The organism is Mammaliicoccus lentus (genome assembly GCF_002902755.1).
Classification (GTDB): domain Bacteria; phylum Bacillota; class Bacilli; order Staphylococcales; family Staphylococcaceae; genus Mammaliicoccus; species Mammaliicoccus lentus.
The window spans coordinates 1-57,671 of record NZ_PPRS01000066.1; the positions used below are offsets into that span (position 1 = coordinate 1).

A 57,671-nucleotide genomic window follows, 5' to 3' on the forward strand; every position below is an offset into this window, starting at 1 on the left:
GATCGAAGACTTAATCAAATTTTTAAAATCGGTTTTGCGCCGTAAAATCTGCTTACTATCTAGTTTTGAATGTGCAATACATTCTTAATAAGTTTTTATTACTATTTGTCTGGTGACGATAGCAAAGAGGTCACACCTGTTCCCATGCCGAACACAGAAGTTAAGCTCTTTAGCGCCGATGGTAGTTGGGCTTACGTTCCGCGAGAGTAGGACGTTGCCGGGCAAATATAAAAATTACATATATTAAATGGAGAATTAGCTCAGCTGGGAGAGCATCTGCCTTACAAGCAGAGGGTCGGCGGTTCGAACCCGTCATTCTCCACCATTTAGCCGGCCTAGCTCAATTGGTAGAGCAACTGACTTGTAATCAGTAGGTTGGGGGTTCAAGTCCTCTGGCCGGCACCATGTTTTAGAGCCATTAGCTCAGTTGGTAGAGCATCTGACTTTTAATCAGAGGGTCAGAGGTTCGAATCCTCTATGGCTCACCATTAGCGGGTGTGGCGGAATTGGCAGACGCACTAGACTTAGGATCTAGCGCCTTACGGCGTGGGGGTTCGACTCCCTTCACCCGCATTATTTAAAGAAATTAAGCATTTAATCTTGCAGAAGTAGTTCAGCGGTAGAATACAACCTTGCCAAGGTTGGGGTCGCGGGTTCGAATCCCGTCTTCTGCTCCATTATTTGCCGGGGTGGCGGAACTGGCAGACGCACAGGACTTAAAATCCTGCGATAAGTGATTATCGTACCGGTTCGATTCCGGTCCTCGGCACCATTTTAATATGCGCCCGTAGCTCAATTGGATAGAGCGTTTGACTACGGATCAAGAGGCTAGGGGTTCGACTCCTCTCGGGCGCGTAATGACCAGTTAAGGTTACGGGAAGTAGCTCAGCTTGGTAGAGCACTTGGTTTGGGACCAAGGGGTCGCAGGTTCGAATCCTGTCTTCCCGACTCTTTAAAAGTTATATATTAAATGGGGGCTTAGCTCAGATGGGAGAGCGCCTGCTTTGCACGCAGGAGGTCAGCGGTTCGATCCCGCTAGTCTCCACCATTTAAAATTAATACATTACCATTATGGCGGCGTAGCTCAGCTGGCTAGAGCGTACGGTTCATACCCGTGAGGTCGGGGGTTCGATCCCCTCTGCCGCCATTAAAATTAAATATGTCATACATATTTTGATTTTGGACCTTTAGCTCAGTTGGTCAGAGCAAACGGCTCATAACCGTTGGGTCGCAGGTTCGAGTCCTGCAAGGTCCATACTTATATAGTGGAGGAATACCCAAGTTCGGCTGAAGGGATCGGTCTTGAAAACCGACAGGGGCTTAACGGCTCGCGGGGGTTCGAATCCCTCTTCCTCCGCCATTATATTTGTACACTAATTATTTATTATTAAAGCGGGATGGAGCAGTTCGGTAGCTCGTCGGGCTCATAACCCGAAGGTCGGTGGTTCAAATCCGCCTCCCGCAATTATTATTTTTAGGTCCCGTGGTGTAGCGGTTAACATGCCTGCCTGTCACGCAGGAGATCGCGGGTTCGATTCCCGTCGGGACCGCCATTTTTAAAAATTTAATGTATGGCTCAGTAGCTCAGTCGGTAGAGCAAAGGACTGAAAATCCTTGTGTCGGCGGTTCGATTCCGTCCTGAGCCATCTTTTAAAGTTTAAGCCGGCCTAGCTCAACTGGTAGAGCAACTGACTTGTAATCAGTAGGTTGGGGGTTCAAGTCCTCTGGCCGGCACCATCTATCGGAGGGATAGCGAAGTGGCTAAACGCGGCGGACTGTAAATCCGCTCCTTCGGGTTCGGCAGTTCGAATCTGCCTCCCTCCACCATTATTATTTATAGGGGTATAGTTCAACGGTAGAATAGAGGTCTCCAAAACCTTTGGTGTGGGTTCGATTCCTACTACCCCTGCCATGGCGGTTGTGGCGAAGTGGTTAACGCATCGGATTGTGGTTCCGACATTCGTGGGTTCGATTCCCATCAGCCGCCCTTATTTTTATTAATGGGCTATAGCCAAGCGGTAAGGCAACGGACTTTGACTCCGTCACTCGCTGGTTCGAATCCAGCTAGCCCAGTTGTTTGGCGGCATAGCCAAGTGGTAAGGCCGAGGTCTGCAAAACCTCTATTCACCGGTTCAAATCCGGTTGCCGCCTCCATTAATAAATATTGCGGGAGTATTTCAACTCTTAGAATACATTCCTTCCTGGAATGAGATATAGGTGCAAATCCTATCTTCCGCTCCAATTCCATTTTTCCTAAATGATTAATTATTAAAATGCGGGAGTATTTCAACTTTTAGAATACATTCCTTCCCGGAATGAGATATAGGTGCAAATCCTATCTTCCGCTCCATTATTTCTTCCATAGGGAAGATTTTTTTATAGGATAAAGTTATGCCGGCGTGGTGGAATTGGCAGACACGCGGGACTCAAAATCCCGTGTCCATTGCGGACGTGTCGGTTCGAGCCCGACCGCCGGTACTATATTGAAAGCCATAAACTTAGGTTTATGGCTTTTTTATTTTATATAATATTAAGAAGTTTAGGATAAATGTGAAAATACGATTGTTTAAAAAGATAAAGTCCTATATCATTAATACATATTTACATCTGGAGGAATACTATGGATAAACATTTCACTGCAAAAGAATTTTTTTCTAATATTTTAAATGGTATTGGTGTTGGTATCGTTATTGCTTTAATACCAAATGCTATTCTTGGCGTACTTTTTACATACTTAGCACAGTTTCATCCTATATTAGAAATGTTTAACCAAGCTTTACTGTTAATGCAGTTTGGTATGAGCTTTATAATAGGAGTGATTGTAGCAAATCAATTTAAATTCCAAGCTACTGATGCTGTTATGATTGGAGCTGCAGGATTGATTGGATCAGGTGCTGTTAAAATAGAGAATGGTACATATACATTTGCAAGTATTGGGGATGTAGTAAATTTAATCGTTGTATTGGTAATAAGTTGTTTCTTAATGATTAAATTAAAAGGAAAATTTGGTTCATTAGATATGCTTATATTACCAATTTTAGTTTCTGTTGTGAGTGGATTTATTGGCATGTTAACTTTGCCTTATGTAAGTACTGTAACTAAAGGTATTGGCAATTTAATTGGTCATTTTTCTACTTTAAATCCATTATTAATGTGTATCTTAATAGCAATTACATACTCTTTATTAATGGTAACACCTATTTCCTTAGTTGCTATTGCTACTGCTGTAGGATTAGAAGGTTTGAGCTCTGGCGCAGGTAATATGGGTATTGTAGCAGCTTGTATGACGTTCTTAATAGGATCATGGAAAGTTAATAATAGAGGCACAAATATTGTATTGATTGTTGGTGCAGCAAAACTAATGATACCAGTTTATTTTAAACATCCTATAATTGCAGTACCGTTACTGTTTAATGGATTAATTTGTGGACTATTAACTTACTTTGTTGGAATTAAAGGAACACCAATGTCTACAGGTTTTGGCTACACAGGTTTTGTCGGACCAGCTAATGCTATAAAATATATGGACGGACAGTTTATAGTTAACGTATTATTATTGTTATTAGCATACTTCATTATACCTTTAATAAGTGCATACATTATACACACACTATGTTTGAAAGTATTACCAAAATATCAAAAAAATATATTTGCTTTTAATAATAAAGCATAGAGAGAGGGCCAGAAACCTCATTTTGTTAAATAAGATTTCGTAGTCCATTTTTGAGCTAAGGATTTATGTCCTTGGCTTTTATTTATGTAAAAAAGAATAAGCCCTAAAACTACATATTATATTCTGAATAGTAAGAATATATTGAAAAATAGATTGTTTGTTTCTTTGTTTTCTTGTACAATTAATGATTATTCACAATATTGCATATTGAAAGGAAGTAAATGATGAAAATAAAATTATTTGATATAAGAGAAGACGAGAAAAATTTTGCTTATAACTGGGGGAAAGTGAATAATCATGAAATAGTATGTGTTGAAGAACATTTAACTTTAGATAATGTATCTTCATTAAAAGCATTTGATGCTATTAGTACTCAACAACTACATAAATATGATGATGATATATATGAGGCACTTAATAAGGTAGGAATTAAGCAAATAGCTGGCCGAACTGCAGGTTTTGATATGTTCAATAAAGAAGAAGCAGCTAAACATGATATTAAAATTACTAATATACCAGCATATAGTCCTAATGCCATAGCAGAGTTTGCGGTATGTAGAGCATTAGAATTAGTTCGTAACATTAATAAAATACATAAACGTGTTACTAATCAAGATTTTACATGGGATGAAAATGTTATTGCTAATGAATTAAGAAGTATGACCATACTTGTTATTGGAGTAGGTCGAATAGGAAAAGTTTCAGCTCAATTATTCAATGGATTTGGTGCAAAGGTTATAGGTTATGACCCTTATGACCAAAGTTGTGATAATGTTGAATTTTTTGATGACTTAAAAGAAGCTATATCTAAAGCGGACCTTATAACTCTGCATGTTCCTGCTAATGATGAAACAATGCATATGATCGATGAAGAAACGATAAGTTATATGAAAAATGGTGCATATTTAGTGAATACTTCAAGAGGTATTACAGTTGATACTAAAGCCTTATTGAAAGGATTAAATGAAGGAAAAATACATAGCGCTGCTTTAGATGTATATGAACATGAATTTGATTATTTTGCATATGATTATTCAAATAAATCTATTGAAGATGAAATATTAAAAGATTTATTGTCGCGTGATGATGTGTTAATTTCACCCCATATAGCATTTTATACAAAAACAGCTGTTCAGAATATGGTTGAGATATCACTTGATAGCGCACTTGAAGTAATAAACACAGGGAAAAGCTTAAACGAAATATAATGATAATCAAGTATGAGTGTTTGAACATTCATACTATTTTTTAAAAAACACTGTTGCATAAAATTACAATAATGCGTATAATAATGAATATTATTAATTCAGGAGGTTGGAACTGTGAAAAGAAATGTATTATTAAAAATTGTCTTCACCATCATTTGTTTATCACTTATGATTCCAAACATTAGTATAAGCCAAGCTAATGCAGCACAAACGGATCAATGGGAGAAAGCAAAAGAACGTGGAGAATTAAGAGTAGGATTATCAGCTGATTATGCACCATATGAATTCGAACATACTAAGGACGGTAATCGAGAATATGCCGGGATTGATATCGAGCTCGCTAAAAAAATAGCAAAAGATAACGATATAGAATTAAAAATTGTGAATATGCAATTTGATAGTTTACTCGGCGCATTAAAAACTGGAAAAATCGATATGATTATTTCTGGTATGGCACCAACTCCTGAAAGAAAAAAAGAAGTAGATTTTTCGGATTATTATATGGAAGTCAAACAAAGGATGATTGTCCAGAAAAAAGATAAAGACAAATTAAAAACGGTCGATGATTTTAAAGGTAAAATGATTGGTGTTCAAAAGCAAACGACTCAAGAAGAACTTGCAAAAACTGAAATGCCTGAATCACAACTTAGCTCTCTTACTAGGGTACCCGAAGTTATCATGTCACTTAATTCTGGAAAAATAGACGGAATGATTATAGAAGGTCCAGTTGCAGACGCTTATCTAGAGAAAAATCCTAATTTAACTTATTCTGATGTTGAATTTTCTGATGCCGATAAAACAACCGCGATTGCTTTACCGAAAAACTCGCCAGAATTAATGGATAGAGTAAACAAAAGCGTAAAAGATGTGAGAGATAATAACTTGATAAAGGATTATCAAGACAAAGCAACAGAAGCTATGTTTGATGATGGTTCATTCTTTAGTAAGTATGGTTCTTATTTCTTACATGGTATCGGTATTACAATTCTATTATCTTTCTTAGGTGTAGTAGCAGGTGCAATTATTGGTTGCGTATTAGCACTAATGAAATTAGGTAATAGCAAAATACTTAAGTCTATCGCTTCAGTGTACATAGAATTTATTAGAGGTACACCTTTACTTGTACAAGTATTTCTAGTGTACTTCGGTACAACCGCAGTACTCGGACTCGATTTATCAGCACTTATTTGCGGTATTATCGCATTAATCATTAATTGTAGTGCTTATATTGCAGAGATAATAAGAGCAGGTATTAATGCTGTAGATAATGGACAAATGGAAGCAGCTAGGTCATTAGGATTAAATAGAACTCAAGCGATGAAGCAAGTAATTATGCCACAAGCTATTAAAAATATTTTACCTGCTTTAGGTAATGAATTTGTAACTGTTATTAAAGAATCATCAATTGTATCTGTAATAGGTGTAAGCGAACTGATGTTTAATGCACAAGTAGTACAAGGTGCTTCGTTCGATCCATTTACACCGTTACTAGTCGCAGCGGTATTATACTTCATATTAACCTTTACATTATCAAGAGTAATGTATTTCGCTGAAAGGAGGTTCAGTGTAAGTGATTAAAGTTAACGATTTACACAAAACATTTGGAAAAAACGAAGTATTAAAAGGCATTAATTTAAATATTAAACAAGGTGAAGTTGTTGCTATTATTGGACCTTCAGGAAGCGGTAAAAGTACGCTTTTAAGATGTTTGAACTTATTAGAAGAACCAACCTCAGGACAGATATTATTTAAAAATAATGATTTAACGAATGCTAAAGGGACAAAGTTAGACCAATTAAGACAAAAAATGGGGATGGTTTTCCAAGGATTTAATTTATTCCCACATAAAAAAGTAATAGAAAACGTCACTTTAACACCATTAACATTAAAAAAAGGAAGCAAAAAAGAATTAGATGACCAAGCCATCCAATTATTAAATAAAGTTGGACTAGAAGATAAATATAATGTTTACCCGTCTAAACTATCAGGCGGACAAAAACAACGTGTTGCAATAGCACGTGCGCTTGCAATGAATCCTCAAGTTATATTATTTGATGAACCAACTTCGGCATTAGACCCCGAAGTTGTAGGTGAAGTATTGAGTGTTATGAAAGATTTGGCTAAAGAAGGTATGACTATGGTAGTGGTGACGCACGAAATGGGATTTGCTAAAAATGTAAGTGATCACGTTATATTTATGGACGAAGGAATAGTACAAGAAGAAGGCACTCCCGAACAAATATTTGATAATCCTCAAAATGATAGAACAAAGCAATTTTTGTCAAAAGTTTTATAATACAAATATAAAAAAGAGGTGTCGTAATGATTGAAATTGGAATTGTCGGCGGAAGTGGATACGGAGCAGTGGAATTAATTAGATTATTAAATCAACATAAAGAAGTTGAAATTAAATATATATTTTCACATTCTAAATCAGGAGAAGCGATAAAAAACACGTATCCTCATTTACAAAACAGTATTCAGGCAGAATTCTCAAGCTTAGATGTAAAAGATGTAGAATGTGATTTAATATTTTTTGCAACTCCCTCAAATGTTAGTAAACATTTTATCCCTGACTTAATCGAAAGAGACATTAAAGTAATTGATTTATCAGGTGATTTTAGATTAAAAGATCCAAATGTATATAAATCATTTTATGGAGAACAACCAGCCAAACAATCTATATTGAATCAAGCATTTTACAGTTTACCCGAATGGTCAGAGGTAAATGAAAATAACCAAATTATCGCAAACCCCGGCTGTTTTCCTACATCTATTTTATTAGCATTACATCCGCTAATAACTGATGAGTTAATTAAACTTGATTCTATTATTATTGATGCAAAGACTGGTGTATCAGGAGCTGGTCGAAGTTTAAGTCAAAATGTTCATTATGGTGAAATGAATGAAAATTTATCAGCATATAAATTAGGTGGACATAAACATATACCAGAGATAGAACAATATCTCACGAATCTTTCTAATACCGAAGTTAATGTAACTTTCACACCACACCTTGTGCCAATGACAAGAGGTATATTATCAACCATTTATATTGATTTAACAAAAGATTACACAGAAGAAAGTCTACATGCTTTATACAAAGATATGTATAAAGATAAGCCTTTTGTAAGGATTAGAGATTTAGGAGATTTTCCCAAAACTAAAGAAGTTCTTGGGAGTAACTATTGTGATATAGGAATTTATGTAGATGAAAAACGAAATAAAGCTATTATTGTTTCAGTAATTGATAACCTTGTAAAAGGTGCTAGTGGACAAGCAATTCAAAATTTAAATAAACTATATAACTTTGATGAGATGGAAGGTTTAGATTTATTACCAATATACCCATAGAGTGGAGGAATTTGATGATTGAAGAAACTAAGCAAGTTATAGACTCTGAAATAACGATTTTGCAAGACGGGGATGTCGCATCTCCTAATGGTTACACAGCAGGTGGAATACATGTTGGATTACGTCGAGCAAAGAAAGATTTTGGTTGGTTATATTCATCAAATCCTGCTCAATGCGCAGCAGTATATACTCAAAATGCGTTTAAAGCTGCACCTTTACAAGTTACACAAGCAAGTTTAAATGTTTCAAAACAATTATCAGCAGTGGTTATTAACTCAGCAATAGCTAATGCTTGTACAGGTGAACGTGGTTTAAGGGATGCAATACAAACAAAAAAATGGATTTCTGAAAAACTTCAACTTCCAGAACATGAAATAGCTGTCGCATCTACAGGTTTAATCGGAGAATTTTTACCTATGGATAAAATTAAATACGGCGTTGAACATATAGATATTGAAGGTGCAACTTGTTCTAAAGATTTTAATGAATCTATTTTAACAACTGATAAAGAAACGAAGCATATCGCTGTTCAAGTAACCATAGATGGTGAAGTTATAACTGTAGGTGGATCTAGTAAAGGTTCAGGGATGATAAATCCTAATATGGCGACAATGTTAGGGTTTATGACGACAGATGCTAACGTACAAGCTGAGGATTTAGAGGACATATTAAAGCCTACAGTAGATGATACCTTTAACATGATTACTGTAGATGGTGACACGAGTACAAACGATATGGTGTTACTTCTAGCTAATGGAATGGTAGGTAAACAACAGTTAACTAAAGAACATCCTGAATGGCATAAATTTGTTGAAGCGGTTCGCTATGTTTGTGAGCATCTTGCAAAAAGCATTGCCCAAGATGGTGAAGGTGCTACAAAACTAATAAAAGTTGAAGTTGAAGGTGCAATTTCAAAAGAAAAAAATAATGCTATAGCCAAAACAATCGTTGGCTCTAGTTTAGTTAAAACAGCTATTCATGGTGGCGACCCTAATTTCGGAAGATTTATAACAGCAATTGGATATGCAGACAATACAATTTCACCAAATAATGTGGACGTGTGGCTTTGTGATCATTTGATTGTGAAACAAGGTATGCCAGTTCCATTTGATGCATTAGACCTTAAAGCAAATATGGAACAGGACACTATTGTTATTAAAGCTAAAGTTGGTAACGGCTTATTTAAATCTACAGCATTTGGTTGTGATTTATCATACGAATATGTGCGTATTAATGCTTTATATAGCACCTAATAAGGAGTTTTTAAAATGAAGTATGCAGTAATTAAAATAGGCGGTAGCATATTAAGTGACCTTTGCGATACGATTATAGAAGATATACATGCTTTAAGAAAAGATAATTACACACCTATTATTGTTCATGGTGGAGGACCATTTATTAAAAAACAGCTCAATAGATTAGGGGTTGAAAGTAAGTTTTTAGATGGTTTACGTGTTACTGATGAACAAACTTTGCTTCAAACTGTAAATACATTGATAGGTGAAGTCAATCCAAAAATTGTACATCAAGTGAACCGTAAAGAAACATTAGCTATAGGATTAAACGGAATAGATCTTAACTTATTTGAGATTGAACCTATAAATGAAAAGTATGGATACGTTGCAGAATGTCTCTCAGTAAACAAACCAGTTTTAGCAGATATATGTAAGTTAGCTATACCTGTAATAGCACCGATTGGTATTAATCATGAAAATGGTCAAAAATATAATATTAATGCAGATAGTTTAGCATATAAAATAGCGAGCGAAATGAATGCAGATTTATTTTTAGTAAGTGATATTCCTGGTGTATTAATAGAGGATGAAGTTAAATCTGAATTAAGCATACAAGAAATTAATACTTATATTGAAACTACTGAAATATATGGAGGCATGATACCAAAGGTGAGTGGTGCTGTATCGGCTATTAAAGATGGATGTAGTAGTGTTAAAATTATTCCAGGCACAGTTAAACACGCTTTAATAAATAGTTCTAATTCAAATTCAATTGGTACTACAATTATTTCTTAAGTTATTTACTACAAAAAAATTAAAAATAAATGCTAAAATAAGTCCAAGACATAAATATTTGTCTCGGACTTATTTTTAATTTTGTTTCATAAAAGATATGCAATTTTTAAGAATTAAATATGTTAAAATATATAGGCATGTTTGATAGTGAGGTGAGTAAATTTGAATTTAGATCAATTAAAACAAGAAGTGATAGATTATGCGCATTCAATGGGAATAGATAGCATTGGGTTTACAACTGCAGATCCTTTTGATGAGTTAAAAAAGAAACTAGCAGATTACCATAACAAAGGTTATGCTTCTGGGTTTGAAGAAAGTGATATAGCTTTAAGAACAGAACCAAAATTATCACTGCCTTCAGCACGTTCGATTATCGCTATCGCAGTAGGTTATCCTAACAAATTAAAAGGCGCTCCAAAAAGTGTGCGTGGTGATAGAAGAGGTATGTTTGCGAGAGCTTCTTGGGGACAAGACTATCATACAATTATGAGAAATCGATTAGATAAACTTGGAGAATTTTTAAAAGAAAAAGTACCAGATGTTGAAATCCAATCAATGGTAGATACAGGTGTATTATCTGACAGAGCTGTTGCTGAAAGAGCGGGACTTGGTTTTGCAGGTAAAAATGGTTTCATAATTAATGAGGATTTAGGGACTTGGACTTATTTAGGAGAAATGCTTGTGAGCATTCCGTTTAAGCCCGATGATCCAGTGATAGATAGTTGCGGAGATTGTAATATATGTGTAGACAGATGTCCTACAGGTGCACTAGTAGGTAATGGTCAATTAAACAGTCAAAAATGTATAAGCTTCTTAACACAGACTAAAGGATACTTAAAGGACGAGTATCGATATAAGATAGGAAATCGTCTTTATGGCTGTGATACATGCCAACAAGTGTGCCCAAGAAATAGAGGTATAAACACTCAACATGATGATATCGTGCTAGAACCTGAAATTTTGAAGCCGAGATTAGTACCGTTATTAAAGATGTCTAATAAAGAATTTAAAAATACTTATGGACATATAGCTGGTGCATGGAGAGGTAAGAAGCCTATTCAAAGAAATGCGATTGTTGCATTGGTACATTTTAACGAAGAAAGTGCTATACCTGAATTGAAAGATGTTGCTTTAACAGACCCTAGACCAATGATTAGAGCTACTGCTTATTGGGCGATTGGCCAAATTCAAGGGGAAGAGGCAAGAACCTTTATTATGTCGCATTATGAACATGAAATTGAAGAAGTACAAGAAGAAATGATTAAAGGATTAGAAATGAGGAGACAATAAATTATGACGAACCACGTAGTTTTATATCAACCAGAAATACCAGCTAATACAGGAAACATTGCACGTAGTTGTGCTGCTACAGACACACATTTACATTTAATTAAACCATTAGGATTTAGCACTGACGATAAGATGTTGAGAAGAGCAGGATTAGATTATTGGAAATTCGTTAACATCACTTATTACGATAGCATTGAAGAGTTTTTTGAAAAAACAGAAGGTGGTCACTATTATTTATTAACTAAATTCGGTACACAGCCGCATACTGATTTTGATTACAGCAATACTGATGAAGATCATTACTTTGTGTTTGGTAGAGAAACAAGTGGTTTACCTGATTGGGTTAAAGAAAAATATAAAGAAACAGCTTTAAGAATACCTATGAATGATAATGTAAGAGCTTTAAATCTATCTAATACAGCAGCTATATTAATTTATGAAGCATTAAGACAACAAGATTATCCAAATTTAAAATAAAAAAACTGAGGCCGTAGGGGTCTCAGTTATTGATTATTTTGTTTTAAAGATTCAAGCTCTTTGTTTAAATCTTCTTCTTTAAGTCCATAGTCTTTAGAATCACGACCAGCTGTTAACATTGAAGTAAGAAACGCTACACCAACCATGCAGATTAGTAATGTATTCATTTAATTAGCCCCCCAGTAATGTTATGTTATCTTTATTATATACGAATTAGGTGAATATTTAAATATAATTTTTAAGGAGACTTTAAAATGGGACATTATATTTTAGATAATGCAGTAATTTATACTGAACAAGGAAAAATAGAAAATGGTTATATTGAAATACAGGATGGATATATACAAGATATACAAGAAGGTTCATATAGCGGCAATTTAGAAGTTGTTGATGTAAATGGTCAACATATTATTCCAGGCTTTATTGACATACATATACACGGGGGATATGGTCAGGATGCAATGGATGCAACACCGGAAACATTGAATATACTATCTGAAAATCTTTTATCAGAAGGAACAACAAGTTTCTTAGCGACTACAATGACACAATCATCAGAAGCAATTAATAAAGCGTTAAAAAATGTAGCAGAGTATAAGCCTTTAGATGATAAACGCGCAGAAATATTAGGAGTACATTTAGAAGGTCCATTTATTTCTGAGCATAAAGTTGGTGCGCAAAATCCTAAATATGTAGCAAGACCTTCAGTTGCAAAGTTTGAAGCATTTCAATCAGTAGCTAAAGATAAAATAAAAATTATAACAATAGCTCCGGAAGTAGAAGGTGCTAAAGAAACAATACAGGCACTTAATGATAAAGTGATTTTTTCTGCTGGTCATACGATTACGGATTATGATGGTATAGAAGAAGCAGTTGATAATGGCTTACAGCATATTACTCATTTATATAATGCTCAAACTACATTTACTCACAGAGAGCCGGGCGTTTTTGGAGCTGCATTGACAGATGAAAGGTTAACGACAGAAGTTATTGTAGACGGTGTACATTCACATCCAGCGTCCGTTAAATTAGCTTATTTATCGAAAGGCAACAAAAATTTCTGCGTGATTACTGATGCAATGAGAGCAAAAGGTATGAAAGATGGAGAATATGATTTAGGTGGACAAAATGTTCACGTGAAAGATCATGAGGCGCGATTAGAAAATGGTTCATTAGCTGGAAGTATTTTACTCATGAATAAAGGATTGAAAAATTTGATGAACTACGCAAATATCCCGTTAGAAGAAGCTTGGAGAACAACTAGTTTAAATCAAGCTATACGATTAAACGTAGAAGATAGGCTAGGTTCAATCAAAAAAGGTAAACAAGCAGACCTTGTTATAGTTGATTCAGAAATAAATGTTTTAACAACGATTAAAAAAGGGTATATTATAGATAATGAACAATGATTATTGACATGATAATAGATAAGTTGAAATGAGGAGTGGAGAAAATGGCTTTAAATTTTAAAGTATTCGAAACAAAAAGTATAGCTGCACGTTATGCCGCTGATATTGTACGTAAACAATTTAATGGTGACAGTACATCAGTAGTAGGCGTACATCTAAATGACGAAAACACAACATTTTTTGATGAGTTATTCGATAATGTAAAAAAGAGTCCAGTTAATTTTAGTCAAATTCATGTTTTAGATTTTGACGATAAAGAAGACTATTACACTGAATTAGGTGTTCCTAGTAAGCAAGTCATAAAAACTGATGTTGGTGGCGATGTTGAATCAGTGATTAAAGATAAAGTAAATACTGATAAGAAGAAAAATAAATTAATGTTAAATGTTTTAACATTAACTGACGATAGTAGAATCGGTTTAGATTATGATTCTTCGATACATCCTGCTCGCGAAGTCGTATTACTTGTTACGGGTAAAGAAAAAGCTAAAGCAGTAAAACAATTATATGAAGAACCTGCTAATGGTTCTGTTGATTCAGCAAAATTAAAACAACATAGAATGGTTACTGTTGTACTAGATAATGAAGCGGCGCAAGGTCTACCTGAAGATGTAAGATCTTACTTCTCAATTCAATTTTCGTAAGAAGGTGAACAATTTGGATAAACACATTGATCATAATGAAAATGAAGAAGAAAATGAAATGGTTCAAGATTTAGAAGACGTCAAAGAACTAGGTAAAGAGATGGAACAAATCTCTGAACAAAATGACGAAGAAAAAGAAGAAGAAAAATAATTTAGTGTTGATATATCTTCAAACATTTCAAAAAAGGATTTATGCATGAGAACTTAGTGCGTAAATTCTTTTTTTATTTTAAAAATATCAAATATCAAAATCTTTATTTGTAAAAAATTGAATTATGCACTTTTACGATTGTATATTGTTTACAAATTTGAATTATCAGACTACTAACAGTTTTATTCATTATATTTATAGGCTATAATAAAGGTGAAGTTAAATTGATTTAAACATGTAATAAAGGGGAGTAATGTAAATGGATTACAGAATTGAACATGATACTTTTGGTGAAATAAAAGTACCGAGTGACAAGTTTTGGAAAGCACAAACACAAAGAAGTAAACAAAATTTCCCAGTTGGTAAGGAACAAATGCCAATTGAAGTAATATACGGATTCGCTCATTTGAAAAGAGCGGCAGCTATTGCTAATCATGAACTAGGTAAGCTATCAGATGATAAGAAAGATGCTATCGTATATGCTACTGATGAAATTTTAAAAGGTAACTTAGATGAACATTTTCCATTAGTTGTATGGCAAACAGGTAGTGGTACACAAAGTAATATGAACGTTAACGAAGTTGTTAGTTACGTTGCAAACAACTATTTAGAAGAAAAAGGTTCAGAGGAAAATGTACATCCAAATGACCACGTCAACATGTCTCAAAGTTCGAATGATACATATCCAACTGCGATGCATGTGGCATTATATCATGAAATAGAATCAAAATTATTACCTGCATTAAGTAAGTTAAGAGATACATTTAAAGAGAAAGAAACTTCTTTCGAAGACATTATTAAAATAGGTAGAACGCATCTTCAAGATGCAACACCATTAACTTTAGGACAAGAAGTAAGCGGTTGGAGATACATGTTGGATAAATGTGAATCTTTATTAAATGAATCTAAAGGTCAGCTACTTAACTTAGCAATAGGCGGTACAGCAGTAGGTACTGGTATAAATGCTCATCCTGAATTTGGAGATAAAGTTGCGAAACAAATTGCTGAACAATTAGGTTATCCATTTGTTTCTTCTGAAAATAAATTCCATGCTTTAACAGCTCATGATGAAGTTGTTTATGTACATGGTGCACTTAAAGCATTAGCTAGTGATTTAATGAAGATAGCGAATGATGTAAGATGGTTATCTTCAGGTCCTAGAGCAGGTCTAGCGGAAATTTCAATCCCTGAAAACGAACCTGGATCTTCAATTATGCCGGGTAAAGTAAACCCAACGCAATGTGAAATGCTAACAATGGTATCAGTTCAGGTAATGGGTAACGATACTACGGTTGGAATAGCAGCATCACAAGGTAATTTTGAATTAAACGTATTCAAACCTGTAATATTATACAATACATTACAATCAATTTATTTATTAGCAGATGGTATGGAAACATTCAATGATAACTGTGCAATAGGTATTGAGCCTATTGATGAAAATATTGATAAATATTTAAATCAATCATTAATGTTAGTTACTGCTTTAAATCCACATATTGGATATGAAAATGCAGCTTCAATAGCTAAAAATGCTCATAAAAATGGTTTAACATTGAAAGAATCTGCAGTACAGTCTGGTCTATTAACAGAAGAACAATTTGACGAATGGATCAAACCAGAAGACATGATAAGCTCTAAAGAATAATAGCAGCTATTAGAAATATAAAGAAGTCAAAAAGGTGCTATAGGCACCTTTTTGCATATCAAAAGATACACTCGGAGGTATATATGAAGAGAATAGGTTTAATTGACATCGGTTCAAATACTATTAGACTCGTTATTTTTGAATGTTCAGATGAAACAGGATTAAATGAATTACAAAACATTAAAACCCCAGCTAGATTAAGTCAATATTTAACAGAAGATAAAGTTATGACTGAAGAAGGTATCGAAATATTAAGTGAAACATTATATAGTTTCAAAAAAGTTGCTATGAAGTTCAATGTAGATGAATTAGTTCCTGCAGCCACTGCAGCTGTTAGACAATCGAATAATTTAAATGAGATTAAAGAAAAAGTAAAAACTAAAACAGGTTTAGATATAGAAGTCATTCCTGATGAAGATGAAGCATTTTATGGTTTCTTTGCAGCTACTCATACGCTTAATATTCAAAATGGAATCACCGTAGATATCGGTGGTGGTTCAACAGAAATTACACATTTTGAAAATAAAAAACTAATGAATGCAGTAAGTTTCCCATTTGGAGTTGTAACGCTACAAAAAATGTTCTTTGAAGGAAAAAATCATAACGATAAGAACGCTATAAAAAAATGTGAAAAATATGTTAAAGATCAATTTGAATCAGAAAAATGGATTAAAAATAAAGAATTACCAATTATAGGTATCGGTGGTTCTGCACGAAATAATGCGAGAATTCATCAATCTTTACATAATTATCCGATAGCAGGTGTTCATGGTTATGACATGAATAAAAAAGGTTTAGAAGAAGTGTTTGATGTATTGAAAAAATCAGACAAAAACGATTTGAAAGATTTAGATGGATTAAGTAGAGATAGAGTAGATATTATTATGCCAAGTTCAATTGTATTTAATACATTATTCGAGGTTGTAGATGCAACAGAATTTAGTTTCTCTAGAAAAGGTTTAAGAGAAGGACTTGTTATGACCATATTAAAAGAAGATTTTTCCAAAGCTTTTAATAAAGATAATGTGGCCACTGATGCACTTAAATATTTAGCAAATGAGTACAATATTAATCCTTCTAATGGACGACAACGGGTAAAACTTGCAGAAACTCTACTAAATAAAGTAATGGAAATAAATGATATTACTATTTCTGAAAGTGATAAATCATTATTTAAAGATGCTGCTTATTTATACTATTTAGGTTCATTTATTGATGCAGATTCCAGTTCTCAACACACATATTATATAATCGCAAATAGTAGTATCAATGGATTGTCACATAAAGAGAGAGTGAAATTAGCTTTATTAGCAAGTTTTAAAAATAAAACTTTATTAAAATTTTATGCAAAAGAAACTAATTGGTTCAAAACTAATGAGATAGATCAAATACAGAAGCTAGGCGGTTTAATTAAATTTGCTCATGCACTTAATGTATCAAATACAGACTGTGTTGATTCATTAACATTGACAGAATCTAAAGATGAATATGTACTAGAAGTACAATATGTAACAGATCCAATAGCGGAGCAATATCAATCTGAAAGACAGAAGAAACATATAGAAAAATTATTACCAAAAAAACTTAATATAAAATTTACTCAAGATTAATGTTTATACGTTTTAATAGAACAGTACTAACTTTTTAAACGATGCAAATTTGTAAAGGGTGTGGTAATTATGGGAGAACAAGCTAAACAATATAATCTAGATAATTCAAAATACTATAATAACAGAGAACTTAGTTGGTTAGACTTTAATTACCGTGTTCTTGAAGAAGCATTTGATTCTAATAATCCATTACTTGAACAATTAAAATTTATAGCAATTCACAGTTCTAATTTAGATGAGTTCTTTATGGTGAGAGTGGCCGGGTTAAAAGACCAAATTAAAATGAACTTTAATGAACCTGAGAACAAAGCGCAATTAACACCTAAAGAACAACTTATTTGTATTGAAGAAAAAAATAGAATCAATGTCGATTTGCAATATAAAAGATTTAATGAATTAAAAGAAAAATTAAAAACTTATAATATTTATATTACTCAACCAGAAAGGTTACCAGACATTCTAATTAAACAATTACACGCTCAATTCAACTCAGAAATACTGCCAACTTTATCACCATTAGGCATTGATGCATATAGACCATTACCCAAATTAAATAATAAAATGCTTAATTTATTTGTGGATATAAAACTAGATGATGGAGAAATCAGATCAGCAATTGTACCCGTTCCAGTTCTATTGGACAGAATTATTAAACTTGAACACGAAGGTAAAAAATATATTGTATTTCTTGAAGATGTGATTTCTTTATTCATCGAACAATTATTCAATGGTTATGAAGTCATTAATACTTATACTTTTAGAGTTACAAGAAATGCAGATTTAACGATACATGAAGATGGTGCGGAAGATTTACTTATTGAAATTGAAAGATTTTTAAAAGAAAGAAAAAGTGGTGTGGCTGTCCGATTAGAAATTGACAGTAGACATATTGATTCTGAAGTAAAAAGTATATTTCTCATGAATGAGTTTGAAATAGATAATCATGATATATACAGGGTAAATGGGCCTGTAGATTTAACTGTTTTATTTTCGTTAGTTAGTCAATTGGAGGATTTGTTACCGAATGAATTATTCAAACCACATACGCCTCAAATTCCTGCGTCTTTAAATAAAAATAATATATATGAGTTAGCATTAGAAAAAGATATATTCTTCCATCACCCATACGAATCATTTAAACCAATTGTAGAGTTTATTAAAGAAGCTTCTGAAGACCCTGATACACTTGCCATTAAACAAACACTTTACCGTGTAAGTAGTGATTCACCTATTATTCAAGCGTTGAAAAATGCTGCAGAAAATGGTAAACAGGTTACTGTATTAGTAGAATTAAAAGCAAGGTTTGACGAAGAAAATAATGTGCAGTGGGCTAAAATGCTAGAAGATGCAGGTTGTAATGTTATTTATGGAATGACATTTTTAAAGACACATAGTAAAATTACTCTCGTGATAAAGCGTGTTAACGGTAAAGTTATGCCGTTTGTACATTTAGGAACAGGTAACTATAATGATAAAACTGCAAAATTATATACAGACATGGGCATCATTACTACTAATCCAGATATAGGAGAAGATGCGATTAATTTCTTTAATTATTTAAGTGGTTATTCATTAAAGCCAAATTATAATGAGCTGATTGTAGCGCCATTTGAAATAAGAGATGTATTTGTTGATCACATAGATCAAGAAATTGAAGCTCATAAAGAACATGGTAATGGACTTATTATTGCTAAGATGAATTCTTTAACAGATAAAAAGGTCATAAAGAAATTATTTGAAGCTTCTCAAAATGGAGTGAAAATTAAACTGATAATTCGTGGTATCTGTTGTTTAAAGCCAGGTATACAAGGTGTAAGTGAAAATATAGAAGTAATTAGCATTGTGGGGAGATATCTAGAACATTCTAGAATATATTATTTTTATCATAACGGTGAAGAAAAAATGTACTTATCATCAGCAGATATGATGACAAGAAATATGATAAAACGAGTTGAAATTTTATTTCCAATTTTAGATGAAAGCATCGTTAAAAGATTAAAAGACTATTTGAATTTACAACTTGATGATGGACTGAAGGGAAGGATCCAAGATTCAAATGGAAAGTATCATTACAATGATGCTGGAAACAAACAAGCTAGTTCTCAACAAATATTGATGGAAGAAGCAATTCTTAAGGCTAAACAATTACAGCAAAGTGAAATTAAAATAGGAAAACCAATAAGAAGTAAAAAATCTAATTTATTTAATAAATTCAAACGAAGGTTTAAAAGATAAATAATTATAAGTAATGTATCCTTGAAAACATATAATTAGAGTCTGGGACATAAAATAATTGTCCCAGACTCTCTTTTTGTATTGGCAGTAGCTGACTGGTATGAAAATGCGCTTATATCAAGCTTTTTTCATATCTAGTCATCCTTGTCGGGGTGGGACTACGAAATCTTTTTAATAAAATGAGATTTCTGTCCCACCCCCTAATTCATTTTATATTTTAATCTTCAAGCGTAACTGAAACGAATTCATCTTTAAATGGATGTTCAAATTCAATTTTGTAACTGTGCAGTTTCAATTGTCTCAGTTTACTATTGTTATAAAGTGGATCTCCAACTACTGGATGACCAATCTCTGCTAAGTGTACACGGATTTGGTGTGTTCTACCTGTGTCTAATTTTAGTTCGACTTCTGCTGTGTGCTCATCAAGCATATGACTTTCAAGAATATGTGTTACAGCGCGCTGACCAGTAGGTGATACGCGACGTTTATTAGGGTGAAACTTATCTTTACCGATAGGCATATCGATTGTTTGTGGTTTCAAAGGCAATAAACTATCTACTTGTGCTTTATAAGTACGCGTAATTTGTCTATCTTCTAGCATACGATCCAATATTTTTTTAGCAATAGGATGTTTTGCTACTAGTAATAACCCAACTGTTTCCTGATCTAATCTGTGCACGGGCTCTACATAATCAGAATCTATAGTATAAATAGCATGGTTCATTAAAGTATTTGCTTCTTGTAAATCGTTAGGATGAGTTTTAACGCCTTTAGGTTTTACAACGATTGCAAAATATTCATCTTCATATTTAACTTCAGCAAGACGATAGCTTGATACATACTGACTTGTTTCATTTAAGACAGGAATATGAAGTTTATCTCCTTTTGACACATGACTACGTAACGTGCTTGGTTCGTTATTAAGTGTTATTTCTTTAGACATTCTCAATAAATGTAATTCTTTCTTAGGTAATTGCAAAGATTTAAACATTTCTTCTATTGTTTGTCCTTCGTATTTCGATGGTATTATTATTTTCATGATATCCTCCAAGAATATTTAGCTTAAAATCGGAAAAATGATGTTATAACTAAATTTAAGTTATAATTAGTATAACAAGAAAATTACATAAGAAGTATCTTTACCGCTTAATTTAAACATTTAAATGATAAAGAGATGGTATGTATAATAGGTGTATAACCAATGATGATAAAGGTGATGTAAATGGAGAAACCGACACGTACAAGTTTATTGAAAGAAATTGCAGAGTTTTTAAATGAAGAAACAGAAATGTATAGTATGATGCATGGTGCTCTTAAAAAATTAGTGAATGGAAGTAATTTTCATACAGGGTGGATTTTTTTCATTGATGAAGAAGGACGTCATGAATTAGTTGCAGAAGAAGCATTACCGCCTGCTTTAACACATAATGATTGTCAATATATGACTGAAGGTACGTGTTGGTGTGTCACAGCTTATCATAATAAAAAATTAACAAAAGCCTCTAATATTATTAATTGTTCTAGAATTGTTAAGGCAACTAGAGAACATCATGATAAAACAGATGGTATTACTCATCACGCTACAGTGCCTTTAAGATCAGGAAATGAACAATTTGGCTTATTAAACATTGCTACGCCAGAAACAAAAAGATATTCTGAAGAAGACTTAGAATTATTAGAATCAGTAGCTTTTCAAATAGGTTCAGCAATCAAAAGGATTATATTAACAGATCAAGAAAAAGAAGCTGCAAGAATAAATGAAAGAAACAGATTAGCGAGAGACTTACATGACTCAGTAAATCAAATGTTATTTTCTTTAAAGATTACAGCTCATGCTGCTAAAGGTATCACAGATCACGAAGAGGCTAGAAAAGCATTCCAAACAATTGAAGAAACAAGTCAAAGTGCGGTAAATGAAATGAGGGCTTTAATTTGGCAATTAAAACCTGTTGGTCTAGAAAACGGTCTTATTTCTGCAATTAAACAATACAGTCAATTTATTCACGTTGAATCTGAATTTGAAGTTGAAGGTTTAATTGACTTACCGAATACAATAGAAGAGAATGTTTATCGCATTATTCAAGAATCATTAAATAATATTAAGAAACACTCTGGAACACATCATGCCAACATTTATATGGAACAAAACAAATTACAATTTAAAGTGGTTATTATAGATGAAGGCATAGGATTTGAAAGTAGTAAAACAGAAAAAACAGTTTCTAATGGTTTAAGAAATATGAAACAGCGTGCACAAGTTATGAAAGGACATATAGAAGTCAGTTCTAGTACAAATAAAGGTACCAAAATAGAATTAACAATACCACTTTAAATGTGATTAGGGGTTGTAAAAATGAATTATCAAGTAATATTAGTGGATGACCACCATATAGTAAGACAAGGGTTAAGATTTTTGATTGATACAGTAAAAGATTTTAATATCGTAGCAGATTTTCCAACTGGAAAATTATTGTTAGATTATTTAGAAGAAAATGAACAACCAGATATCATATTGCTAGATTTAGTAATGCCTGAGATGAACGGTATTGAAATAACTGGTATTCTAAAGAAAAAATATCCAAACGTAAAAGTATTAGTTTTAACGAGCTTTCTTGATGAAGAACATGTCATATCCGCGCTTGATAAAGGAGCGGATGGATATGAAATAAAAGATGTAGAACCAGAAGCACTGATACAAACAATAAGAGACGTATTAAAAGGTGAACGAAAAATTCACCCTAAAGTTCAATCTGTTATCTCTGAAAGTGAACAAAAACCACACAGAGCTAATAAATTATCAAAGAGGGAAATAGAAGTACTAAAAGAGATGGTAAAAGGGAAAACTAATAAAGAAATAGCAGAAACACTTTTTGTATCTGAAAAAACGATAAAAACCCATGTTAGCCATATATTAAATAAGCTTAAAGTTTCAGATAGAACTCAAGCTGCTGTTTACGCTATGGAACACCAATTAATCAATTAAATACTTGATTATTTCAATGAGTTAATATCAAAATTTTGATATTAACTCATTTTTTTGTATAAAATTTTAAATAAGTCTTACAAAAAGAAAGCGCTTACTATATAATGATAACATGGAGAAATTATTTTACGCTAACAATTGGGGGTAGTATAAATATGAAAGTAAAAAAGAATTTAACTTTAAAGATTGTTATAGCGTTAATATTAGGTATAGCAGTGGGATCTATATTTAATATTTTCGAAGGTAATAGTTTTGTTCAAAATACTAATCAGTATGTATTTAATGTACTAGGGCAAATATTTCTGAATCTAATATTCATGTTAGTAGTACCAGTAGTGTTTGTTTCTATCGTATTAGGTGTTGTAGGTGTCGGTGATCCTAAGCTGCTTGGTGGTATTGGTTTAAAGACCGTTATCTTTTTCTTAACAACAACAGCTATTGCAATAATTATCGCAATGGCTTTAGCACTTGTATTTAAACCAGGTGCTGGCCAAGGAGACTTATTAAATAGTGACGAAGTTAAGAAATATGGAGCTGAACAGAAAGCTAAATCTGGGGATGCTGAAGCACCAGAAAATCAAACATTCGATCAAACGCTCATTAATTTATTCCCTAAAAATCCAATGCAGTCTATGGTTGAACAAGATATGTTACCAATTATCACATTTGCGATTTTCATTGGTATAGGAATGATAGCATTAGGTAATAAAATTGAAGTCGTCAGGACTTTTCTCGAACAGACCAATGATATACTCATGTATATCGTTACAATGATTATGAATGTATTTGCTCCAATAGGTACATTTGGCCTAGTTGCAACGGCATTCACGAATGCCGGTTTTGGAGCTATCAAGCAACTAGGTATGTACTTCGTCATTGTATTGTTGGCTTTATTCATCCATTTCTTTGTTGTTTATGGTGGAGCAGTCAAATTCTTAGCAGGAAAAAATCCTTTATGGTTCTTTAAAAAGTTCTTACCAGCAATTGCTGTAGGATTTAGTTCATCTAGTTCAAATGCAACGTTGCCTATCTCTCTAGAATGTACAAAAGATATGGGAGTTAGAAAGGAAGTTAGTTCATTTGTTCAACCACTTGGTGCAACAATCAACATGGATGGGACAGCCATAATGCAAGGTGTAGCTACAATATTCATTGCTCAAGTATCTGGAATAGACTTGACAGTAATGCAAATGGTTACTGTAGTTATAATAGCTGTTATAGCATCTATTGGTACAGCTGGTGTACCTGGGGTGGGATTAGTGATGTTAGCTATGATTTTAACATCAATCGGTATAAACCCAGCCGCAATCGGTATGATTATCGGTATAGATAGATTATTAGACATGACACGTACATCAGTAAATATTACAGGCGATGCAGCATGTGCATTAATTCTTTCTGAGAGAGAAAAGTCAAAATTGGCGAAAAATTAACATTTCAACGTATTAAAGAGATAAATTGATAAAAAATCAATTTATCTCTTTTATTTTTATGCAAAATGTATTATGATGATACTTGTGCTCGAAAAAATCGTGTATTTTTGCAACATAATATAATAAATTAATAATAGAATTTAAATAGAAAGGTAGTTATTGATGGATAAACAAACTTTTACAACGATAATTCAAACAAAATTTAAAATGGTTCGTATTGAGGCAGGTTATACTCAAGATACAATGGCGAATACAGTAGGATTATCTAAAAAAACTTTAGTACAAATAGAAAAAGAACGTGTATTACCAAACTGGACAACTTGTGTATCTATCTGTGCATTATTCAGAGATTCAGACGTTTTAAACACAACATTTGGTTGTGACCCTCTAGAGGTAATTCAAATTATTTCTCGTCATCATTGTGCATATCCAAACCATGATAATACGAGTGATATTTATTGGACTACTATTGATGCAAAATCAGGCTACATTTTACAATCTAATAAAAAAAACAGATTTGTATAGAGTTTTAAATGACGAACGTCAACCAATATTTGGTACTGCGAAGAAACGTGAAGCAGAAACATATTTCTTACGTAAAACTCAATCATTATTTGTTTAATATTTGTGAAAAGCTACTTCTTAGATTATTCTAAAGAAGTAGCTTTTTTTAAAGGAGAACAGATATGACAATTATATTAACAATAATAGGAATGATGATAATAGGTTCAATTATTGGTGGCTTTACTAACTTTGTCGCTATTAAAATGTTATTTCATCCATACCATGAAAAGAAAATTTTTGGTTATAAACTACCATTTACTCCAGGACTTATTCCAAAAAGAAGAAATGAATTATCGGAAAAAGTAGGTCAGATGGTAACAAACCATTTATTGACTCCGGAAGTATTTAAAGAAAAACTTGTTAACCCTAATACTAAAAGTGTTCTTGAAGATACAATTAAAGTTCAATTTAAAACATTAAAAGAAAAAAACTACACACCACAAGATTTTATAAATAGAATTGATTATCCATTGGAAGAAAAATTAAATGAAACTTTAAAACATACAATAGAACAAAAAGTGGATAAATATTATGAAATTCATCAAAAAGATGCAATTCATAGTTTAATCCCTGAAGAAATATATGAGGATTTAAGTCGACAAGTGAATCGTGTTACACCTGAGATATTATCGGAAATGGATATTTATTTAGCATCTGATAAAGGCAAAAATGATATATATACAATGGTAGAAGAATTTTTCGAACAAAAAGGAAAAATGGTGGGCATGATTCAAATGTTTATGACTACTGAAGACATTGTATATAAGGTTCGAAAAGAACTGAGAAATGTAATTAAGCAAGAAAAAATTCATAATATGATTGATTTACAAGTACAAACACAATATGAAAAGTGGATGTCAAAATCATTAGATGAAGTTGTTACACTTGGAAGGAAAGATAAGGCAAAAGTTCTTATCGCTGAAGAAATAACTGAATCTGTTAATGTGCATAAATATTTAAACACACCATTATATGAACTTGTACCAAGTTTATTTGAATATATGGAAGGTAAAGGTACAGAAAGATTTATTGACTATATGATTCAAAAAGTTGGAGATAATATTAGTTTAATTCTAGAAAGAATGAAATTAGCAGAATTGATTAAAGAACAAATTGATCGCTTCGAATTGTCATATCTTGAAAAGTTAGTAATAGAAATTTCAAACAAAGAGTTGAAATTAATCACATTACTAGGATTTGTATTAGGTGGCATAATAGGCTTGTTCCAAGGTATAATCGCTATTTTTGTATAAGCTTTCGAAGTGTGATACAGTATTATTGGAATTGATATTCTAATACACTTTTTAATTATAGGAGCGAATTTATTATGGCAGAAGTAAATATTTATGACAAAGCGAATGAACTAGAACAAACTTTACGTGAAAGCAACGAATATAACAAAATTAAAGAGCAATACGAAAAAGTAAATGCTGACCCAGAAACTAAAAAATTATTCGATGAATTCCGTGAAGTTCAACTAGATTTACAAAACAAACAAATGCAAGGCGAAGAAATCTCAGAAGTAGATATCGCTAGAGCTCAAAAGTCAGCACAAGAAATTGAGCAAAACGAAACAATTTCTGAATTAATGCAAGCTGAACAAGCTATGAGTCAACTTATTCAAGATTTAAACCGTGTTATCATGAAACCATTAGAAGATATTTATGGTAGTCTTGAAGATAATCAAGAAGGTCAACAATAATTCTTAATTTCAAAAGTCTTGTTAGGTACGTAGTCGTATCTAACAAGACTTTTTTTAGGTTTAAACCGTTGTTTATTAGCTTTGTCATGTATCGTATATGCCTTGAATATGGTAAAATTAATACATTAAAAGACTACTTATTAATCTGATTATTCTATTGAATTGTGCTTGAATAAAATAATTAAGAAAATGAACTAATAGTGAAAGAGGTTAGTTAAATGATTAAATTTATACATTGTGCAGATTTACATCTTGATAGTCCATTTAAATCTAGACATTATTTAAGCCCTTCTATTTTAAACGATGTTAAACAGAGTGGTTATAATAGTTTTACTAATATTATTGATGATGCAATAAAAGAACAAGTTGACTTTGTTATTATTTCAGGTGATTTATTTGATCAAGATAACAGAACTTTACGTGCGGAAGTTTACTTGAGAGAACAATTTAAAAAGCTAGAACAAGAACAAATATTTGTATATATTATCCATGGTAATCACGACCCATTATCAGATTCAGTTCATACTGTTTGGCCAGAAAACGTTACGGTATTTAGTGATAAAGTTTCAACATATCAACTTATCACAAAAAATGGTCAAGTCGTTTATTTACATGGATTTAGTTATCAAAAAGATGCAAGTTATGAAAATAAAGTTGATGAATACCCTGAATCAACTGGCAATAAAGGTATACATATTGGATTACTACATGGAACTTATTCTCAAGCTTCGAATGTCAAAAGCAGATATACTGAATTTAATGTGGAAGACTTAAACAGTAAACTTTATCATTACTGGGCTTTAGGACATATACACGAGCGCCAAATGATTAGTGAACTATCTCAAATTCACTATCCAGGTAATATTCAAGCACGTCATTTTAAAGAAAAAGGCGAAAAAGGCTATTTATTAGTAGAAGGTGATGAGGCGAAGTTAGAAGCCAGATTTAAACCGACACAATATATACGTTTTGAAAAAGCTATAATTGAAACAAAAGCTAAAGGTAAACATGCATTGTACGAAGCGATTCAAAAGTTCAAAGATAGTGTGCGAACTGAAGGGAAAGCCTTCTACCAATTAGACGTATATGTAAAGCATGATGAAGTACTTAAGCAAGAAGAAATTAATCAAGTTATTCAATTGATTCAAGAGTATGAAGAAAATCAAACTAATTTTATTTTTATTGAAGAATTAAATGTATTTTATGAACAAGATTCTGAAGTGATGTTAGCTAACGAATTTAATGATGATATTTTAGAAGATGACCAAATATTAGAAGATGCATTGAGCGATTTATATATGAATCCTAAAGCAAATCGTTTCCTAGAACCGTTTAGTGATATTGATAAAGAAGCACTCATTGAACGTGGCGAAGAAATTTTAAAAAGAAGAATGAGAGGTTAAAGCGATGAAATTAAAATCATTAGAAATTTATGGCTATGGCCAACTCATGTCTCGTAAAATTAAATTTGACCAAAGTTTTATGCAGATTTATGGAGAGAATGAAGCCGGTAAATCCACTATACAAGCATTTATTCATTCTATTCTATTTGGGTTTCCAACAAAGAAAGAAAATGAACCGAGACTAGAGCCACGATTAGGCAATCAATACGGCGGTAAATTAGAACTAGATTTTGATGGTCAAAGTGTAGAAGTTGAACGCGTTAAAGGTCGTGTTACTGGAGACGTTAAAGTTTATCTCCCAAACGGTAAAGTTAAAGATGAAGAATGGCTTAAACAAAAACTAAATTTCATTAATAAAAAAACATATCAAGGTATTTTTCATTTAATGTTTTAGGATTACAAGACATTCATAAAAATTTAACTGAAGATCAATTGCAAATGTATTTATTACAGGCTGGTGCTTTAGGTTCTACAGAATTTACTGGTATGAGTAATTTAATGCAGTTAGAAAAAGATGCATTATATAAGAAAAATGGGAAAAACCCAATTTTAAACGTTCAACTTGAACAGTTAAATGATATAGAAATAAAAATTAAAAACGAAGAAAAGAAAATGGCGGAATATGAACGGTTACAAGATGAAAAAGATAAAGTATCTAGAAGGTTAAACCAACTAAAAGATAATTTAGGTAATCTTACAAATCGTTTATCTAGTAAAGAAAAAGAAATATCTTTACATAAAGATGTAGCTGAATGGAAAGATTTAGAAACAAAATTAAACATCGAACCATATACATTCCCTGAGCAGGGGATAGAGCGTTATGAATCCGCTATTAGAGCTAAAGAAAGTATTAAGCGAGATTTAACTTTACGAAATGAAAAACTTACACAAGTAAATCATACATTAAATCAAGTCAAAGTGATGTCAGAACGTGATGAAAAGGCATTAAATAGCATTCGTCAAAGAGAAACTGATATTAAAGAAAGACATCAAGAATTAAAGCAGTTAAATAAACAAATTGAAGATACAGAACGTGATAATACGTTACTACGTCAAGATATTGGCTGGGATGAAGAATATTTATCTGTAGACACATCTGAAGCAATGAAAACACATATTGCTGAATTAAATAGAATTAAAGATGAAAATATCGCTGAACGTGAACAAATTAAACGTGCGATGAACCAACAAGATATTGAACAAGAGCGTTATAATCATAGCATCGAAAGATTACACAATGACTTAGTTTCAGATGAAAATTATGAACAAAAGAAAGTATATAATCAAAAGGCTTTAGAGCTCGGGGAAAAACGTTCACTCTATCAAAAGATGGAAGACAGTTTTAAAAAGCAAAAAGAAGAAAATGAGAAAAGAACAAAACAATATCGTTTAGGCTCAGTAATTTGTGGAATTCTGTTTGTTGCGATAGCAATATATGCATTTGTTATATCTCAATTTGTATTTTGTGGTATATTTGCCGTTGTTGGTTTATTACTTCTTGTACTATCATTTTTCATTAAAACAAAAGAGTTAGATCATGATGAAGCATTTTCAAGAGAAATTGATGAACTTGAGGAGAAGGTGTCTCAGCTTAAACAGTTTTATAGTTTGGACTTTAATTTAGAAGAACAAACAAAAATAAGACAAGAATTAGATCGTTATTATCAATCACAAGAAATACTTGCTACAAAGCAAGCAGAACTAACTAAAGAATTAGAAAAAGTGGAAGATATCATAGCGAAAAAAGAACGAGCGATTGAGGAAACAAAATCAAGTCTACACGTTTCAAATCAATTATCTTCTCAGTTATTAAATGATGCTCTAAATACAATTAAGAAAATTAAACAAAACAGAATCGAAATAGATAGGCTATCTAAAATAAGAAATGAAAAAGAAGAAACAATAAATGCATTTTACAGAGAAGCTGATAGTATTGTCAGTCATGCTGGTATTCATTATCAAGAAATCTCTTTATTCCATGACGTCAAACAAACTCTAGACGAACAACAAAAAGAATCTAATATTAAAGCGAGAAATATCGAACAACAAGCTTTACTCACAAATGAAATTAACGCTTTAAACGAAAGATTAGAAGAAAATAATAATGTTATACAGACTCTGTTCGATTATATTAATGTACAAGATGAAGAATCTTATTATCGTCATCATAAAGAGTATGTAACGTACCATGAGAATTTAAATAGATTTTCTCAATTAACAAACTATTTAAGTAATCAAAACTATGATTACGACAAAAATACGCAACTTAGTTATATGACGAAAACAGATTTAGAAAATGAAAGAACTCAATTAGAACATCAAGTCGATGAATATAATGATAAATATTTATCAGTACAAGCTGAAATTAGTGATTTAACCGCAAAAATTAACCAGATGGAAACAGATGAAACATTATCTAATTTAAGACATGAATATCATTTATTAAAAGAAAAAGTGAACGAAACAGCAAAAGATTGGGCAGCTTTAAGTTATTTACAAAGCTTAGTTGAAGCTCATATTAAACAAATTAAAGATAAACGTTTACCATTTGTAGTGAAAGATGCCACGGATATCTTAAAAACATTAACAGAAGGTAGATATAATCAAGTTATATATGATGAACAAACGGTGAGTGTAAGGCATGAGAATGGTCAAATATTCCATCCAACTGAATTAAGCCAATCAACTAAAGAGTTATTGTATATTGCTTTAAGATTTAGCTTAATTAAGTCGTTACACAAATATTATCCGTTTCCAATTATTGTTGACGATGCATTTGTTCATTTTGATAAACAACGTAAAGAAATAATGATTAAATATTTAATGTCAATGTCTAAAGATATACAAGTGTTATACTTTACGTGTAATAAAGATAATTCTGTTCCACAAAAACAAACAATAACTCTGACAAAAATAGAAGGAGGCAAGAATTAATGAGAACGATAGAAACACTAAAGCCAGGAGATTCGGTTGATCATTACTTCTTAATACATCGTGCAACTCAAGGCGTAACAGCACAAGGTAAGCCATATATGACACTTTATTTAAAAGATAAAAGCGGAGATATCGAAGCAAAAGTGTGGACTGTCACTAATGAAGACATAAAACAACTTGTTCCAGAAACAGTTATTCGCGTTAAAGGTGATGTTATAGATTACCGTGGACGTAAACAAATGAAAGTAAATAAGTTTAGAGTAGCTACTGAAGAAGACAATGTAAAATTAGAAAACTTTTTAGAAGCAGCACCTCTAACAATTGAAGAAATGTCAGATGAAATCATGACATATGTATTAGATATTGAAAATGCTAAATTACAAAGAATCACACGTATTTTACTAAAAAAATACCAAAAAGATTACTTCACTTTCCCAGCAGCGAGCTCACACCATCATAACTTTGTATCTGGACTAAGTTATCATGTTGTAACGATGTTGAGACAGGCAAAAGCCTTATGTGATATATATCCTATTTTAAATCGTAGTTTATTATACAGTGGCATTATTTTGCATGATTTAGGAAAAGTTAAAGAACTTTCAGGGCCAGTAGCTACAACTTATACAGTGGAAGGTAATTTATTAGGACATATTTCAATTATTAGTGATGAAATATCTCAAGTTGCAAAGGAACATAATATAGAAGGCGAAGAAGTTATGTTACTTAGACATCTTGTCTTAAGTCATCATGGTAAATTAGAATATGGATCGCCTAAACTGCCAATGGTCAAAGAAGCAGAAGTTCTTCACTTCATTGATAATTTAGATGCGAGAATGATGATGTTTGAAAAACATCTTAAAAAAGTAGAAAAAGGACAATTTACAGAACGTATTTTTGCATTAGAAAATAGACAGTTCTATAAACCTGAAACTTTAGATTAATATAACGAGAAATAGGGAGTGGGACAGAAATCTCATTTTATTAAAAAGATTTCGTAGTCCCACCCCCGGCAAGGATGACTAGGTATGAAAAAAGATTGTTATAAGCGCATTTTCATACCAGCCAGCTACTGCCAATACAAAAAAAAGAGTCTGAGACAATTATTAATGTCTCAGACTCTTTTTTATGAGGTAAAGCACGTGGAATATTGCAAGAGAAGGTCCACGTGCAACATAAAGCGACACTTCATATAAAAAATGGGGGTGGGATAAAAATCTCATTATAATAAAAAAGGCTGAGACATGTATTTATGTCCCAGCCGGATTTAGTAGTTTTATTTATTGAGCCGTTTGTTGTTGTGCAGCTTGCATTTGTTGCTGTTGTAGAGCTTTAGCATTTAAGATATTATCTTCGATTGATTTTTTAATATCTTTATCTTTGTAGTCTACTTTGTACTCATCTAATAATTTCTTGTATGCATTAATGATAAGTTTTGGTTCTTTTTGAATTTTCATTTGACGGTATTGTTCTTTTAGGCTTTCTTTTTGTTTTTTACTAGCTTCGCCTTTGTCAGCTCTAATTATATGGTAACCATATTGAGATTTCACGACATCAGAAATTTCTCCGTCTTTAAGTTTAAATAATGATTTTTCAAATGCTTCATCCATTTGACCTTTAAGTACAAATCCTAATGAACCATTTTTATCTTTTGTACCTTCGTCTTGTGTTTCTTCCTTAGCTATTTTATCGAAGTCATCTGGGTTATCTTTGATTTTTTTAAGTAAATCGTCTGCTTTTTTCTTAGCTTCTTTATCACTTAAGCCATCTTTAGAATCTTCAGATTTAACTTTTATTAATATATGAGAGCCTTTTTTAGCATTTTCTTCAATTTCTTTATCAGAAACTTTTATAGAATCGTTAATAAATTCTTCTTGATATTTAGAAGTTTTTTGTGATTCCTTGAAGTCTTTTAAAGTTGCACCAGGTTTCTCTTGTTGCAATGCTTCTTCGAATTTCTTCTTGCCACCATATTGTTCAATTTGCTTATCAACTTGTTTATCTAATTTTTTAGTGTCAACTTTGTCCTCGTATTTATCTTTTAAGACTTTGTTAAGAACAATTTGAAAAGCATTTTGAGCGACTTCATCGCTACCCATTTTATCTAATACGTCTTGAGATGATACATCGCCAGCTTTTGTTTCGATTAAAGTTTCGCCTGAATTATCTGAACCATTACCACAGGCACCTAATGTTAAAACTGATGCTGAAAGTGTTACGGGTAACACTAATTTTTTAATTGATTTCATAAATTAGAACTCCTTTTGTAAGAATACAATGATAAATATAGCACATTTAGGAAATTGATTACAAAAAATATCCTATAAATGTTCTGTATTTAGTGAACGTTTTGTTAACAACTCGATGCCATTCTTTCTTTCTTCTATATAAGTCCCTTTTTTAGTAAACAATATAATTTTTAAATAAAGTAAATCTATAATAGATATACCTATATTAACTGACATAATAAATAAAATATAATGTCCATATTGAGGGATGATATTGATTAGAAAAATAGAAAGTGCAGTTATGGTTACAATAGGGCATATAAGTGCACAACAAAATACAATCTTATTTACTGGTTGATCTACACGTATATTATATAATGGTAGACCACGTTTTGCTTTAGTCGTTTTATTCATCTTAAATGACTTACGATAATAAATGAGTACAATCAGGTGCAAAAATTTATGAATTGGATAAATTAAGCAAAGGACGAATAAGAATAAAATAAACTTATCGTCCTTTAATGGTTGAATTTGTAAATACATGAATATTTCGTAAGTGACGATAAATGTTAAAAATGAAACTAAAGTACTAATTAATACAATTCTCTGTAGTCCATACCGAGATTGTATATTGATGGATTTAGAACATAGAAACATAAGTATGTCACCTTCTCAGATATAATTATCTTGATATTATGCATCATCTTCTGATTGTTCGTCAAGTAGATATTTTTTAAGTTGTTCGTGGTTATCTTCAATATGTTTAATAAAGTCACTACCATAAATTTGACCAACGATATATTTAACATCGGTAAATTCTGGCATATTGAACATAACTTTCTCATAATCAGTAGCTATATCATATAGTCTGTTTGTGTCATTTGAATAACTAAAATAAGTTTTACGTAATACTGACAATCCTTTATCAGTTAACTCTAAATAAGTAGTTCTTTTATCGTGTTGGCTTTTAGGCATTGTTAAATACCCACGTTTTTCTAAGTTTTTAGCAAAATTAAATACTGTAGAAACGTGCATAACACCGTATTTACTAACTTCTGAAATAGTTGCTTCATCTAAGCTTCTTATAATAATTAAAATATGATGTTCATTGATGTTTAAATCAAAAGGTTTTATCCATTGTTGCCAATCCTTTTCGATTGTTTTCCATAAAGCTTTCGATAATTGTGAAACTTTATGAGTGAATAACATTTTCTCTATCATATCCCGTTCATTCGTCATAACAATCTCCCCTTTATTTGTAAAATAAAAGCATGATACTTATGTATCATGCTAAGATGTAACACTTTAATAATATAATAATTTTAACATGTTTTCTATTTTTTTAGAAATGGTAGTTTCGTATTTTGAATTTCTTTTTGAATTTCATTACCACGATTACTTATATTTTCAATATTTTTTTGAATGCGATCAATATTCGGATCGATATCAGCCTTAAATTGACTAATCATCGTTTTTATTTCTTCACTTAATGATTGAATAGCTATTTGACTTTCATCTTTAGTTTTTAAAACATATTCTTTAATTTCTGCTACGTTATCTTTAATTTCATTTATTTGAACTTTTGATCCATCAGCAGTTGATTTTAAATCTGTGCGTAAAGCATCACCTGAACGATCAGTGTTAAGTATTGCTGTTGCAAAACCAGTTGCAAGTCCAACACCTACACCTAAAGCGAATCTTGTAAATTTCATAATTTTTCCTCCTTAGTACTCTTAGTTATTTACTTACCCATTTAAAGAAGAGATAAGCACAATTATTAAAATTGTGATTGGATAGCTTTTGCAATTTCTTCTTTTTTAGCATCGTCTAATTTATCTTCATTTGTTTCCCAAATGTAGCCAAATCCATCGATATCATCTTTATATCTTGGAATAAGGTGGAAGTGTATATGATATACAGATTGTGAAGCAAACTCACCGTTATTTTGAATAATGTTCAAGCCATCAGGATTAAATGCTTTTTTAATGGCATTAGCAACAATTGGTAACGCCTCAGAAATATGTTTCATCGTTTCTGCATCTGTTTCATAAATATTTGGTGAAGCTTTTTTCGGAATTAATAACGTATGACCTTTAGTAACTTGTGAAATATCTAAAAATGCATACACGTGTTCATTTTCATAAATTTTAAATGAAGGAATTTCTCCGTCGATTATTTTGCTGAATATTGTTTCTGACATGTTATCATCTCCTATGTAAATATTATGTTTATTATATCATGCTCAAAGTTTCTTCTCATTAGATTAAGATAATATTTGATGAACGAAACAATAAGAACATGCTACAATGTATTTTGGAGGTGCGTTCACATGGCAATTAAAGTGAATAATTTAACAGGCGGCTATGGCAAGAAAGCTGTCATCCATGATATCTCATTCGAATGTAAAGCTAATGAAGTAGTAGGGCTTATCGGTTTAAATGGAGCAGGGAAAAGTACTACTATTAAACACTTATTAGGATTATTGACACCACAACAAGGTGAGATGTCTGTTAATAATATTGATATAAAATCTGATATAGAATCATATAGAAGAAATCTTACATATATACCGGAAAGTCCAGTATTATATGATGAATTAACATTAGAAGAACATATTTATATGACTGCTATGGCATATGGAATTGATAAGAAAACAGCACTAGATAGAGTGATGCCGTTATTAAAAAGATTAAGACTAGAAAATGAATTGAAAGTATTCCCAATACATTTTTCTAAAGGTATGAAACAAAAGGTCATGATTGTATGTGCATTTTTAGTTGAACCAGCACAATATATTATCGACGAACCATTTTTAGGACTGGACCCTCTAGGTATTCAAACTATGTTAGATCTTATTGTTGAAAGACGAAATCAAGGTGCATCAGTGTTAATGTCTACTCACATATTAGCAACTGCTGAAAGATATTGTGATCGTTTTATTATATTGCATAAAGGTAAACTCATCGCGATGGGAAACTTAGATGAATTAAGGGAAAAGACAGGACTTACAAATGCTACTTTGGATGATATTTATATTCATTTAACACAAGGTGAGACATATGTATGATGCTAAAAGTTTATTTAATACAAGACAAAAAGAAGAGTTAATTGAGAAGTTAAATTATAATAAATTTATATTTAACGGTCACTTTCTTATATTTTTAACAATTATGCTTGGTGCGTTTGCTTTAGGTTATAGTAATTGGCTACAAGATATACCACAAAATATAAATTATAGGTTGATATTAAGCGTAATTTTAGCAGTTGTTTCTATATTTCCACTTAGAACACTTTTCAGAGAAGCGGATAAGTTATATTTATTACCATTTGAAAAACATTTAAGTATTTATATCAAAAAAGCAATAATATATAGTTATATCAATAGATTGTTTCTACCTATAATCGTATTAATTGTAGGGTTTCCATTATTTTATGAATTATTAGGGAGTAAATTTTATTTATACATTACGGTTATAGTATTAAGTTTTATTTATCCTTTAATGGGGCTCATTATTAAATGGTTTTGGTTAAAGTATGGTCTTGAAGTATGGGGGGCAAACATATTATTATTCATTGTTTATGCCAGTGGTTATTTTATAACGTTAAAAGTAGGGCTATTTTCAGGAATTACGACAATATTAGTACTAATTTCATTAGTCATTTTAATGGAGAGTATTAATAGAGGAACTTTCTATCAATGGGAAACATTAATAGCAATTGAGTATAATCATAAGATGAATTATTATAAGCTTGTAAATATGTTCACAGATGTGAAAGTATTAAATGAAAGAACAGTTCGAAGAAAGTATTTAGATTTATTCTTAAGAATACCATCTTCTAAGAAGTTCAATGAAAATTATATGTACAAATTTCTATTTATAAGAAGTTTTGCGAGAGGGAAAGATGCATTCTTTATTGTATTGAGATTTCTTATTATAGGACTAATACTTATATGGTGGATTGATCAGGCTATTATTTCGGCAATATTAGGCGCACTTATTATGTACTTACTCATTTTACAATTATCGCAGTTTTATAAACAACAAGCGTATGGACTATGGCCACAAGTATGGCCAGTAAATGAAGGTAAAGTCATTAAAGGTTATCATCAATTTTTAATATCTATGATGTGGGTACTAGGTGCTATATTATCAATTATTTATATAGTGAAATTTGTTACGACATCATATTTCTTTATAATATTCTTCATTGTAGGTTGGTTAACTATCGATTCCTCTATTAAAAAAATAAAAAAACATCAAGAACTATTAAGAGATTAAAAAAGGAACGGAACAGAATGACTAGGATTGAAAAAAGTTTTATATAATTGCATTTTCAATCTAGTCAGTTACCGCCAATATAACAAAAGAGTCTGTGACATTGATTATGTCACAGACTCTTATTATTTTTATTCGTCATCTTCAGGTCTATACCAATATTTCGTATAGTTAGCAGTTGAATATTGTTCTGTACCAGAGAATTTTCGTGTTGCTTCTCTTGAGAAATATTCAGCGAAAAATGCTGACTTCGTAAAGTCTTCATAAGATTCATTAGAATCGTAACCTAAAAGAATCATGTAAGTATCACCTTTTTTAGGACGTAATAATCTAAAGGATTCAAAACCTTCAAATCTGTCGAACTCACTATCGATATTAGTATAATGATTTTCAAATCGATGTCTCATTTCTTCTGAAACAGGAATGTAGCTTGCTGCTATGAACTCATGGTCATAAAACTCACCTCGAGATTCGATAACACTATATTCTCTTGGTTGTGCAAATACAGATTCACCATTTGTTTCGTGAATAAGAACTGTAGTATCTTGTCTAGTATAATGATGAATATTTTCGTTTGGATGCTTCTTCATTATGTTTTGAAGAAAATGATATGTTCCTGTTGTTATATAAAAGTTCATAATTTTTTACCCCCTATCTCTTTAATTAAATTATAAACATGTAAGCGGTAAAATAAAACATATATCTGAATGTTTTGTATAATTTATGACTTTTTTCACACAATGATGTGTTTATAACAGAATATGTTAGAATAGATTGTAATGATTATAATGAGGTGAAATAAATGAGTGTACCGTTTAACGATACAATTTTAAAGGCAACAAGAGGAGAAAAAACAACGCATACACCAGTATGGTTTATGAGACAAGCAGGGAGATCTCAACCTGAATATAGAAAGATTAAAGAAAAATATTCTTTATTTGAAATTACACATCAACCTGAGTTATGTGCTTATGTTACAAAATTGCCTGTTGATCAATACAATACGGACGCAGCAATTTTATATAAGGATATAATGACGCCATTAACTGGTATTGGTGTAGATGTAGAAATCAAGGCTGGAATAGGTCCAGTTATTCATAATCCTATTAAGGACATTTCAGACATAAACAAATTAGGAGAAATTAATCCTGAAGAAGATGTTAAATATGTCTTAGACACTATCAAGATATTAACTCAAGAACAATTAAATGTTCCTTTAATAGGATTTACAGGTGCGCCTTTCACTTTAGCGAGCTATATGATTGAAGGTGGACCTTCAAAAAATTATAATAAAACAAAAGCGTTTATGTATCAGCAACCTGAAGCATGGTTTAAATTGATGGATATGTTAGCAGATATGTCTATACGCTATACACATGCACAAATAGATGCAGGTTGTAAGATGATTCAAGTGTTTGATTCATGGGTAGGGGCTTTAAATGCTGAAGACTATCATTACTTTATTCGACCATCTATGAATAAAATTTTCAGCGCAATTAAAGAGAAAAATGTACCGGTTACAACATTTGGAGTAGGAGCTAGTCATTTAATTGAAGAGTGGAATCAATTACCTATAGATGTAATTGGTTTAGATTGGCGTTTACAAATTAAAGAAGCAAGAGCAAAAGGTATAACAAAAGCGCTACAAGGTAATTTAGACCCAGCTGTATTAATGGCTCCATGGGAAATAATAGAAGATAAATTAAAACAAATATTAGATCAAGGCTTAATGAATGATAACTATATCTTTAATTTAGGTCATGGTGTATTTCCAGAAGTTCAACCATCTACATTACAACGCGTAGCAAAATTTGTACATGATTATTCAGCAGAATATAAATCAAAACAGTAATCACATTAAATAGCTTTAATTTTATTAGAGGGAGTAAGGAAAATGAGTAAAAAAATAGGATTATTAGTTATGGCATACGGTACACCTTATGAAGAAAGTGATATCGTGCCTTATTACACACATATTAGACGTGGGCGCAAACCTTCAGATGAACAAATTGAAGATTTGAAAAGCCGTTACAAAGCAATTGGTGGTATTTCACCTTTAGCGGGTACAACTAAAAAGCAAGCTGAAAGTTTACAAGGAGCTTTAAATGAAAATTATAAAGATGTAGAATTCCAACTTTATATCGGCCTAAAACATATCAATCCTTTCATTGAAGATGCAGTTGAACAAATGAATAAAGATGGAATTGATGAGGCTGTTACAATCGTATTGGCTCCACATTATTCAAACTTCTCAGTAGGTAGCTATAATAAACGTGCTCAAGAAGAAGCGGATAAATATGGTATTAAACTACATCATGTTGAACAATTTTATAATGAACCAGCATTTATTGAATATTGGACTACAATGATTAACGATACGTTACAAATGATTCCTAAAGAAAGTCATGATGAAACTGTACTTATCGTTTCAGCGCATAGTTTACCGGAAAAAATTAAAAAAGCTAATGATCCTTATCCAGATCAACTAGAAGAAACAGCTCGTATTTTAGCTGAAGAATCAGATATTAAACATGTTTCAGTAGGTTGGCAATCTGAAGGACAGACAGGTGAACCTTGGTTAGGACCAGATGTTCAAGATTTAACACGTGATTTATATAATGAAAAAGGTTATAAGCACTTTATATATACGCCAGTAGGATTTGTATGTGAACATTTAGAAGTTTTATATGATAATGACTATGAATGTAAAGTAGTATGTGATGAATTAGGCGTAAATTATCATAGACCGCCTATGCCGAATATCGATCCAAAATTCATTGAGGCTATGGTTTCCGCAATAAATAAAAAATTCTAATTCGATTCTCGAAGAAGAAAGAAGTGTGAAATATGTCAAAACGAATTGCAATAATTGGGGCAGGGATAACTGGGTTATCTGCTGCCCATTATTTAAGAAAAGAAGATTCAGATTTAAAAATAGATGTTTATGAACAATCAGATAGAGTTGGCGGTAAAATTAAAACTTACCGTAAAGATGGATATACAATAGAATTAGGACCAGAATCATATCTCGGTAGAAAAACTATTATGACAGAACTAGCAGAAGAAATAGGGATTGCTGATGATTTAGTAACAAACAAAACAGGTCAATCTTATATATACAGTCATAACAAGCTATATCCTATACCAGGTGGTTCTATTATGGGTATTCCTACAGAAATAAAACCATTTTTAAAAACCCAATTAATATCTCCACTCGCTAAAGCTAGAGCTGGGTTAGATTATTTCTTGCCAGTTAAACCAATGCATACTGATATATCAATAGGTCACTTTTTTAGACACCGACTAGGAAATGAAGTACTTGAAAATTTAATTGAACCGTTAATGTCTGGAATTTACGGTGCAGACATTGATAAATTAAGTTTGAAAACTACTTTCCCACATTTTAAAGAGCAAGAAGAACAAGAAGGTAGTCTCATCAAAGGTATGATTGCACAAAAAGCAAAAAATAAAGCGAATCAAAATGTTACTGTAAAACCTAAAGGGCAGTTCAAACAATTCAAACATGGTTTGGAATCTTTCGTTAATACATTAAAAGATAACCTTGAAGATAGAAATGTAAAAATAAATTTAAATTCAGAAGTTCAAAATGTTAAACAAAAAGGCAAAAAAACAGTTGTCACAGTTAATGGTAAAAATCATCATTATGATGGTGTCATTGTAACAACGCCACACCAACATTTTGTGAAGTGGTTCCAAGATGATATAGAATTAGATTATTTCAATTATATGCCTTCTACAAGTGTTGCTACAGTTGTGATGGCTTTTGATAAAGAACAAGTACTTAATGATAAAGATGGCACTGGTTTTGTAATAGCTAGAACGAGCGATACTGCTATAACTGCGTGCACATGGACTAATAAAAAATGGCCACATACGACGCCTGAAGGCAAAGTATTACTAAGAGGTTATGTAGGTAAGCCTGGGTCAAATATTATTCATCATAAAGATGAAGAACAACTTAAACAAGTAGCACTAAATGATTTAAATAAAATTATGACGATTAAAGGTGAACCTGAATTCTTCATTGTAACGAAATTACCTAATAGTATGCCGCAATATGAAGTAGGGCATATTGATCGTATTCGTCATATTCAAAAACATATTGAAGATAATTATAACAATTTAATTCTTACAGGAGCATCATTTGATGCGGTAGGTTTACCAGATTGTGTTCAAATGGCGAAAAATGCAAGTGATAAAATGATAAATTATTTAAATTAATTAAGGATTTATATTTAAAGATAAGGCTATATTTTTATGTAATTCACATTATAATTTTTAGCTTTATCTTTAAAAAATCTTTAAAAAATCTTTAAAAATCAAGTCTATTTTTCCCTTTAGTGAAAATTGTATCGAAGATGTTAAAAGTACTTGTTTTTTATTAAAGAAAGTAAAGAAATAGCATTGACCTTTTCTATATTTCTATATATAATAAAGTAGTTCTCATGGAGAGGCCCCTTGGTCAAGCGGTTAAGACACCGCCCTTTCACGGCGGTAACACGGGTTCGAGTCCCGTAGGGGTCACCATTTTAAACAAAATAATTTTAATATTTTCTTGACATAGTATTAATAATTGTGTTATATTAAAAGGGTAGCCGATTTATTTAATATTAAAGCGGGATGGAGCAGTTCGGTAGCTCGTCGGGCTCATAACCCGAAGGTCGGTGGTTCAAATCCGCCTCCCGCAATTACTTTTTTTCAATGATGGTCCCGTGGTGTAGCGGTTAACATGCCTGCCTGTCACGCAGGAGATCGCGGGTTCGATTCCCGTCGGGACCGCCATTTATAAATTTGGCTCAGTAGCTCAGTCGGTAGAGCAAAGGACTGAAAATCCTTGTGTCGGCGGTTCGATTCCGTCCTGAGCCATACTTTTTTACAAGTATGGCGATTGTGGCGAAGTGGTTAACGCATCGGATTGTGGTTCCGACATTCGTGGGTTCGATTCCCATCAGTCGCCCCATATAAATTTTTACTACGCGGGTGTAGTTTAGTGGTAAAACCTCAGCCTTCCAAGCTGATGATGTCGGTTCGATTCCGATCACCCGCTCCATTATTATTCCACAGTAGCTCAGTGGTAGAGCTATCGGCTGTTAACCGATCGGTCGTAGGTTCGAATCCTACCTGTGGAGCCATAAGGCCCCTTGGTCAAGCGGTTAAGACACCGCCCTTTCACGGCGGTAACACGGGTTCGAGTCCCGTAGGGGTCATATAATCAGAGGTGAAATATCGCTTCTGATTTTTTTATGTGGAGAGTTGTCCGAGTTGGCCGAAGGAGCACGCCTGGAAAGTGTGTAGGCGTCACAAGCGTCTCGAGGGTTCGAATCCCTCACTCTCCGTTTGTACCTTAATTATCAACAACTCCAAGACGTTGATATTACTAGCTTTCTTCATTATTTGAAGGAAATTTATAAAGAGCAAGTGTCAAAAAAGTGTCAAGAGAATAATTCTCTGACACGTTGACCTTGCTCTTTTTTTGTTCATGAAATAAACGATAGTGAATATCGAGGGGATTGAAATATTAGAACCTCTTAATTTTTTACTGATGAATTTAACTGGAATAGATTTATTTAATAATATGAACTGTTTTATTACGTTTTTTATACTTTATTAAAAAAAGTTAATGGAGTTCTTTTCTATAAACTATATATTTACAATATTTTTAAGACACTGCAATGTTAATAAGGTAACATTGTGGTGTTTTTTGTATATTTTAAAATTTATTAGAATTTTAACTTGAAATATATGGAATATTTATTGAAAATTTAGTATGATAAAATTCAGTATATAATAATGTTTGCATATCAAAAATTATACATCAAAAGAGAGAGAAGGAGAAAAAATGAAAAAAACATTATTTTTGAGCACTATAATTACAATGCTACTTGCTTCAGGCTTTATGTCTGGACAAGCAAAAGCAGAACTTAATTTAGTATCACCAGTCAATCAATCTGTAACAAAATTAAATATAGATTTTGGAAACTATAATGGGGAGATAGAGAAAGTTAAGCATACGGGTTGTACAGGGACTGTTATTTCTAAAGATACAGTTTTAACAGCGTCTCATTGTCTCTATAAACATGACATCGCTGGCAAGGCTACTAAAGTAAAAATAACGCCTGGTCAAAATAAAGATGAAAAACCGTATGGTGTATTTGAATCAAAAGACATCATCATACATGAAGGTTGGTTAGATCAAAATACTCGCTGGAGTTATGATATTGCGTTAATAAAGGTAAAACCTAATAAAAATAATCAACATATAGGTGATGTTGTTCCTCCAGTGTCTATGGAGACGAAAGATTCAAATAAAAAGTAGGCACACAAGTTTCTTCTGTAGGATATCCAGGCTTTAAAGAAGAAGAAGAAGGTGTAAGTCAATGGGGAGATGTAGGTAAAATAATAGGGTCTTCAAAATACTTCGTTGAGACGGATTTAGAAACTTATCCTGGACAATCAGGAGGTCCGCTGCTTAATAAAGATGGACACACATTAGGTGTTTTAAGTGGGCCAAGAGAAGGAAAAATTACATACATATCGATAAACGATGAAATATATAATTGGATTAAAGCAAATATGAATTAATGCAACATATTGTTATATACTGAACTAAAATTACTATAGTTAATACATTTTAGGGGATATTCAATATTCATTGATAACTATCTTTTAAGATATTTCATACTTAAAGATCTTACTTAGTTAACGCTAGGTAAGGTCTTTTTTACTTTTTAAATAATTTTAGAAAGTGGTGTGTAAACAGAAATCATTGCAATATAAAATCACACGTGTTAAGTTAGTTAGACAACAAAGTATCTTGATTATCAAGATAAAAGGAGGTGCACTTTTGAAAGAAAATAATAAAGATGAAATAACTAATTCTGATGAAGAATTAGTTTCTCTGGTGAGAGGTTTAGGAACACGCATTGTATTATATCAACAACGTGTTTCTGAATTATTGAAAGTTTACAGTCATGACTTTACTTCGATAGATTTATTACGAGAGACTGGGCCTATCACAGCAGGCGAGTTGGCTAATAAAGTAGGATTAACAACTGGAAGTGTTACTTCATTAGTAGATAGATTAGAAAAAGTAGGCTACGTGAGAAGAGAAAGGCATCCTGAAGATCGCCGTAAAGTTATTATCGTTCCACAATATGAACAAAAAGTTGAAGTTCAAGAGGTTTTTTCAGATTTAAATAAGAATTTGCTAGGATTAAGCTCTAACTATAATGAACAAGAATTAGAAACAATTAAAAGTTTTTTAGGGGGATTTACAGAGTTATTAGAAACTCAAATTCAGAATTCAAAAGAAGAGAAAGAGGTAAAAAAATGAAACTTAATCATATAAATATAGCAGTTAAAGATGTTGTGACGACAAAGGAATTTTTAGAAAAATATTTTGGTTTAAAATGTATTGCTTCCGCTGGAAATATGTTTGCAGCATTAAATGACGATGATGGTTTATTATTCAATTTAATAAAAGATGAAAATGCAAGTTATCCAGATACGTTCCATATAGGCTTTCCACAGGAAGATGAAGAAAGTGTAGACAGAATATATGAGACACTCAAAGAAGACGGTTTTGAAGTGTGGGAACCAGCTTTAGCACATGGTTCATATACATTTTACTTTAAGTCACCAGGAGAATTTACAATTGAAATATACACTCAAGCAGAAGAAAAAACAAAAACAGTAGTACATCCATATTTTGATGATTATTCAAACAAAGATAAATAATATACTTTATTTTAATATTTAAAACCCTGTACATTAGGGTTTCTTTTTTTACTTTTATAAATTATTTAGTTAATCAAAATATGAATAATATATCTTTTTTACAATTTTATATTGTAGAATTCTAAATTAATAGTATAATTGATAAAGATTCTCAATAAAGGAGTGTAAAAATTGAAAAGATATTTATTTTTATTTATGGCATGTTTAGTATTCTTGTTAGCTGCGTGTGGCAATAATGATAGTAAAGATTCCAAAGATAGTAGTGATAGTAAGGAAGTTACATATACTGACCAAGATGGTAATAAAATTAAGGTTCCTAATAAACCTAAAAGAATTGTAGATTTAACTGCTAGTTATGGTAATTTTAAAAAATTAGGTGTTGAACCTATAGCAATTACTAATGTATATCCTGATTCAAAGTTCTTAAAACAAGATGATATTAAAAAGGTAGATCCTGAAGATCCTGAAGCTGTTGCTAAATTGAAGCCTGATTTAATTATTGCATATGCTGAGAATAAAAATATAAATAAATTGAAAAAAATAGCACCAACTGTATCGTTTAGAGTTAAGGATTTAACTTATAAAGATATGCATGAAGATATTGGCAAGTTAGTTGGTAAAGAAGATGATGCAAAACAACAGATTAAAGATTTAGATAAGAAAATGAAAGATGATGGTAAGGAAGTTAAAGAGAAACTAGGGGAAGATAATACTTATACGATTATGGATATCCAACCTAAACTTATGTATTTGTTCGGCCCTGGATTTGGTAGAGGTAGTGATGTCATATATAATGGTTATGGCTTGAAACAAGATTCAGATGCTAAGAAAGATATTCCTAAGGAAAGATACATGGAAGTTTCACAAGAAGATTTCCAAAAGTACACTGGCGATTACCTATTAGTGCCGACTCAAGATGGCAAAGCTCCTAATAATGCATTTACTAAGAGTAACGTTTGGAAAAATACTGACGCAATTAAAAATGACCATGTCATTTATTACTCAATTAATGAATTCTTGTATTCAGATCCTATTTCTTTAGAAAAACAATCTGATTTCTTTAAGAAAGAACTTTTAAATAAATAATGAATAAAAAGTCTGGGACATAAATCCTAACTCAAAATAACATCTCATTTCACTGTTTATTCAGTTAGAAATGAGATGTTATTTTTATATAATCTTCCATTTTGTTCGTGCAGGCTTGACTTAATAGAAATAAATATAAGAAAAAGAGCTATGGACATAAAACCTTAGCTCTTTTTTTGGATTGATCAAAAAGCAAGAGTTGATATTGTTGTTGGATTAAGCGTTATATAAATCCAAGTAGTGGCTCCTTATTAGATTTAGTACCTCATTAATCCAATTAACCATACTCTTATTGGATTTACTCCTACAGTAATCCAAGTACACACACCTTTATTGGACTTTCTGCTTCATTAATCCAACTACACATACTTTTATTGGATTTACTCCTACAATAATCCAAGTACACATACTTTATTGGATTTACTCCAACAATAATCCAAGTACACATATTCTTATTGGATTAACGATGACAATAATCCAATTAACCATACTTTTATTGGATTTTCTACCTCATTAATCCAACTACACACGTTTTTATTGGATTTACTCCTACAATAATCCAAGTACCCACACCTTTATTGGATTTTCTGCTTCATTAATACAACTACACACACTCTTATTGGATTTACCCCGTCATTAATCCAACTAATAATAGTATTTTAGGTTTTTTAGGACATTTATGACTAAGGCTCGTTTGTTATATTGGCAGTAGCTGACCGGATTGAAAATGTGCTTATACAAAGCTTTTTATAATTCTAGTCATCCTTGTCGAGGTGGGACTATGAAATCTTTAAAAAAGAATTATGCACCTCTCTCTTTATATATTAATATAATTAATAATTTTTAATGAAATTGTAAAAATAGGTGTTATTCGATTAATATAATTATAAAAGATATATTGATATTATAAAATGTATTTTATTGTATAATCATAAAAATTTATGGCATACATTTTTAATTGTTAATTTATAGGTTTTGTGGTAAAAATGAAGATGAGATAGTGGGATATACCATTAACTTAAATAAACAGCGTGATAGTGATGCGTTTTTTTGGAGGAAGTATGAAATTAGCTTGGTTAATAGATACTACAACTTATATTGATGATAATGTTGATAGCAAAGATGTGTTTGTTGTTTCTTTATCAACAATTATCGATGGAAAACCATATAAAGATACGGAATTTGAAAGTTCAAATGTATTTTTTGAAATGTTAAAAGAAAATGGGAATGGTGCAAAAACTGCTCAACCAACGCCACAAGATTTTATTGAAACATACCAACATATTCAAGAAGAAGGTTATACGCATGTTATAGCAATACATCCTTCTAGCGCTTTATCTGGTACTTATAATTCTTCGTTATCTACTGCACAGACATTCCCGATGGAAATACATGTAATCGATAGCGGCACGGGAAGTTTTCCACAGAAAGATTTATTAGAACAGGGTAGAAAACTTGCTGAAGACGGGTGTTCATTTGATGAAATTGTTAATCAATTAGAATCTTATAAAGACTCAAGTGAACTATATTTATTGCCTAGAAATTTACAGCAGTTAAAAAATAGTGGTCGCGTAACAAATAGTAAATATTTATTAAGTAGTTTATTGAATATTAAACTTTTATTGAAACTTGAACATGGGAAAATCGATTTAGAAGTTAAGTCTCGAGGTATGAAGAAGATAGAAGCTTATTTAGTGCGTCATATTGATGAAGCAATCGCTAAAGGTGTTGAAAGAATTGGTGTATTGCATGCTGGTAATGAAAAAGAAGCACATATTTGGAAAGAGCGTATTCTTACATTGAATAGAAATATTCAAGTATCAGTTGAACCTCTTGTACCAGTGGCAAGTGTACACACGGGATATGAAACAATAGCAATTGGATGGATTAACACAAACAAGTAAATAAATATTTTAAAAGTTGAGAATATTTTCTCAACTTTTTTATTTTGAGAAATATTAAATATACTCTTGTTTTAATTTTGTAAAAGTACTATCATAGATAAATCTGATTAAAATAATATGATTAAGGAGTGACTATAAATGAAAAAATATCCTTTAGCGATTTGGATATTAAGTTTAGGAGCTTTTGCAATTGGTATGACAGAGTTTGTAATTATGGGACTTTTACCAAACATTGCGAGAGACTTAAATGTTTCTGTATCTGATGCGGGTCAACTTATTACAGGGTATGCTCTGAGTGTAGCAATTGGTGGACCAATTATCGTACTAGCAACTTATAAATTACCTAGAAAGAACTTGCTTATTTTATTAATGGCTATATTTATAATAGGTAATGGTATTGGTAGTTTCGCCCCTAACTATGGTTCACTTATGATTAGTAGGGTTATAGCTGCTTTAGCTCATGGGTCATTCTTTGGAATAGGATCATTATTCGCAGCAAATATGGTAGCACCTCATAAAAGAGCAAGTGCTATGGCTTTAATGTTTATGGGATTAACATTAAGTAATATTATCGGTGTACCATTCGGGACATTTATTGGTCAATTATTAGGCTGGAAAATGACATTTGTTGTTATAAGTGTTTTAGGCTTATTTACACTTATAGGGATTATCAAATATGTTCCAAATCAAGAAGAAACACAACCAATTTCGATTAAGAATGAATTGAATGTGTTAAAAGATTTAAAATTATGGCTAACTTTAGGTGTGACACTATTTGGATTTAGTAGTGTATTTGCTTACTTCACTTACATTTCACAAATATTGATTAATGTTTCTAATATTGAAGAACGTTGGATATCATTTGTTTTAATTATCTTTGGTGTAGGGGTTACATTAGGTAATATTATTGGTGGAAGATTGGCAGATTGGAACTTAAACAAAGCCTTACAAATTATATTCGTTATATTTCCTATCTATATATTCTTAATGTATTACATTCAAAACTATAGCGTGCTAATGGTAGTAGGAATATTTGTATTTGGTTTGATTGGATTTAGTATGAGTCCGTCATTACAATTTAAGAGTACAATTGTCTCTCAAGATGCTCCGATGCTAGCAAGTACGTTAAACCAATCAGCGTTTAATATCGGGAATGCATTAGGTGCAGCTATTGGTGGTGTAGTTGTGAGCCAATTAGGAACAGAAAATTTAGCATTAGTTGCGCCGTTCCTAACAATTATTGGTTTAATATTCTTAATATTAGAGCAAGCATTATCTAAAAAAAGAGCTTTAAAAACTGCATAATTTTTTATTGGGAGTCTAGGACATAAATAATTGTCCCAGACTTTCTTTTTGTATTGGCAGTAGTTGACAGAGATACTATGTTGCACGTGGGGCTTGTCATGCAACATTCATGTTTTTATCCATACATATTTAAGCTTTTTTTATGTGTTACCACTAATTTATAGGTATAATATATATTGTTGTAAGGAGGTCAAATAACAAATGAGACATTGGATTGAGGAACGTGTAATTAAAACACCTCATAAAATAGCGATTCAGCAAGGAGAAAACATTTTAACTTATAAAGAATTATTAAAAGATGCAAAAAAATATGCGCAATTTTTGAATGAGTTAAATCTTGAAAGATTAGCTTTATATATTAAAAATGATATCCATCATGCTGCACTTATTATAGGTGCATGGTTGGAAAATGTTGAGCTTGTTATGATCAATACGAAATTAACTGCTAAAGAAATTGAAAACCAATTAAACTGCATAGATGTTCAAACAATTTTAAGTTATCAAGATTTAAAAATAAATCAAAAAGTAATCAATATAAATGATATTGAAGGGCGAAACGAAGTATATGAAATTAAGCCATTTAATATAAATAAAATTGCCACAATTATGTTCACTTCTGGCACAACAGGACCTGCTAAAGCTGTTCCTCAAACATTTAACAATCATTATTATAGTGCACTTGGTTGTAAAGAAAGCTTAGGTTTTGGTGAATCAACTCGGTGGCTTTCAGTGTTACCTATTTATCATATATCAGGCCTAAGTGTATTGATTAGAAGTTTAATCTTTGGTTTTACGATAATCATTGAACCGAAATTTGAGACAAATCGTGTAATGAATCTTATAAAAAACAATAATATAACTCATATATCACTCGTACCTCAAACTTTGCAATGGTTAATGGAATCAAATTTAGACCAACCATACAATTTAGAAAAAATATTATTAGGAGGGGCAAAATTATCTCCTTCACTTATTAAAGAGTCTTTAAGTAGATTGTTACCTATATATAATTCATTTGGTATGACAGAAACGTGTTCTCAATTCGTTACAGCAAGTCCTGATATGTTGAAAGAGGAACCAGAAACTGTAGGAAAAGTACCTTCAAATGTTAAGTTGAAAATTATAAATAGTAATGATCAAGGCCACGGGGAAGTAGCTGTATTGGGTGAAAATGTAATGAATGGTTATTTAACATCTAATAATCCTGAAGAAGATTTTATAAATGGATATTTTAAAACGGGGGATATTGGTTCTATTAATGACGAAGGATTTATTTTTATTTATGATCGGAGAAAAGATTTAATCATAAGTGGTGGCGAAAATATATATCCATTTGAAATTGAACATGTTGTGTTAAACCATATAGACATCATTAATTGTGTAGCCGTTCCGGTAGAAGATGAAAAATGGGGGCAAGTTCCTGCACTTGTATATGAATCATCTAAACAAATTAAAGATGTGGAATTGATCAACTTGTTAAATAATCATTTAGCCAAGTATAAACATCCTAAACATTTTTATAAAATTAAAGAAATTCCAAGAACTTCGACGGGCAAGTTATCTAGACATAAAGTAAAGGCGTGGGTAGATTATGTTAGGAAATGAAATGAACTTTTATACGTTTACTGCTGAATTTAAGATTCCCATTAAAACACCTTTAATTGAACTTGATAGTAGGGAAGTATTAGTAGTTGAATGGAAAGATTATGAAGGAAATACTTTTTACGGTGAATGTAATGCTTTTTCTACTAATTGGTACCATTACGAGACGATACAATCTGTTCAAAATATTTTAACCATATGGTATGAAAATAATAAATACAACCAACTTGATAGTTATGATAAAGCTAGTTTGTCATTAGAGTCTTTAAACGACTATCCCAATGCAAGAAGCGTCATGTCTATGATATTCTTTCAAAAATTTCATAAGTTACAAGAGATAGAAGTAGATTATGGTGCAACAATTAGTGGGAACCTTCAAGAATATTTTAAAAGCTACAACGGTCGATTGCCATCGCGCATCAAAGTAAAATGGAATGATAATATAAAAGAGGATATGAAATATTTGAAGATGAATTATCCTGAAGTTAAAAGAGCAATCGATGCGAATGGTGTTTTAAATACAGATATTATAAAAGTGCTAAATAGTTTTTATGATGAAAATTTTATTTATATAGAACAACCATTTAAAGAACTTAAACAATACAAAGAAGTAACTAATAAATTAGAAATACCTGTTTTTATTGATGAGTCTGCTACAAGTTTAGAAATGATACAAAAGTTTCGAGAATCAAACGTAATTGATGGTGTTGTTATTAAACCATCAAGAGTAGGTGGAATAGACAAAGCTTTAGAAATTATACAATATTGTAAAGAAAATCAATTGAAAGTCGTTATAGGTGGTATGTATGAATTTGGTTTAAGTAGTTATTTCACAGCATATTTGGCACAATATAGTGATTTACCAAGTGATATAACGCCAAGTGATTATTATTTTGAAGATGACTTTGTCTATACATCTTCAAAGTTAATAAATCAAAGCTTGTTATATTCACCGCCTGTTGTTATATATAATAAATTAAAAAAAATTAAGTCTGAGATGTAGAAAGGTCTCAGACTTAATTAGTATTTTTACAGCAGCTAACTGGACTTATAATATATAAATATTAATGTTTATGGTCTTTTTTAGGTGGTACTGGATCAAAACCGCCTGGGTGAAATGGATGGCACTTTAGTATTCTTTTAATAGCCAACCAAGTTCCTTTGAGAACGCCGTATTCGGAAATTGCTTCTATAGCGTAATTAGAACATGTCGGATGAAAGCGACATGTTGGAGGCGTAAGAGGCGAAATATATCTTTGATATAATCGAATTAGCTTAATAAATAATTTTTTCATTGCTAAGCTCCTATTTATATTGATTGTTTGTTAAATTTTTATATGGCTTCACATCTGTGCTGTTAAATTTATAGAAATCTGTCGTTTGTTTCATGTGGATTTTAATATTCTCATTTTTAATTTTTCCAGTAGCTTCTATGTCAAATGTAAGCTGTTTAGGCAAGCTTTTATTCTTTTGGAATGATAATTTAAAGTTACCTTTTTTAATTTTTAAATCACTTATATTACTTAATGAATTTTGGTCAATTAAAGGTGATTGGCTATAACCAAAATCATATAAGTATTTCATAACTTTACCTGTACCTTCGTAAGACAATGTTCTATCTTCTAAATTGATATCATCTTCAATAGGTTTTAGTAAACTTTGGTTAAATGTTGTTAAATCAAACCAATCTTGACCAAGTTTTTGATAATAATCAACTTCTGCATTTTGTGTATGATAATTTAAGTAATTAGATTTAGGTGAAGATTTGAGTTTGTTTGAGTCAACATATATACTTTTGTTCATCGTTTTAAATGCTTTACTATTACTTTCTTGTTCGATATTGAAAGCTAGCTTATCGTGGTGATTAGTACGACCGTGCGATTCTTGATTCAATTTTACCTTTTTATCTTGATAATCAACCGTCGTTACATTTTTAGAATGAATTGAATGAGTATCAATTTTCTTAATGTTTTTCTGGAAAGATTCAATAGCATCTGAGCTATCTTTATAATTATTTTGACCTTGTTGACTACAACTTGCTAGAATAAGAGTAATTGTCATAACAAGGGTTGTAAAAATTAACTTTTTCAATAGTTTCTACCTTTCTAATAAAATATATATACAGTTTATCATAATCAATGAAAGAGGTCGTGTATCATGCGTTATAAAGATCCAAATGGATTGTTTGTTGATCTACAATTTAAAGAACAAATAGAAGCCCAACATGCAAAGCATGTATTAGCGATACCTATATATAACAATCAAATTGTTCTAACACACCATAAAATAAGAGGTATAGAGTTACCTGGTGGAAAAGTTGAAAAAAATGAAAAGAATAAAGAAGCAGTTATTCGAGAATTATACGAAGAAACGGGCGCTAAAGCTAAGTGTGCCATGTTTATTGCCTCATATATCGTCCATGATAAAATTCCATTTGATAAAGATGTATATATTGTTAATGTTGAAGAAATATTCGAAAAAAATGATTATTTAGAGACGTATGGTCCTATAATTGTAGATAATATAAATGAAGTCAACGAAGAAGATAAAAGTTTTTTACTTAAAGATAAAGCAATATTAACATGTTTAGAAAGGGTGTATGAACTTGGATTTCTTAAATAGAAAAAGAATGCCTATATTTTTTAACAATCATTGCACTGAAGAAGTTACTTATTCAGTAGATGACTTAAAAGTGAGAGGCTTGCTCATGACTCCCCATGCCAAAGTGAAACGCATTGTTGTTTATTTAAGAGGTGGTAAGGGTCAAGTAGGTAGAGTTCGACCAGGTAGAATGGCTCAATTTAAAAATCCAAATACACTTGTTTTTGCACCATATTATCGAGGAAGTAACGGTAGCGAAGGAAGAGATGAGTTTTGTGGTGATGATTTAAATGATGTTATTACCGGCATTAATATTTTAAAATCAAAATATCCAGAAGCACCTATTCATATGATAGGTTTTTCAAGAGGTGGAATACAAGGTCTGCTTACGTATCAAAAAGTAAAAGCATCTAGTTATATTATATGGGGCGGGGTAACAGATATGCTTATGATGTATAAAGAACGTGTTGATTTGAGAGGAATGCTGCGTCGTATGGTAGGTCACCCCAAGAAGCAACCGGAAGCTTATGAAAGGCGTGATGCCCTTAAAATGATTCATGAAGACAGCCCGCCTATATTAATTATTCATGGAGATGAGGATGCTCAAGTAGGAATAGAAATGGCTTACCACTTAGAACAACATTTAATAAAAGAAACCGTCTTTCACAAAACGATTTATAAACAAGGGGAAGGTCACGTTTTTAGACCTCAAACAGAAAAAGAAACTTTAATCGAACTACAAAATTGGATGAATTTATGTGAACAAAAAACTGAGCCATAAATAAATGGGCTCAGTTTTTTGTTCTAATATAAGATTAAATTCGATTATAATTAAATCCGCCTTCTTCTTGAATGTGTTCAGAGGCTTCACCGAATTTAGAGAAATTCTCTTTAAAGTCCTTTGCAAGTTGTTTAGCTTTTTCATCATACGCTTCTTGAGATACCCAAGTATTACGAGGATATAAAATTTCTGAAGGTACGCCAGCTACATGTTTAGGAATATTAAAACCGAATATTTCATCTTGAATAAATTCGGAGTTTTTAATTTCTCCGCTTATTGCACGTCTTATCATAGAACGAGTATATTTTAATTCCATTCTAGAACCAACACCATATTCTCCGCCAGTCCATCCTGTATTTACTAAGTAAACGTCTACGCCATGTTCATCAATTAATTTACCGAGTAACTCAGCATATTCTGTTGCATGTAATGGTAAGAACGGTGAACCGAAGCATGTTGAAAACACTGGTTGAGGGCTCGTTACGCCTCTTTCTGTACCAGCTAATTTAGAAGTGAAACCACTTAAGAAATGATACATAGCTTGAGATTTATCAAGTTTTGAAATAGGTGGTAACACACCAAATGCGTCAGCTGTTAAGAAAATAATAGTATTTGGATGACCTGCAATTGACGGTTGTACGATATTATCAATGAAGTCAATTGGATATGCAGCTCGTGTGTTTTCAGTTAATGTTGTGTCGTCATAATCAACCGTACCATCTTTTTGCACACCAACATTCTCTAAGACTGTACCGTAACGAATAGCATCATATATTTGAGGTTCTTTTTCTTGGCTTAAACTTACAGTTTTAGCATAACAGCCACCTTCAATATTAAATACGCCATTTTCGTTCCAACCATGTTCATCATCACCAATTAATTTTCTGTTTGGATCAGCTGATAAAGTTGTTTTTCCTGTTCCAGATAGACCAAAGAATAAAGCAACGTCATTATTGTATCCAACATTTGCAGAACAGTGCATGCTCATGATACCTTTTTTAGGAAGAAGGTAATTCATAACTGAAAAAATACCTTTTTTCATTTCTCCAGCATATTCTGTTCCGCCAATTATAATTACACGATGTTTAAAAGAAGTAATAATAAATGTTTCAGAGTTTGTTCCATCTTTTTCAGGGTCTGCTTTGAAACCAGGGGCACTTATTATTGTGAAATTAGGATTGATATTTAAAGCCTCTTCTTTTGTTTCAGGGCGGATAAACATATTTTGTGCAAATAAATTATGCCAAGGTAGTTCGTTTATAACACGTAAATCTAAACGAGTAGATTCATCGGCACCCGCATATCCGTTGAAGACATAAAGTTGTGATTTTTGGTTTAAATAGTCAATAACTTGATCATATAAATTTAAAAAACTGTGTTCAGAAATAGGCTGGTTTATAGAACCCCAATCTATATCTTGTTCCGTGTCCTCTTCTTTAACAATAAATTTGTCTTTAGGTGAGCGACCTGTGTATTTACCAGTTTCCATTCTAATAGCTCCGGATTCAGTTAACACACCTTCACCTGATTCTAAAATGTGTTTGTACAACTCAGATCTAGAAAGTTGTTTTAAAGTTGTTTCTTTGCTAAGAAGATTAGTTAATTCGATTGATTCTGTAATTGACTGTATTGCCATAAATGACTACCCCCATGTCTAAAAATTATTTTGTAAGCATTTTCATGGAATTAGTATAACACATTGAGATAAATAGTCTATACTAATAAACGAATTTATTGTTAAAAGTTTATGACAAAATATTTATTTCGTGTTTCATTGACATAATTCTAAAACTTTAGTATTATCATTTCTGACGGATTCTCTTATCCTGAGTGGTGGAGGGACATGGACCCAATGAAACCCAGCAACCTCTTTCTAAATGAAAGGAAGGTGCCAAACCGTTTGCAGACCAATATTGTCTGAACGATAAGAGCGAATGGACACGAGTGTGCCTTCTCTCTATTGTTTTATAGAGAGAAGGCACTTTTTATTTGCACTGAGGAAGAGACCGTACAACATAATCTAAAGGAGATTTTTTATGTCAAAAAACAGAAGACTCTTCACATCCGAATCAGTAACAGAAGGACATCCTGATAAAATTGCCGACCAAATATCTGATGCAATTTTAGATGAATTACTAAAAGGTGATCCAAAAGCGAGAGTCGCTTGTGAAACAACTGTAACTACAGGTATGGCTTTAATTTCAGGAGAAATATCAACTTCAACATACGTAGATATTCCGAAAGTAGTAAGAGAGACTGTAAAAGATATAGGGTATACTAGAGCGAAGTATGGTTATGATTTCCAAACAATGGCAATACTAACAGCTATCGATGAACAATCACCTGATATTGCTCAAGGTGTTGATTGTGCTTTAGAAGATAGAGATGATTTAACAGATAGTGAAATTGAGTCTATCGGTGCTGGAGACCAAGGCTTAATGTTTGGTTATGCTACAAATGAAACTGAAACATATATGCCGTTACCAGTATATCTAGCTCATCAGTTGTCAAAAAGATTAACTGATGTACGTAAAGATGGCACTTTAGAATATTTACGTCCAGATGGAAAGACACAAGTAACAATAGAATACGACGAAAATGATAAACCTTTAAGAGTAGATACTATTGTTGTTTCTTCACAACATCATGAAAAAATAGAATTAGAAAAAATTCAACAAGATATTAAAGATCATGTTATATATCCAATCGTTCCTAAGGAATTATTAGATGATCAAACAAAATTCTTTATTAATCCTACTGGAAGATTTGTTATTGGTGGGCCACAAGGAGACGCAGGTTTAACAGGTAGAAAAATCATCGTTGATACATATGGTGGTTATGCTAGACACGGTGGAGGTTGCTTCAGTGGTAAAGACCCAACTAAAGTTGATAGATCTGGTGCTTATGCGGCTCGTTATGTAGCTAAAAATATCGTAGCTAGCGGCCTAGCTGATAAATGTGAAGTTCAACTTGCTTACGCAATTGGAGTAGCACAACCTGTTTCAATTGCAGTTGACACTGCTGGTACTGGTAAAGTTGAAGAAAATGTACTAGTAGAAAAAATAAGAGAATTATTTGATTTAAGACCAGCGGGTATTATTCAAATGCTAAACTTAAGACAACCAATATATAAAAAGACTGCAGCATACGGTCATTTTGGTAGAACTGATGTAGAATTACCATGGGAACAATTAGATAAAGTAGAATTATTAAAAGATTTAGTAAATAAATAAACCTAAAAGTAAAATCAGTATCAAAAAAGAGTCTCATCATTAGTTATATGATCTAGTGGTGAGATTCTTTTTATATATATTCTTAGATATCTGAGAATTTTAATTTACTAATAAAGTGTTTATTAACTATAGAAATGTACGATGTATTTAA

The 57,671-nt window shown here is 31.8% G+C and carries 49 protein-coding genes, 33 tRNA genes, 1 rRNA gene, 3 pseudogenes and 1 riboswitch; of the genes and pseudogenes, 75 read left to right on the forward strand and 11 right to left on the reverse strand.

Going from position 1 to position 57,671, the window contains the following annotated elements; translation table 11 throughout:
• Positions 1-108: 108 nt before the first annotated feature.
• The 34 genes from rrf (at position 109) to trmL (ending at position 12,032) form a co-directional block, all read left to right on the forward strand.
• Positions 109-223, forward strand: a 5S ribosomal RNA gene (gene rrf / locus CD135_RS11760).
• Between the two features lie 26 nt (positions 224-249).
• A tRNA-Val gene (locus CD135_RS11765) sits at positions 250-325 on the forward strand.
• A 4-nt stretch (positions 326-329) separates the two neighbouring features.
• Positions 330-405 (forward strand) — tRNA-Thr (locus CD135_RS11770).
• A 7-nt stretch (positions 406-412) separates the two neighbouring features.
• A tRNA-Lys gene (locus tag CD135_RS11775) sits at positions 413-488 on the forward strand.
• Positions 489-491: 3 nt separating this feature from the next.
• Positions 492-573, forward strand: a tRNA-Leu gene (locus tag CD135_RS11780).
• A gap of 29 nt (positions 574-602) precedes the next feature.
• Positions 603-677: transfer RNA gene (locus CD135_RS11785), tRNA-Gly, on the forward strand.
• A 6-nt stretch (positions 678-683) separates the two neighbouring features.
• A tRNA-Leu gene (locus CD135_RS11790) sits at positions 684-772 on the forward strand.
• Between the two features lie 9 nt (positions 773-781).
• Positions 782-855: transfer RNA gene (locus CD135_RS11795), tRNA-Arg, on the forward strand.
• A 19-nt stretch (positions 856-874) separates the two neighbouring features.
• A tRNA-Pro gene (locus tag CD135_RS11800) sits at positions 875-948 on the forward strand.
• Positions 949-972: 24 nt separating this feature from the next.
• Positions 973-1,048: transfer RNA gene (locus tag CD135_RS11805), tRNA-Ala, on the forward strand.
• A 25-nt stretch (positions 1,049-1,073) separates the two neighbouring features.
• Positions 1,074-1,147: transfer RNA gene (locus tag CD135_RS11810), tRNA-Met, on the forward strand.
• A gap of 34 nt (positions 1,148-1,181) precedes the next feature.
• Positions 1,182-1,255 (forward strand) — tRNA-Ile (locus tag CD135_RS11815).
• A gap of 12 nt (positions 1,256-1,267) precedes the next feature.
• A tRNA-Ser gene (locus CD135_RS11820) sits at positions 1,268-1,360 on the forward strand.
• 31 nt (positions 1,361-1,391) lie between these two features.
• Positions 1,392-1,465: transfer RNA gene (locus CD135_RS11825), tRNA-Met, on the forward strand.
• 12 nt (positions 1,466-1,477) lie between these two features.
• Positions 1,478-1,553 (forward strand) — tRNA-Asp (locus CD135_RS11830).
• A 20-nt stretch (positions 1,554-1,573) separates the two neighbouring features.
• Positions 1,574-1,646, forward strand: a tRNA-Phe gene (locus CD135_RS11835).
• Positions 1,647-1,661: 15 nt separating this feature from the next.
• A tRNA-Thr gene (locus CD135_RS11840) sits at positions 1,662-1,737 on the forward strand.
• Between the two features lie 6 nt (positions 1,738-1,743).
• Positions 1,744-1,827: transfer RNA gene (locus CD135_RS11845), tRNA-Tyr, on the forward strand.
• Between the two features lie 11 nt (positions 1,828-1,838).
• Positions 1,839-1,912: transfer RNA gene (locus CD135_RS11850), tRNA-Trp, on the forward strand.
• Positions 1,913-1,914: 2 nt separating this feature from the next.
• Positions 1,915-1,987 (forward strand) — tRNA-His (locus CD135_RS11855).
• A 14-nt stretch (positions 1,988-2,001) separates the two neighbouring features.
• Positions 2,002-2,073, forward strand: a tRNA-Gln gene (locus CD135_RS11860).
• 6 nt (positions 2,074-2,079) lie between these two features.
• A tRNA-Cys gene (locus CD135_RS11865) sits at positions 2,080-2,154 on the forward strand.
• 12 nt (positions 2,155-2,166) lie between these two features.
• Positions 2,167-2,241: transfer RNA gene (locus CD135_RS13060), tRNA-Gly, on the forward strand.
• A 34-nt stretch (positions 2,242-2,275) separates the two neighbouring features.
• Positions 2,276-2,350, forward strand: a tRNA-Gly gene (locus CD135_RS13065).
• Between the two features lie 43 nt (positions 2,351-2,393).
• Positions 2,394-2,478 (forward strand) — tRNA-Leu (locus CD135_RS11870).
• 142 nt (positions 2,479-2,620) lie between these two features.
• On the forward strand, positions 2,621-3,673 hold the full coding sequence (locus tag CD135_RS11875) for a PTS sugar transporter subunit IIC (protein WP_103269521.1): 1,053 nt from the start codon (positions 2,621-2,623) through the stop codon (positions 3,671-3,673).
• Between the two features lie 224 nt (positions 3,674-3,897).
• Entirely contained in the window at positions 3,898-4,881 is a 984-nt protein-coding gene (locus CD135_RS11880) for a D-2-hydroxyacid dehydrogenase (protein ID WP_103269522.1), read from the forward strand.
• A gap of 114 nt (positions 4,882-4,995) precedes the next feature.
• Positions 4,996-6,459 (forward strand): ABC transporter substrate-binding protein/permease, encoded by a 1,464-nt coding sequence (locus tag CD135_RS11885; RefSeq protein ID WP_016999952.1) that lies wholly within the window; start codon positions 4,996-4,998, stop codon positions 6,457-6,459.
• Positions 6,452-7,177, forward strand: a complete 726-nt coding sequence (locus CD135_RS11890) for an amino acid ABC transporter ATP-binding protein (protein ID WP_016999953.1) — start codon at positions 6,452-6,454, stop codon at positions 7,175-7,177. The genes CD135_RS11885 and CD135_RS11890 overlap by 8 nt, the downstream gene beginning before the upstream one ends.
• A 26-nt stretch (positions 7,178-7,203) precedes the next feature.
• A complete protein-coding gene (gene argC, locus CD135_RS11895; protein WP_103269523.1) occupies positions 7,204-8,235 on the forward strand; it encodes an N-acetyl-gamma-glutamyl-phosphate reductase in 1,032 nt (343 codons plus the stop codon).
• A 14-nt stretch (positions 8,236-8,249) separates the two neighbouring features.
• The gene (argJ, locus tag CD135_RS11900; RefSeq protein ID WP_103269524.1) at positions 8,250-9,488 is read left to right on the forward strand and encodes a bifunctional glutamate N-acetyltransferase/amino-acid acetyltransferase ArgJ; all 1,239 of its coding nucleotides are present in this window, start codon (positions 8,250-8,252) and stop codon (positions 9,486-9,488) included.
• A 15-nt stretch (positions 9,489-9,503) separates the two neighbouring features.
• Positions 9,504-10,265, forward strand: a complete 762-nt coding sequence (gene argB, locus CD135_RS11905) for an acetylglutamate kinase (RefSeq protein ID WP_016999955.1) — start codon at positions 9,504-9,506, stop codon at positions 10,263-10,265.
• 162 nt (positions 10,266-10,427) lie between these two features.
• Positions 10,428-11,555 carry a tRNA epoxyqueuosine(34) reductase QueG gene (gene queG / locus CD135_RS11910; protein ID WP_103269525.1) on the forward strand — a complete coding sequence of 376 codons (1,128 nt, stop codon included), beginning with the start codon at positions 10,428-10,430 and terminating at the stop codon, positions 11,553-11,555.
• 3 nt (positions 11,556-11,558) lie between these two features.
• Positions 11,559-12,032, forward strand: a complete 474-nt coding sequence (gene trmL, locus CD135_RS11915) for a tRNA (uridine(34)/cytosine(34)/5-carboxymethylaminomethyluridine(34)-2'-O)-methyltransferase TrmL (protein ID WP_016999957.1) — start codon at positions 11,559-11,561, stop codon at positions 12,030-12,032.
• Between the two features lie 26 nt (positions 12,033-12,058).
• Here the strand turns inward: trmL and CD135_RS13070 are convergent, their stop codons facing one another.
• The gene (locus CD135_RS13070) at positions 12,059-12,199 is read right to left on the reverse strand and encodes a hypothetical protein (RefSeq protein ID WP_016999958.1); all 141 of its coding nucleotides are present in this window, start codon (positions 12,197-12,199) and stop codon (positions 12,059-12,061) included.
• Between the two features lie 87 nt (positions 12,200-12,286).
• On the opposite strand from CD135_RS13070, the gene nagA reads away from it, so the two are divergent.
• The 6 genes from nagA (at position 12,287) to CD135_RS11940 (ending at position 19,729) form a co-directional block, all read left to right on the forward strand.
• Positions 12,287-13,441 carry an N-acetylglucosamine-6-phosphate deacetylase gene (nagA, locus tag CD135_RS11920; protein ID WP_103269526.1) on the forward strand — a complete coding sequence of 385 codons (1,155 nt, stop codon included), beginning with the start codon at positions 12,287-12,289 and terminating at the stop codon, positions 13,439-13,441.
• Positions 13,442-13,485: 44 nt separating this feature from the next.
• The gene (locus CD135_RS11925; protein WP_103269527.1) at positions 13,486-14,085 is read left to right on the forward strand and encodes a 6-phosphogluconolactonase; all 600 of its coding nucleotides are present in this window, start codon (positions 13,486-13,488) and stop codon (positions 14,083-14,085) included.
• A 13-nt stretch (positions 14,086-14,098) separates the two neighbouring features.
• On the forward strand, positions 14,099-14,236 hold the full coding sequence (locus CD135_RS13075) for an SAS053 family DNA gyrase inhibitor (protein WP_016999961.1): 138 nt from the start codon (positions 14,099-14,101) through the stop codon (positions 14,234-14,236).
• Between the two features lie 259 nt (positions 14,237-14,495).
• Entirely contained in the window at positions 14,496-15,884 is a 1,389-nt protein-coding gene (fumC, locus tag CD135_RS11930; RefSeq protein ID WP_103269528.1) for a class II fumarate hydratase, read from the forward strand.
• Between the two features lie 83 nt (positions 15,885-15,967).
• A complete protein-coding gene (locus CD135_RS11935; RefSeq protein ID WP_103269529.1) occupies positions 15,968-17,494 on the forward strand; it encodes a Ppx/GppA family phosphatase in 1,527 nt (508 codons plus the stop codon).
• Positions 17,495-17,563: 69 nt separating this feature from the next.
• Positions 17,564-19,729, forward strand: a complete 2,166-nt coding sequence (locus CD135_RS11940; RefSeq protein ID WP_103269530.1) for an RNA degradosome polyphosphate kinase — start codon at positions 17,564-17,566, stop codon at positions 19,727-19,729.
• A gap of 217 nt (positions 19,730-19,946) precedes the next feature.
• Here CD135_RS11940 and CD135_RS11945 read toward each other — a convergent pair whose 3' ends face one another.
• Positions 19,947-20,768 (reverse strand): RluA family pseudouridine synthase, encoded by an 822-nt coding sequence (locus CD135_RS11945; RefSeq protein WP_016999949.1) that lies wholly within the window; start codon positions 20,766-20,768, stop codon positions 19,947-19,949.
• Between the two features lie 183 nt (positions 20,769-20,951).
• Between CD135_RS11945 and CD135_RS11950 the strand changes: the two genes are divergently transcribed.
• From CD135_RS11950 to yhaM, 9 genes and pseudogenes are all read left to right on the forward strand, one after another.
• Complete coding sequence (locus CD135_RS11950; RefSeq protein ID WP_103269531.1) at positions 20,952-22,061, forward strand: GAF domain-containing sensor histidine kinase; 1,110 nt, start codon at positions 20,952-20,954, stop codon at positions 22,059-22,061.
• A 21-nt stretch (positions 22,062-22,082) separates the two neighbouring features.
• Complete coding sequence (locus tag CD135_RS11955; RefSeq protein WP_016999947.1) at positions 22,083-22,712, forward strand: response regulator; 630 nt, start codon at positions 22,083-22,085, stop codon at positions 22,710-22,712.
• A 155-nt stretch (positions 22,713-22,867) separates the two neighbouring features.
• Positions 22,868-24,145, forward strand: coding sequence for a dicarboxylate/amino acid:cation symporter (locus CD135_RS11960; protein WP_064211358.1), 1,278 nt, complete (start codon positions 22,868-22,870; stop codon positions 24,143-24,145).
• Positions 24,146-24,307: 162 nt separating this feature from the next.
• Positions 24,308-24,767 (forward strand): annotated as a pseudogene (xdrA, locus tag CD135_RS11965) (XRE family transcriptional regulator XdrA).
• A gap of 64 nt (positions 24,768-24,831) precedes the next feature.
• Positions 24,832-25,962: a DUF445 domain-containing protein gene (locus tag CD135_RS11970; RefSeq protein ID WP_103269532.1), complete on the forward strand. Its 1,131-nt coding sequence runs from the start codon at positions 24,832-24,834 to the stop codon at positions 25,960-25,962.
• Positions 25,963-26,036: 74 nt separating this feature from the next.
• Entirely contained in the window at positions 26,037-26,411 is a 375-nt protein-coding gene (locus tag CD135_RS11975; RefSeq protein ID WP_016999944.1) for a YlbF/YmcA family competence regulator, read from the forward strand.
• A 218-nt stretch (positions 26,412-26,629) separates the two neighbouring features.
• Positions 26,630-27,814, forward strand: coding sequence for a metallophosphoesterase family protein (locus tag CD135_RS11980; protein ID WP_103269533.1), 1,185 nt, complete (start codon positions 26,630-26,632; stop codon positions 27,812-27,814).
• Positions 27,815-27,818: 4 nt separating this feature from the next.
• Positions 27,819-30,748, forward strand: a pseudogene (locus CD135_RS11985) (ATP-binding protein).
• The gene (gene yhaM, locus CD135_RS11990; protein ID WP_103269534.1) at positions 30,748-31,689 is read left to right on the forward strand and encodes a 3'-5' exoribonuclease YhaM; all 942 of its coding nucleotides are present in this window, start codon (positions 30,748-30,750) and stop codon (positions 31,687-31,689) included. Before CD135_RS11985 ends, yhaM begins: the two are co-directional and overlap by 1 nt.
• Positions 31,690-32,025: 336 nt before the next feature.
• On the opposite strand, the gene CD135_RS11995 is transcribed toward yhaM, so the two are convergent.
• The 5 genes from CD135_RS11995 to CD135_RS12015 form a co-directional block, all read right to left on the reverse strand.
• The gene (locus CD135_RS11995; protein ID WP_017001042.1) at positions 32,026-32,994 is read right to left on the reverse strand and encodes a peptidylprolyl isomerase; all 969 of its coding nucleotides are present in this window, start codon (positions 32,992-32,994) and stop codon (positions 32,026-32,028) included.
• 72 nt (positions 32,995-33,066) lie between these two features.
• Complete coding sequence (locus tag CD135_RS12000) at positions 33,067-33,630, reverse strand: DUF3267 domain-containing protein (protein WP_017001043.1); 564 nt, start codon at positions 33,628-33,630, stop codon at positions 33,067-33,069.
• 36 nt (positions 33,631-33,666) lie between these two features.
• Positions 33,667-34,212 (reverse strand): HTH-type transcriptional regulator Hpr, encoded by a 546-nt coding sequence (locus CD135_RS12005; protein WP_017001044.1) that lies wholly within the window; start codon positions 34,210-34,212, stop codon positions 33,667-33,669.
• 95 nt (positions 34,213-34,307) lie between these two features.
• Entirely contained in the window at positions 34,308-34,685 is a 378-nt protein-coding gene (locus CD135_RS12010) for a YtxH domain-containing protein (protein ID WP_017001045.1), read from the reverse strand.
• Between the two features lie 65 nt (positions 34,686-34,750).
• Positions 34,751-35,173, reverse strand: a complete 423-nt coding sequence (locus CD135_RS12015) for an HIT family protein (protein WP_017001046.1) — start codon at positions 35,171-35,173, stop codon at positions 34,751-34,753.
• A gap of 129 nt (positions 35,174-35,302) precedes the next feature.
• On the opposite strand from CD135_RS12015, the gene CD135_RS12020 reads away from it, so the two are divergent.
• Positions 35,303-36,040: an ABC transporter ATP-binding protein gene (locus CD135_RS12020; RefSeq protein ID WP_103269535.1), complete on the forward strand. Its 738-nt coding sequence runs from the start codon at positions 35,303-35,305 to the stop codon at positions 36,038-36,040.
• The gene (gene ecsB, locus CD135_RS12025) at positions 36,033-37,253 is read left to right on the forward strand and encodes an ABC transporter permease EcsB (RefSeq protein WP_070045635.1); all 1,221 of its coding nucleotides are present in this window, start codon (positions 36,033-36,035) and stop codon (positions 37,251-37,253) included. The genes CD135_RS12020 and ecsB overlap by 8 nt, the downstream gene beginning before the upstream one ends.
• A gap of 128 nt (positions 37,254-37,381) precedes the next feature.
• Here the strand turns inward: ecsB and CD135_RS12030 are convergent, their stop codons facing one another.
• Positions 37,382-37,888 (reverse strand): antibiotic biosynthesis monooxygenase family protein, encoded by a 507-nt coding sequence (locus tag CD135_RS12030; protein ID WP_103269536.1) that lies wholly within the window; start codon positions 37,886-37,888, stop codon positions 37,382-37,384.
• Positions 37,889-38,052: 164 nt separating this feature from the next.
• Between CD135_RS12030 and hemE the strand changes: the two genes are divergently transcribed.
• From hemE to menC, 21 genes and pseudogenes are all read left to right on the forward strand, one after another.
• Entirely contained in the window at positions 38,053-39,102 is a 1,050-nt protein-coding gene (gene hemE, locus CD135_RS12035) for a uroporphyrinogen decarboxylase (RefSeq protein WP_103269537.1), read from the forward strand.
• A 42-nt stretch (positions 39,103-39,144) separates the two neighbouring features.
• Positions 39,145-40,065: a ferrochelatase gene (gene hemH / locus CD135_RS12040; RefSeq protein WP_017001051.1), complete on the forward strand. Its 921-nt coding sequence runs from the start codon at positions 39,145-39,147 to the stop codon at positions 40,063-40,065.
• Between the two features lie 32 nt (positions 40,066-40,097).
• Complete coding sequence (hemY, locus tag CD135_RS12045) at positions 40,098-41,492, forward strand: protoporphyrinogen oxidase (protein WP_103269538.1); 1,395 nt, start codon at positions 40,098-40,100, stop codon at positions 41,490-41,492.
• A 231-nt stretch (positions 41,493-41,723) separates the two neighbouring features.
• Positions 41,724-41,798, forward strand: a tRNA-Glu gene (locus CD135_RS12050).
• Positions 41,799-41,885: 87 nt separating this feature from the next.
• Positions 41,886-41,959, forward strand: a tRNA-Met gene (locus CD135_RS12055).
• An 18-nt stretch (positions 41,960-41,977) separates the two neighbouring features.
• Positions 41,978-42,053: transfer RNA gene (locus CD135_RS12060), tRNA-Asp, on the forward strand.
• An 11-nt stretch (positions 42,054-42,064) separates the two neighbouring features.
• Positions 42,065-42,137 (forward strand) — tRNA-Phe (locus CD135_RS12065).
• An 18-nt stretch (positions 42,138-42,155) separates the two neighbouring features.
• A tRNA-His gene (locus CD135_RS12070) sits at positions 42,156-42,231 on the forward strand.
• A 16-nt stretch (positions 42,232-42,247) separates the two neighbouring features.
• Positions 42,248-42,321: transfer RNA gene (locus CD135_RS12075), tRNA-Gly, on the forward strand.
• A gap of 7 nt (positions 42,322-42,328) precedes the next feature.
• Positions 42,329-42,403, forward strand: a tRNA-Asn gene (locus tag CD135_RS12080).
• 3 nt (positions 42,404-42,406) lie between these two features.
• Positions 42,407-42,478, forward strand: a tRNA-Glu gene (locus CD135_RS12085).
• Between the two features lie 40 nt (positions 42,479-42,518).
• Positions 42,519-42,607, forward strand: a tRNA-Ser gene (locus CD135_RS12090).
• A 503-nt stretch (positions 42,608-43,110) separates the two neighbouring features.
• Positions 43,111-43,587, forward strand: a complete 477-nt coding sequence (locus CD135_RS12095) for a trypsin-like serine peptidase (RefSeq protein ID WP_103269539.1) — start codon at positions 43,111-43,113, stop codon at positions 43,585-43,587.
• A gap of 56 nt (positions 43,588-43,643) precedes the next feature.
• A pseudogene (locus CD135_RS13355) lies at positions 43,644-43,853 on the forward strand (hypothetical protein); the annotation flags it as partial.
• 262 nt (positions 43,854-44,115) lie between these two features.
• A complete protein-coding gene (locus CD135_RS12105) occupies positions 44,116-44,604 on the forward strand; it encodes a MarR family winged helix-turn-helix transcriptional regulator (RefSeq protein WP_064211352.1) in 489 nt (162 codons plus the stop codon).
• On the forward strand, positions 44,601-45,008 hold the full coding sequence (locus CD135_RS12110; RefSeq protein WP_103269540.1) for a VOC family protein: 408 nt from the start codon (positions 44,601-44,603) through the stop codon (positions 45,006-45,008). Before CD135_RS12105 ends, CD135_RS12110 begins: the two co-directional genes overlap by 4 nt.
• 171 nt (positions 45,009-45,179) lie before the next feature.
• On the forward strand, positions 45,180-46,094 hold the full coding sequence (locus tag CD135_RS12115; protein ID WP_082892529.1) for an ABC transporter substrate-binding protein: 915 nt from the start codon (positions 45,180-45,182) through the stop codon (positions 46,092-46,094).
• Positions 46,095-47,155: 1,061 nt separating this feature from the next.
• Complete coding sequence (locus CD135_RS12120; RefSeq protein ID WP_017001057.1) at positions 47,156-47,998, forward strand: DegV family protein; 843 nt, start codon at positions 47,156-47,158, stop codon at positions 47,996-47,998.
• A 138-nt stretch (positions 47,999-48,136) separates the two neighbouring features.
• Positions 48,137-49,303: an MFS transporter gene (locus tag CD135_RS12125; protein ID WP_064205394.1), complete on the forward strand. Its 1,167-nt coding sequence runs from the start codon at positions 48,137-48,139 to the stop codon at positions 49,301-49,303.
• 201 nt (positions 49,304-49,504) lie between these two features.
• A complete protein-coding gene (menE, locus tag CD135_RS12130; protein ID WP_103269541.1) occupies positions 49,505-50,908 on the forward strand; it encodes an o-succinylbenzoate--CoA ligase in 1,404 nt (467 codons plus the stop codon).
• Positions 50,895-51,908 (forward strand): o-succinylbenzoate synthase, encoded by a 1,014-nt coding sequence (menC, locus tag CD135_RS12135; protein WP_103269542.1) that lies wholly within the window; start codon positions 50,895-50,897, stop codon positions 51,906-51,908. Before menE ends, menC begins: the two co-directional genes overlap by 14 nt.
• A 61-nt stretch (positions 51,909-51,969) precedes the next feature.
• On the opposite strand, the gene yidD is transcribed toward menC, so the two are convergent.
• Both yidD and CD135_RS12145 read right to left on the reverse strand, forming a co-directional pair.
• Positions 51,970-52,200 carry a membrane protein insertion efficiency factor YidD gene (gene yidD / locus CD135_RS12140; protein WP_064205391.1) on the reverse strand — a complete coding sequence of 77 codons (231 nt, stop codon included), beginning with the start codon at positions 52,198-52,200 and terminating at the stop codon, positions 51,970-51,972.
• A 10-nt stretch (positions 52,201-52,210) separates the two neighbouring features.
• Complete coding sequence (locus CD135_RS12145) at positions 52,211-52,996, reverse strand: hypothetical protein (protein ID WP_103269543.1); 786 nt, start codon at positions 52,994-52,996, stop codon at positions 52,211-52,213.
• Positions 52,997-53,062: 66 nt separating this feature from the next.
• On the opposite strand from CD135_RS12145, the gene ytkD reads away from it, so the two are divergent.
• Both ytkD and CD135_RS12155 read left to right on the forward strand, forming a co-directional pair.
• A complete protein-coding gene (ytkD, locus tag CD135_RS12150; protein WP_103269544.1) occupies positions 53,063-53,527 on the forward strand; it encodes an RNA deprotection pyrophosphohydrolase in 465 nt (154 codons plus the stop codon).
• Positions 53,511-54,287, forward strand: coding sequence for an alpha/beta hydrolase family protein (locus CD135_RS12155; protein WP_103269545.1), 777 nt, complete (start codon positions 53,511-53,513; stop codon positions 54,285-54,287). The genes ytkD and CD135_RS12155 overlap by 17 nt, the downstream gene beginning before the upstream one ends.
• 34 nt (positions 54,288-54,321) lie before the next feature.
• On the opposite strand, the gene pckA is transcribed toward CD135_RS12155, so the two are convergent.
• The gene (gene pckA / locus CD135_RS12160) at positions 54,322-55,923 is read right to left on the reverse strand and encodes a phosphoenolpyruvate carboxykinase (ATP) (RefSeq protein WP_103269546.1); all 1,602 of its coding nucleotides are present in this window, start codon (positions 55,921-55,923) and stop codon (positions 54,322-54,324) included.
• 182 nt (positions 55,924-56,105) lie between these two features.
• Positions 56,106-56,218, forward strand: a riboswitch (SAM riboswitch).
• 105 nt (positions 56,219-56,323) lie between these two features.
• Between pckA and metK the strand changes: the two genes are divergently transcribed.
• Positions 56,324-57,520 (forward strand): methionine adenosyltransferase, encoded by a 1,197-nt coding sequence (gene metK / locus CD135_RS12165; protein WP_064205308.1) that lies wholly within the window; start codon positions 56,324-56,326, stop codon positions 57,518-57,520.
• Positions 57,521-57,671: the final 151 nt, after the last annotated feature.

Excerpts from the sequence above, each read along its gene's own strand:
- CD135_RS12010 (WP_017001045.1), bottom strand. The coding sequence starts at position 34,685 with ATGAAATTTACAAGATTCGCTTTAGGTGTAGGTGTTGGACTTGCAACT.
- pckA (WP_103269546.1), bottom strand. The coding sequence starts at position 55,923 with ATGGCAATACAGTCAATTACAGAATCAATCGAATTAACTAATCTTCTT.
- CD135_RS11975 (WP_016999944.1), top strand. The coding sequence starts at position 26,037 with ATGGCAGAAGTAAATATTTATGACAAAGCGAATGAACTAGAACAAACT.
- CD135_RS11875 (WP_103269521.1), top strand. The coding sequence starts at position 2,621 with ATGGATAAACATTTCACTGCAAAAGAATTTTTTTCTAATATTTTAAAT.
- hemH (WP_017001051.1), top strand. The coding sequence starts at position 39,145 with ATGAGTAAAAAAATAGGATTATTAGTTATGGCATACGGTACACCTTAT.
- CD135_RS11960 (WP_064211358.1), top strand. The coding sequence starts at position 22,868 with ATGAAAGTAAAAAAGAATTTAACTTTAAAGATTGTTATAGCGTTAATA.
- CD135_RS12015 (WP_017001046.1), bottom strand. The coding sequence starts at position 35,173 with ATGTCAGAAACAATATTCAGCAAAATAATCGACGGAGAAATTCCTTCA.
- CD135_RS12125 (WP_064205394.1), top strand. The coding sequence starts at position 48,137 with ATGAAAAAATATCCTTTAGCGATTTGGATATTAAGTTTAGGAGCTTTT.
- nagA (WP_103269526.1), top strand. The coding sequence starts at position 12,287 with ATGGGACATTATATTTTAGATAATGCAGTAATTTATACTGAACAAGGA.
- CD135_RS11955 (WP_016999947.1), top strand. The coding sequence starts at position 22,083 with ATGAATTATCAAGTAATATTAGTGGATGACCACCATATAGTAAGACAA.
- metK (WP_064205308.1), top strand. The coding sequence starts at position 56,324 with ATGTCAAAAAACAGAAGACTCTTCACATCCGAATCAGTAACAGAAGGA.
- yhaM (WP_103269534.1), top strand. The coding sequence starts at position 30,748 with ATGAGAACGATAGAAACACTAAAGCCAGGAGATTCGGTTGATCATTAC.
- CD135_RS13070 (WP_016999958.1), bottom strand. The coding sequence starts at position 12,199 with ATGAATACATTACTAATCTGCATGGTTGGTGTAGCGTTTCTTACTTCA.
- CD135_RS12020 (WP_103269535.1), top strand. The coding sequence starts at position 35,303 with ATGGCAATTAAAGTGAATAATTTAACAGGCGGCTATGGCAAGAAAGCT.
- CD135_RS12030 (WP_103269536.1), bottom strand. The coding sequence starts at position 37,888 with ATGAACTTTTATATAACAACAGGAACATATCATTTTCTTCAAAACATA.
- hemY (WP_103269538.1), top strand. The coding sequence starts at position 40,098 with ATGTCAAAACGAATTGCAATAATTGGGGCAGGGATAACTGGGTTATCT.
- CD135_RS12005 (WP_017001044.1), bottom strand. The coding sequence starts at position 34,212 with ATGACGAATGAACGGGATATGATAGAGAAAATGTTATTCACTCATAAA.
- argB (WP_016999955.1), top strand. The coding sequence starts at position 9,504 with ATGAAGTATGCAGTAATTAAAATAGGCGGTAGCATATTAAGTGACCTT.
- CD135_RS11940 (WP_103269530.1), top strand. The coding sequence starts at position 17,564 with ATGGGAGAACAAGCTAAACAATATAATCTAGATAATTCAAAATACTAT.
- ytkD (WP_103269544.1), top strand. The coding sequence starts at position 53,063 with ATGCGTTATAAAGATCCAAATGGATTGTTTGTTGATCTACAATTTAAA.
- CD135_RS12120 (WP_017001057.1), top strand. The coding sequence starts at position 47,156 with ATGAAATTAGCTTGGTTAATAGATACTACAACTTATATTGATGATAAT.
- hemE (WP_103269537.1), top strand. The coding sequence starts at position 38,053 with ATGAGTGTACCGTTTAACGATACAATTTTAAAGGCAACAAGAGGAGAA.
- CD135_RS11995 (WP_017001042.1), bottom strand. The coding sequence starts at position 32,994 with ATGAAATCAATTAAAAAATTAGTGTTACCCGTAACACTTTCAGCATCA.
- yidD (WP_064205391.1), bottom strand. The coding sequence starts at position 52,200 with ATGAAAAAATTATTTATTAAGCTAATTCGATTATATCAAAGATATATT.
- CD135_RS12095 (WP_103269539.1), top strand. The coding sequence starts at position 43,111 with ATGAAAAAAACATTATTTTTGAGCACTATAATTACAATGCTACTTGCT.
- argJ (WP_103269524.1), top strand. The coding sequence starts at position 8,250 with ATGATTGAAGAAACTAAGCAAGTTATAGACTCTGAAATAACGATTTTG.
- ecsB (WP_070045635.1), top strand. The coding sequence starts at position 36,033 with ATGTATGATGCTAAAAGTTTATTTAATACAAGACAAAAAGAAGAGTTA.
- trmL (WP_016999957.1), top strand. The coding sequence starts at position 11,559 with ATGACGAACCACGTAGTTTTATATCAACCAGAAATACCAGCTAATACA.
- menC (WP_103269542.1), top strand. The coding sequence starts at position 50,895 with ATGTTAGGAAATGAAATGAACTTTTATACGTTTACTGCTGAATTTAAG.
- CD135_RS11945 (WP_016999949.1), bottom strand. The coding sequence starts at position 20,768 with ATGAAAATAATAATACCATCGAAATACGAAGGACAAACAATAGAAGAA.
- menE (WP_103269541.1), top strand. The coding sequence starts at position 49,505 with ATGAGACATTGGATTGAGGAACGTGTAATTAAAACACCTCATAAAATA.
- CD135_RS12000 (WP_017001043.1), bottom strand. The coding sequence starts at position 33,630 with ATGTTTCTATGTTCTAAATCCATCAATATACAATCTCGGTATGGACTA.
- CD135_RS11925 (WP_103269527.1), top strand. The coding sequence starts at position 13,486 with ATGGCTTTAAATTTTAAAGTATTCGAAACAAAAAGTATAGCTGCACGT.
- CD135_RS11950 (WP_103269531.1), top strand. The coding sequence starts at position 20,952 with ATGGAGAAACCGACACGTACAAGTTTATTGAAAGAAATTGCAGAGTTT.
- fumC (WP_103269528.1), top strand. The coding sequence starts at position 14,496 with ATGGATTACAGAATTGAACATGATACTTTTGGTGAAATAAAAGTACCG.
- CD135_RS11880 (WP_103269522.1), top strand. The coding sequence starts at position 3,898 with ATGAAAATAAAATTATTTGATATAAGAGAAGACGAGAAAAATTTTGCT.
- CD135_RS11970 (WP_103269532.1), top strand. The coding sequence starts at position 24,832 with ATGACAATTATATTAACAATAATAGGAATGATGATAATAGGTTCAATT.
- CD135_RS11980 (WP_103269533.1), top strand. The coding sequence starts at position 26,630 with ATGATTAAATTTATACATTGTGCAGATTTACATCTTGATAGTCCATTT.
- argC (WP_103269523.1), top strand. The coding sequence starts at position 7,204 with ATGATTGAAATTGGAATTGTCGGCGGAAGTGGATACGGAGCAGTGGAA.
- CD135_RS12110 (WP_103269540.1), top strand. The coding sequence starts at position 44,601 with ATGAAACTTAATCATATAAATATAGCAGTTAAAGATGTTGTGACGACA.
- CD135_RS11935 (WP_103269529.1), top strand. The coding sequence starts at position 15,968 with ATGAAGAGAATAGGTTTAATTGACATCGGTTCAAATACTATTAGACTC.